This window comes from Silvimonas terrae, from assembly GCF_014202765.1.
Classification (GTDB): Bacteria; Pseudomonadota; Gammaproteobacteria; order Burkholderiales; family Chitinibacteraceae; genus Silvimonas; species Silvimonas terrae.
Genome location: NZ_JACHHN010000007.1, coordinates 205537 through 259952 on the forward strand (window position 1 = coordinate 205537; position 54416 = coordinate 259952).

Below are 54416 nucleotides of genomic sequence, written 5' to 3' on the forward strand. Positions count from 1 at the left end.
ATCGAGCTTGAGCGTCAGATCACCATCGCCCTCGGTCTTGAGCGGATCAATATAGCTGGCCAGCATGCCATGCAGCGGCGTGGCTTTCAGGTAATCCAGAAACCCGTTGGTGTGGTCTTGCGCCTTGCCGGCAATCTGCACGCGGGCATGGCCCAGATCAGCGATTGTGGCGTCCACGTTACTTAAACGGGCATTGCGGGTTTGCGCCTGCGGCGCGTGGATGAACATGGCGTTGCCATGAAAATCCAGCGCCCCGGTGATATGGGCGATTTCCGGCCAGTCGTTGGCAAAGCGCAGCGTGACATCCTGGGCGGTGGCGGTAATGCGAAACAAGCCCGTCTTGTCATCCTGGAACGGGAAGTCTTGCAGATTGCCGTGGACCTGAATCTTGCCGTCATAAGCACGGCCATGCAGTAGCGAATCCTTGAGCCAGGCCAGTGTATCGTCCCCCACCACGCGCGGCAGATAGGCATACGCGCGGGAGGCTTCCAGCCCCTTGATCACCCCATCCAGATCCAGCTTGCCCGCTCCCGTGCCGGGCCAGTTGTACTGACCCGCTACGCTGACGTTCATGTCTTTGTTGGTCAGGCGCGCCACGTCCAGATTGACGTGCCAGCCTGGCGCCTTGCGTTGCCAGGACGCAATCAGCGCCAGTTGGTCCAGCTTGATCGGTTCGACAAACTGCTGCGGGTAGTCGAGCACAAAGTGGTTGGAATCCACATGCAGCGAGCCGCTGCTATCAGAAAAATCCGCCTGGATATTGGCCGGACCCCACTGCGGCAGGGTGCCAGGCCATTGCACAGCCAGATTATCGATATTGGCCTTGCCGTTAAAGTGCGCGGGTTTGTCCCAGTCGCCTTGCCAGGTGTATTGCAGCGTATGCACCTGACCCGCCAGTTGTCCGGGCGGAATCTGCTGCAACAACGTGGCCGGCAGCGCGTCGCGCAAACCCGCCAGATGATCCAGTTGCCAGTTGGTCAGCGACAGAGTGCGCTTGCCGGCCTTGTCCCGATTCCAGCCAAAGCGGCAGTCGTTACAGACTATGCCGTCCCGCGTGGCAATCTGTTCGCCGTCAAAACTGAGCGATTGCGCAGCACCCTCGCCATTCCAGCGCAGGTGCCCGGCAAAGCGGGGGAGTTCCAGCGTTCTACCGGCATAGCGCGCCAGCAGCGAGTGGGCATCCAGCTGCAAATCTGCCTGGGTCAACACACCGTGGCCGAAGCTGAAATCCAGCTTGCCACCCGCGGTGCCGGAAGCCACCGCCACCGGCAGCGCATCTGCAGGAAACTGCTGCCACAGGCTATCGAGTGCGACCTGTTGCGCCACTATGCGGCCGTGCCCGCTCCAGTTGCGCCAGTTGGCGACATCGCTGCCATACCAGACGCCACCCACAGTAAAGGGCTGGCCGATTTCGGCAGGCGGGGTGGCCGCAAATTCAAAACTGTGGCGACTGAAAATCCGGCGCAAATGCAGCAGCATATTGCGCGCTTCAACGGGCGTACTTTGGCTTAACTGGTCGGCATAGCGCAGCGTGCCGCCGCGCACATCCACTTCATCCTGATTGAGAAACCAGTTCGCCAGCTGGTTATTCCCCTTGCCACCGCCGGTAGCCAGCGCAAAGCCCGCTACGTGCCAGATGCCTTGTCCGTCACGCAGCACATCCACCGTCGGGGCAGAAATGGCCAGATGACGAAAGCGCACCTGCCCGGCGAACAAGGACCACCACGCCACGTCAGCATCCAGCGCATCCAGTTGCAGGGCCGGATTACCATCCCGATCCAGAATGGTCAGCCCCTGAATATGAAAACCAGGGCGAAAGGCGCGCCAGCCGCCCTCAATGCGGCCCAGCCGGATCTGGTTGCCGGTGGCTTGGGCAAATTTGTCTTGCAGCCACGGGCGGAACTCGTCCAGCCGGGGCAAGAGGTAGCATTGCCACACCAGTGCCGCGCCGACAAAGACCAGCACCAGGGCAAGCAGCAGGCGCAGCAACAAGCGGTAGTGCCAGTGAAGAAAACCCTTCACGCGCACCCAGATGGCCGCAGGCAGGGTTTGAAGACGGGATAAACGCAATAAGGTCATGCACAGCCCGGTGCGTCTGGAGAAGCACGGTCAGACAATTAATCAAAAACAGGCACAATGCGCCTTCACCAGGGCGTCACGGTCAGCGGGAATCCGCAAACCGGCTAAAAAACCGACAGGAATATGCTACGGTAGCCGCTCCTGGCATTCTAACCGATCACGCCAAGCCTCAAGAGATTGAACATGTATGCTGTGACACATTCCACGCTTGCCCCTGCCATCGAACATAGCCGCTTTTTGCAGCGATTGTTTACCCGTTACAACACGCTGGAAGCCGAAACCGCCGCTGCATTGCAGCAGCCCTTTAGCCGGGCGCAAATGCAGTCCGCGCTGGCAGACTGCATCAACCAGGATGAAGACGCCGCCAAACGTACGCTCAGACTGTTGCGTATGCACGTCATGGCCCGGCTGATTGCGCGTGAGCTGGCCGGGTTGTCTGATCTGGATGAAGCCATTCGCGTGATCAGCGATCTGGCCGAAGTCAGCATCGAGACCGTACTGGCCGCCGCCAGCAAACCCTTGCAGGCGCGTTACGGTGATCCCATTGGTGAAGACACCGGCCAGGTGCAGCAATTGATTGTGGTCGGCATGGGCAAGCTGGGCGGGCGCGAACTCAATGTGTCCTCAGATATCGACCTGATTTTTGTTTACCCCGAAGACGGCGAAACCAACGGCGCGCGCAAGATCAGCAATCACGAGTATTTTGCGATGCTAGGCAAGGCGTTGATCCAGTGGATCGGCCAGCCCACCGATGAAGGCTTCGTCTTCCGGGTAGACATGCGCCTGCGTCCATTTGGTGATTCCGGCCCGCTGGTCTCCAGCTTTGGCGCACTGGAAAACTATCTGCTGACCCAGGGGCGTGAATGGGAGCGTTATGCCTGGATCAAGGGTCGTCCGCTTTCTGGCGATGGCGAAGCGTTGATGCAACTGGTGCGGCCGTTTGTGTACCGCAAATATCTGGATTACGGCGCCTATCGCTCCATGCGCGAACTGCACAGCCAGATCCGCCACGAAGTCACCCGCAAAGACCGGCTGGATAACATCAAACTGGGGCCGGGCGGCATCCGCGAAATTGAATTCATCGGCCAGGTCTTTCAGCTGATCCGCGGCGGTCGCGACAAATATCTGCAAGAGCGCCCTACCCGCGTAATCCTGGCGCAACTGGCACGCGAGGGCCTGCTGCCGCAAGAGGCGGTAGAAGAACTGACCAGCGCCTATGTCTTTTTGCGCAATCTGGAACACCGCATCATGTATATCGACGATGCGCAAACCCAGATGTTGCCCACCAGCGAAGAAGACCGCGCCCACATCGCCAGCAGTATGGGTTACGCCGACTGGCCCACCTTCTACGCCGGTCTGGCGCAAATCCGCACTGCGGTCACGCGGCATTTTGAGCAGGTGTTTACTTCACCGCAGGCGGAAGACGAAAGTCATCCCCAGGCAGAACTATGGCAAGGCGCGCAGGACGATGGCGACGGCGTGGAAGCAGGCCTCGTCAACCTGGGTTATCAGGATGCCGCCGAAATCCGTCGCCGCCTGGCCGGCATGCAAGGCAGCAACCGCTATCAGCAGTTGTCTGATCGCAGCCGCCAGCGCATGGATGCCATTTTGCCGGCACTGCTGGAAGTCGCCGCCGGCTACCCCAACCCGGATACCACGCTGCTGCGGATTCTGGACTTGCTGGAAAGCATTGGTCGCCGCGAGTCCTATCTGGCGCTGCTGGCCGAACACCCGCAAACGCTCAATCGCCTTGCCAGCCTGTACAGCGCCAGCCCCTGGGTCTCTGAATACCTCACCCGGCATCCTATTTTGCTGGACGAACTGCTCGACGCACGCTTGCTCTATCAGGTGCCAGACTGGGCAGAAGCCGGCAAGCAATTGCGCGCACAGATGAAAGATCATCTGGACGACACTGAAGCGCGCATGGATGTGCTGCGCCATTTCCAGCACACCCAGGTGTTCCGCCTGGTGGCGCAGGATATCGCCGGTCATTTACCGCTGGAGAGCCTGTCTGATCACCTGTCCGATCTGGCAGACCTGTGCCTTGCCGTCACGCTAGAAGAAGCCTGGCGCGACATGACCAGCAAACACACCGAAACGCCGGTGTTCACCATCATTGGTTACGGCAAGCTGGGCGGCAAGGAGCTGGGCTACGGCTCGGATCTCGATCTGGTCTTCCTGTATGACGACCCGCATCCGGACGCGGCGGAAATTTACGCCCGTTATGCCAAACGGATTGTGAGCTGGCTCAGTGCCCTCACCTCCGCCGGCCAGTTGTATGAGGTCGATTTGCGCCTGCGGCCCAATGGCTCGTCTGGCTTTCTGGTCTCCAGCATCGAAGCATTCACTCAGTACCAGAATGGATCCGCCTGGGTGTGGGAGCATCAAGCCCTGACCCGCGCCCGTTATGCCGCGGGGGATGCCACGCTGGGACAACGCTTCGAGGCCATCCGCATTGAAATCCTGCGCCGTCCCCGTGATCCGGAAAATCTGGCCAAAGAAGTGGTCACCATGCGGGAACGCATGCTGGAAACCCATCCGGCGCGGGCAGAAGATGTCAAACACTGCCGTGGCGGCATTGTGGACATCGAATTCATTGTGCAATTCCTGGTATTGGGGTTTGCCGAGAAGTTTGTCGACCTGACCGCCAATCGCGGCAATATCGCCTTGCTGGCGACCGCTGCCGGCCACGGCTTGATCGATCCGCAAGACGCAGAAGCCGCGCGTTACTGCTACCGGGAATTACGGCGCTTGCAGCACAAGGGTCGGCTTAACGGGCATAAACCGACAGAGGAAGAATTTACCGGGCTGGCCGCGCCACTGGCGGCGGTGCATACCATCTGGCGCACACTGCTCAAGCAGGAAATCTGAGGTGGGAATCTGCCGCAGAGGCCGTCCATGCTGACCGTTTGCGCAAATGCGCCGTCAGAGCGGAAACGTGCAGTATTCGATGGCCTCTGCCCCCAGCGGCAGATAAGGCTCCAGCCAGGTCATCTCCAGCTTCACCCGGTCAATAATCTCGACCACCTGGCGTGGATCGGCGTCGCTGGCAAAAGACATTTCCTTGCTCCAGAAACGGTCATCGTGTAGCAGCCCGCGTATGCCGGGCGACATTTCGTCCAGTGTTTTGCGGTTGCTGTGATAACCCGTACTGGCAAGGAGTTCCCCCAATTCGTCCGAGGCATCCGCCACCTCGATGACGAACGCCAGCCCATCAGAAGCTTGTTGTCTCAGGTTGACGAAAACACGGGTATCGAGCATCGAGCGGCGCGCCAGTTCGGCAAGACAATGTGGACAGGAAAAAGCGGCGCGGATGAAGCGCGCTTCATGGCGATCGAAAGCAGACGCCCCCGGCAGCTGTCTGTGCCCGCAACGGTGCGTCATGTTAAAAAGCAATCGATCCATTCAGTGTTCTGACAGCAATCATTAACTGGAATGACGCAATTATGTGTTAACCAAAATAAAACGCCAGAGATGTGTAAGCATCTCTGGCGTTTTTGCAACAAAATCCTGTCAGCTTGCGCTGCAAACCGTTTTAAATGGCTGTTTTAGCCGTCGGTCAGGTTCAAGCGGCCGGCGTGGTGTTGCGCAGACGAATATGCAGTTCGCGCAGTTGTTTTTCGTCCACGGCGTTCGGCGCATTGGTCAGCAGACACTGGGCACGCTGGGTTTTCGGGAAGGCAATCACGTCACGGATCGACTCGGCCCCGGCCATCAACGTCACCAGACGGTCCAGACCAAAGGCCAGACCACCGTGCGGAGGCGCACCGTACTGCAGGTTATCCAGCAAGAAGCCGAACTTGTTCTGCGCTTCTTCTGGACCAATACCCAGTGCATCGAACACGGTCGACTGGACATCAGCGCGGTGGATACGAATCGAACCGCCGCCGATTTCCCAACCGTTCAGCACCATGTCATAGGCGCGCGCACGGCAAGCACCCGGATTGGTGGTCAGCAACTCAAGGTGATCGGCCTTGGGGCTGGTGAACGGGTGATGGCAGGCATTCCAGCGCTTGCCATCTTCGTCATATTCAAACATCGGGAAATCAACCACCCACAGCGGACGCCATTCGCGCACGAAGAAGCCGCCGGCTTCGCCCTTTTCCAGACCAATTTTCAGACGCAGCGCGCCAATGGCTTCGTTCACGACCTTTTCTTTGTCGGCGCCAAAGAAGATGATGTCACCCGCCTGGGCTTCGGTACGCTCAACAATGGCCTTCAACGATTCCGGCGTCAGGTTCTTGACGATCGGGGATTGCAGGCCTTCTTCGTTCAGTTTGGCCGGATCGTTGACCTTGATATAGGCCAGACCCTTGGCACCGTAGATGCCCACAAACTGGGTATAAGCATCGATTTCGGAACGGCTGAATGCTGCGCCGCCCGGTACACGCAGGCCCACCACACGGCCGTTGTCCGAATTGGCCGCGCCGGCAAAGACCTTGAACGGCACGTCTTTCATCACATCCGTCAGCTCGGTGAACTTGAGCGAGATGCGCATATCCGGCTTGTCCGAGCCGTAGTAGAACATGGCGTCGTCGTACTTCATGCGCGGGAACTTGCCCAGATCCACGCCAATGGCTTCCTGGAACACATGGCGGGCCATGTCTTCGGTGATATCCATGATTTCGTCTTCGTTCAGGAACGAAGTTTCGATATCGATCTGGGTGAATTCAGGCTGACGGTCAGCGCGCAAGTCTTCATCACGGAAGCACTTGGTGATCTGGTAGTAACGATCAAAGCCGGCCACCATCAACAACTGCTTGAACAGCTGGGGCGATTGCGGCAGCGCAAAGAACATGCCGTCATGCACGCGGCTGGGCACCAGGTAATCGCGCGCGCCTTCCGGGGTGGAACGGGTCAACATCGGGGTTTCGACGTCGATGAAGCCACGGCTATCCAGGAAGTTACGCACCAGCAGCGCGACTTTGTAGCGCAGACGCAGGTTCTTTTGCATGGCCGGGCGACGCAGGTCGATCACACGGTTTTGCAGGCGCACGGTTTCAGAGAGATTTTCATCGTCGATCTGGAACGGCGGCGTGTTGGCGCTGTTCAGTACCTTGATGTCCTTGGCCAGGATTTCGATCTCGCCGGAAATCAGGTTCTTGTTGGTGGTACCCGCCGGACGATCCCGCACGATGCCGGTGATTTCCAGCACGAATTCAGAGCGGGTGGCATCGGCGGTTTTGAAAGCTTCCGGGGTATCCGGATCAAACACGACCTGCACCAGGCCTTCGCGGTCACGAAGGTCGATGAAAATCACGCCGCCATGGTCACGGCGACGATGAGCCCAGCCTTTCACGGTTACGGTCTGGCCGAGGAATCGCTTGTCGATCAAGCCACAGTAATCGGTACGCATAGTTTTCTGAACCTGTTTTTCGGTAAATACCGGGTCAATGAGTCTATCAATCAGTCAAATCAGTCTATCTAAATCAATCTATTACTACAAAAACGCAAAAACCGGCCAGTCTGATCACTGGCCGGTAAAAAGAGGGGTAACACTCAAACCGGCGCAGCGACAACCGCGTTTTGTGGCGGATTCACCGTGCGACCAGCGGGCACGACAACACCCATCGAAATCACGTACTTGAGTGCTTCATCCACGCTCATTTGCAGCTCGCGCACATCTTCACGGCGGGCCATGAACATAAAGCCCGAAGTCGGGTTAGGCGTGGTCGGTACAAATACCGAGACCAGTTCACCGCCCAGATGCTCCGCAATTTCACCACCGGGCGTGCCGGTCATGAAACCCACCGCCCACGTGCCCTGATGCGGAAACTGTACCAGCAACGCCTTGCGAAAAGCCTGGCCAGAGTCTGAAAACACCGTGTCCGAGACCTGTTTGACGCTGGAGTAAATCGAACGCACGATCGGAATGCGGTTGAGCAGGTACTCGCCAACCAGCAGCAGGCGCCGACCCAGGACGTTGGTGGCGATCATGCCGGTGACCAACACCACCAGCACGGTCAGCACAACCCCAAAACCCGGAATGTGATGCGCGCCATCCAGAAACGGGGCGTACGGTGCAATCAGCTTGAGCAACCAGAAATCAGGCCGCACCACCTGCGGCAGCAAGGTGCCAAGCTGGTCAAGCGTGCCAATGATCAGGTTCAGCACCCACAGTGTGATACCCAGAGGCACCCACACCAGCAGGCCGGTCAGCATGTACTTCTTGAAATGCGCCATTCAGGATCAAGCCTTGCGCCCGAAGGCGCGAAATTCATTCATGTGGGCCAGCTGCAAAGCAGCTTCAGTGGCAAGCGCAACCAGGGCTGCAGGCGGCCGGACTACTTTCGGCCGCCGGTTTGTCGGCCGCATTGCTGGACGGCGCGGTGACCGAAGTCCCGCCGCTGCCGCCTTTGAAATCGGTGGCGTACCAGCCAGAACCCTTCAACTGGAACCCTGCCGCAGTCACCTGCTTGACATAGGCCTCGGCACTGCAGGACGGGCACACGGTGAGCAGCGGGTCCGACATTTTCTGCATGTGGTCGTCCTGATGACCACAAGCGCTGCAACGATAGGCATAAATAGGCATGTGCATATCCCCAAAAGAAACGGATTATACCGTGTTGTTCATGTTCGGGGCATTACCAGCAAAATCAAGCCTGTAGCCGGTAGGCCCAAAGCCAGCCACAAGGCTGGCGTGCTCTAAGGTTTGGGAATACGCAAGGTGCGGCTGATCATCAAGGAGCCCGAAAGTGCAAACATCAGCACCAGCGGATGCAATTGCCACGGGCCGATATGCACCACCCCCAGCCACAGCGCCGGGCCCAGCGCGCCGGTCCAGGCGGCCACCGCCAGTACCAGCACCAGCAGCAGTGACGTGGGGATGGGCGTGCCTTCGTAATAACTGACCTTGCCCGATTCACCCTTGAGTTGTTCGGCGGTCACGTTATAGCGCGCCAGCCGGCTGACCCCGCAAGCCACAAAATAACCCAGCACGACCCGATCCCACATGCCCTGCATGCCCGCACCATAAGCAATGGCGGCCGGCGCCACGCCAAACGAGATCACATCGGCCAGCGAATCCAGTTCTCGCCCCAGCGCCGATTGGGCGTGGCGCCAACGCGCCACCTGGCCATCGAGTACGTCAAACAGCAGCGCCAGCGGAATCAGCCCGCAAGCCAGTAACAGATGTTCCGGGCTTTGTTGTTGCAGATACGTCATCACGGAAAACAATGCACCGGTGCCGCACAGGGCGTTGGCCAGGGTGATCCAGTCGGCCAGATGAAACCCGCGAATCATGGAAAAGTGACGGGCTTGTTTGTTGCGCGCTTCGTCCAAGGTTGCTCCAGAAAGGCCAAAACAGTTGGTTAAACGTGTCCTATCTTAGCACTGAGGCGCGGCTTGTTTGAGAGATGCAAACGATAGCCGCTGGATCGCGATTGCGGCCTGGTCCATATCAGCAAGCGCTGTTGATCCGCAAAACACCTGACTTGCTTATTCAGAAAAGAACACAGCACAGTAGCAAAACAGTCCGCTTGTCCGGTTGGTGTTGCACACGATTGCAAGCCACTTGCCGGGATGAGCGCTCTGCTTTAGTTTTTGGGTTCTCCCGCCTTGGTGAGCCGTGTAAATGCTGGTCATCACACGCAGTGACCCGTTTGTACGGCCAACTTGGGCGGAGCACGACGTCGGGTACGATATCTGCACACAGTCCACACAAGAGACTTGCGGCAATCTGTAAGCAAAAAAAGAAATTGGAGAGTTGAATATGAGTATTGGGCACCGCTTGATTGCAATGATTGCCATTGCGCTGGCCGCCGTTCTGGCCATTGGCGCCACCGGGTTATACCAGTTTGCCCAGATTCAATCGGGCGTAACCCGCTTGATGAATGATGATATCGATAGCTTGTTGATCACCAACGACCTCAACAATGCTTACAAGGTTGAGCAGATTCAGTTGGGCCGGCTGATCCTGGAACAAGCCCCGGACGCGCGCGCCGCGATCAACAAGGGCATTCTGGATACCCGCAACAAGCTGCAGACCCAGGTCAAAGCCTACGAAAACAGCCATGTGCTGGATGAGGGTGAGAAAGCCAGTTTTGAAGACTTCAAAACCTCGCTGGCCAATCTGCACACCGTATTTGACCAGGTCATGAAAGCGTCGGAAGCCGGCGACAACGCCACGGCGGTAACGGTAGCCGGTTCGCAAGGGCGTGATTTGTCGGTTGAGGTGGAAAAGAAGCTCGATAAAGTCTCCTCCTTCAATATCGATCGCGCCCAGAAAGAACAAGCCGAGATCGACCGTCGTCATCACAATGCGCAAATCCAGTTCATTGCGGTGATCGTCGTGGCCGCGCTGATCCTGATTGCCGGCGGCGTAGTGATGTATGGTGCCATCCGCCGTCCGCTCTCTGCCATGAAGCAGGCTTTTGTGAATGTGCAGCGCAATCTGGATTTCACCCAGCGCGTACCGGTGGGTCGCAATGACGAAATTGGCGCCGCCGTGCGGGCCTTCAACCAGTTGCTCGATGGCCTGCAGACCAGTCTGCAAGGCATCAGCCAGCAAATTCGCCAGGTGGCGGGCGCAGCGACCGATATGTCCCGTTCTGCCGCCGAAATGTCCGGCAACGCCACCAGCACCAGTGAAGCGGCCAGCAATATGGCGGCGACCGTGCAGCAAGTGACGGTCAGTATCAACCACGTGGCAGACCGCGCCGGTGAAGCCAATGACTTGTCGCGGGAATCGGGCAAGCTGGCCAAGACCGGTTCGCAAGTGATCGAATCGACTGTGACCCGGATCGAAGGCATTGCCGGCACCGTGCGCACCGCGGCCGATGAAATTGGCAGCCTGCAGACGCTGTCTGGCGAGATCAACGCGGTGGTGAAAGTGATCAAGGAAATTGCCGATCAGACCAATTTGCTGGCATTGAACGCGGCCATTGAAGCGGCGCGCGCCGGCGAGCAAGGCCGTGGCTTTGCCGTGGTGGCCGACGAAGTGCGCAAGCTGGCCGAGCGGACTTCAGCCTCGACCCAGGAGATTTCTGCCACCGTCGGTTCTATCCAGGATGGCGCCCTGCGTGCGGTGTCGTCGATGCAGGAAGTGGTGTCACGCATGGAAGATGGCGTGGGTCACGCCCGTGAAGCCGGTCAGGCGATTGTGGAAATCCGCCGCGGTGCCAACGATGTGGTGGAGCGGGTGGACGATATCAGTACCGCCATTCAGGAACAGAGCGCAGCCAGCAGCAATATTGCGCAGCTGGTGGAGCGCATTGCGCAGATGTCAGAGGGCAACAGCGCTTCGGCCAGGCAAACCGCAGGTGCAGCACAGCAGTTGCATCAATTGGCGGGTGATATGCAGCGTGAGGTGGAACGGTACCGGGTGTGAGGTGCTTGTAGCGTGCCTGGACAACAAAAAGCCCGACCTCACGGTCGGGCTTTTTGTTGGCGTGCGTGGGCGCAGGGCGTCAATGCCGGAACAACGGCACGGCTTGCCGGTGACAGCCCACCTGCGGCGGGTGGCTGGATTCCTGCGTTCGCAGGAATGACGAGTCACAGGGATGCTAGCCGCACTTTCACCAGTGACGTAGCCGCCAGGCGGGAATCCGGGGGGCACTGGGGACAGGTTCTTGCGCGCATCGCTACCCCGGATTCTCGCAACGCTCCATCCGGGCTACTACCCTGGCAAACCACGAGCCCGGGGTCCCCACTCCTCGACTCTACCGCACTTCCACCAGATCCAGCGCCCAGCGACGTAGCCCGGATGGAGCCGCCAGGCGGGAATCCGGGGTGGCACTGGTGGCAGGTTCTTGCGCGCATCGCTACCCCGGATTCTCGCTGCGCTACATCCGGGCTACTACCCTGGCAAACCACGAGCCCAGGGTCCCCACTCCTCGCCTCTACCGCACTTCCACCAGATCCAGCGCCCAGGTTTGTGCGCAGGTGCCCCGGATATCCAGCGCCAGCTTGCCCAGGTCAATGTCGCCAATGGGGATGGGCCGGGCAAACAAAAAGCCCTGCAATTTGGTGGCGCCCATCGCCCGCAGTTGATCTGCCGTGGTGATCGTCTCCACGCCTTCGGCCACCACTTCCAGATTCATCGCCTGGGCCAGCTGGATCACGCAGCGGACAATGGCGGCGCTCTTGGGATCGCTATCGAGCGAGAGCATGAAGCTTTTGTCGATCTTGATGGCATCAAACTGGTAGTGATGCAGATAAGACAATGAGGCGTAGCCTGTGCCAAAGTCATCCAGCACCACTTTCACCCCGGCCGTTTGCAGCGCCTGCATGGTGTGATTGGCCTGCACCGGGTCTGCGACCAGCGCGCCCTCGGTCACCTCGATCTGCAAGCGCTCTGGCCGGATCCCGAAGGAGCGCATGCGGTCCAGAATGGTTTGCGCGCAATTGGGTTGCACCAGCGACAGGCCGGACCAGTTCAGATGGATGGGGGGCCAGGTTTCTGGCATGGTCGCCAGCCAGCGGCACAGCCAGTCCAGCATGTAATAATCCAGCCGGGTGATAAGGCGGGTGTTTTCTGCCACCGCCAAAAGTTGCGCCGGCAGGGTCCAGCTCCCGTCACGCCCGCGCCAGCGCATCAGCGCTTCAAAGGCCACCACCTCACCTTTCTTGCAATCCACAATCGGTTGCAGGAACGGCACGATGGCGTCTTGCTCCTTGAGCGCATTGCGAAAGCGGGTTTCCTGTTCCAGCAAATCCCCGGCTTGTTCGCGCAGGTCCCCGGTAAACAGCACGTAACCATCCCGGCCGCGCGCTTTGGCCATGTACATGGCGGCATCGGCGTCCCGCAGCAAATCTTGCGGCGTCTGGTGCAGTTGCGGCTCGGCCATCACGATGCCGAGTGAGCAACTGGCAAAGATCGATTGCCGCGCCAGCACGATCGGGTGATCAAACGCATCCAGAATGCGCTGGGAGATCACTTGCGCCGCAGCGGCATCACCCACGCCGGGCAGCAAAATGGCGAACTCGTCCCCACCCAGCCGGGCCAGCAAGTCGTTTTCCCGCAGGCAGGATTCGATGCGCCGCGTGGCTTCAATCAGTAGCGCGTCACCCTCAATATGGCCGAAGGTATCGTTGATGTGTTTGAAGCGGTCCATATCGGCAAAGATCACCGCAAACGGTTCTTCCGACACCCCATAGCCGCGCCAGGCCGCATCCAGTTCGTGCATGAAGTAGTTGCGGTTGGCGATGCCGGTCAGCGCGTCGTGGCGGTTTTCGTATTGCAGGCGGGAGTTGGCGGAGTCCAGGTCCTGGGTGCGTTCAGCAACGCGTTTTTCCAGTTCCAGGTACGCAGAGTGCAGGCGATCGGTACCGCGTTTGCGCGCCAGCGCCGTGCCGATGTGGTGCGAGACAAAGGTCATGAGCGCCACTTCGGTATCGCCAAACTCGACTTCGCCTTCGTAAATCTGGATCACGATCACGCCGCAGACATTGTCGCTCTCAAACAGCGGCGCACCCAGCCACCAGGTAAAGTTGTCATCCCGGTTGAGAAAACGCGCGTCAATCTCGCCGGCCACGGCCAGGTCTGAGGCGCTTTTGCGGTTGACCAGCACGGGGCGGCGCTGGCGAATTACGTATTCGGTCAGGCCACGCTGGGCTTTGCGCGGGGCCGGGGTGTCTTCCAGGCTATCGACAAAGTACGGAAAACTGACGATGTCGGTGTCTTCGTCATGCAGGGCAATAAAGCAGTTCTTGGCGTAGACCAGCGTGCTGATAATGGCGTGAATCTGGCCATAAAAGTCGGCCATGTCGATCTGGCGCGATGAGAGTTCGGCAATCTGGAACAGGGCGTGTTGCAGCGCCTCGCCACGCTCGCGCTCCTGGACTTCCGAGACCAGGAGGGTGTTGAGTTGTTGCAGTTCTTCCGTGCGGCGCGAAACCTCGGTTTCCAGCCATGCCTTGCGCAAAAAGCGCTCTAGCGCCAACCCCACGTGTTGGGCCGTCAGCAGAAATAACCGCTGGTCATCCGCGTCATAGCGATAGCCGGGGCGGTAGGTTTGCACGGCAATCATGCCGATCACTTCACCACTGGCCGCCCGCAAGGGAGCACCGATCCAGGACTCGGCCACCGGCCCTTCCCCACCCAGGCTGCCAGTGCGCTGCCGGTACAGAATGCCTTCCCGATCAATCAGCAAGGGCTCGGCATTGCGGATCACCCAGCCAGTCAGCGTGATTTCGTCCGGTGTGAACGGCAGGTCTTCGTTGGGATCGGGGAGGTCTTCGTCCAGCGTGTCGACAAAGTACGGGTAGCGCAGCGTTTGCCGTACCGGGTCATACAGGGCAACGAAGAAATTTTCGGCATCAATCAGCGTGCCGATTACCTCATGCACTTGCGGCAGGAACACATCCAGCTGGGTTTCACTGGCGGCAAGATCGGCCAGGCGGATCACCGCCTCGGTAATCTTTTGCAGATGGTCCGCATGCCGGCTGAGGATGGAGCGGCCAAAGACTTCGGCCGCGCACATGGCGACAAAGTGATCCACCTGCCCGCGCACAATCAGGCAGCCATCGGCATGCAGCGGGTCCCCGGTAAAGAAGGCTTGCCCACCCAGCTCCTTGATGGCCTTGTGCGGGTATTTGTAATGCAGCGCGTCGACAAACACCCGGAAATCATCCACCCCGGCAATCTGTTGCCAGACGTCATCGCGGTGCACAAACCAGGCCCAATCCCCTTGTAGCCAGACGGTTTTGTCGGCCTCAAGGCAAGCCGCGATCCCGGCCAGGGTGCGCTGTTGCAACAGCGAACGGCAAATCGATGCAGCTTCTTCAGGAACGCCAGGCAATGTTTCTGTCCAGGCCGGTTTGCTACTCATGCGCGGGTACCAGGTGTGAGCTTTGACTGACAGATAAGTGCATATTCATTGCGGATTGCCGCTTTGGCAATGCCAACCGGGTAGAGTGTCGCGCGCAGGGGCTCTCTAACCCAGTTGCCGCCACAAAAAGCCAAATTCCAGCGCCAGCAAATGGGCGCGCTGCTCGTTATCAGCCGCGCCGCCGTGCCCCCCTTCGGTATTCTCATAATAGAAAACCGGATGACCTTGTTCCAGCATGCGCGCGGCCATCTTGCGGGCATGCCCCGGGTGTACCCGGTCATCACGGGTGGACGTAGTAAACAAGACTTCCGGGTAGACCGTGCCCGCTACCACATTCTGGTAGGGGCTGTATTTGCGGATGAATGCCCACGCCTGCGGATCGTCCGGGTTGCCGTATTCCGCCATCCAGGACGCGCCGGCCAGCAGGGTGTGATAGCGCTTCATATCCAGCAAGGGCACAGAACATACCACCGCGTTGAAGAGTTCCGGGTGCTGCACAAACGTGGCGCCGACCAGCAAGCCGCCATTGGAGCCGCCCATGATGCCCAGTTGTTTGGGGGTAGTGATGCCGCGCCGGATCAGGTCTTGCGCCACGGCGGCAAAATCGTCATAGCTGCGCTGTTTGTGCTGCAGAATGGCGGCCGTATGCCAGTCCGGCCCGTATTCGCCGCCACCGCGAATATTGGCGACCACCCACACCGCCCCCTGCGCCAGCCAGGCATGGCCATACACGCCGGAGTACCAGGGCTCCAGCGACACCTCAAAGCCGCCATAGCCATACAGCAAGGTGGGGCGTGGGCCACTGGCCTGCTGCGGGCCAATCACAAAATACGGCACGCGTGTGCCATCTGCCGAACGCGCAAACAATTGTTCAACCTGCAAGCCGCTGGCATCAAACTGCGCCGGGCGGGACTTCAGAACTTCACGCTGATCATCCCCGGTCTGCCCCAGCCAGAGCGATTCTGGCGTGAGAAAACCGGTGTAGCTCAACAAATAGTGCTCGGCCAGCGGATCAGCCGCGCCCAGCTCTACATTGTGCAAAGCACTGACGGACAGGGTGCCTGGAAACGGCGCATCCACTGCGCGGCCTTGCCATACGCCAGCGGCGTTCGGCGTCCACAGTTCCAGCCGGCCCGCCACGTCATCCAGTAATTGCAGTACCACACTGCTTCGGGTGAGCGTGTAGTCGGCCAGCGAGCGGGCCTGCGTGGGGGTGAACAGCGTCTGGATCTCACGATGCCCCGCCAGCCAGGCATCCACATCCGCGACCACCAGGCTACCGGCTGAAATGACTTGTCCGGCCAGCACCCAGGCCGAGCGCGGCCGCACCAGCAGCAATGCGCCTGCCAGGGTTGGGGAGGCATCGCTTGGGACATCCAGTGCTTGCAAGGCACCTGTGGCCGTCAGCACAAACACGCGGGCGTTGTAAAAATCCAGCGATTGATAGAACACGGTGCGCGCGTGCCCTGGGGTGCGGTCGATACTCACCCCCACAGAGATATCCTGCGCTTGCCCTTCGAAAACCGTGGTGGCGTGCGCCAGCGACGTGCCGCGTTGCCAGCGTTTGATGACGCGCGGATAACCGGAGTCCGTCATGCTGCCTGCGCCGAAATCCGTGCCGACATACAGCGTGTCAGCGTCTATCCACGTGACACTGGTTTTGGCTTCGGGCAGGGTAAACCCGCCATCGACGAACGCTTTGCGGGCGATGTCGAACTCGCGCACCACTACCGCATCCGCCCCGCCGCGGGAGAGCTTGATCAGGCATTGCGGGCTCTCGGGCCCCAGCGCGGTTGCGCCAGCCCAAACCCAGTTTTCCTGTTCGCTGGCAGCCAGCGCGTCCAGGTCCAACAGGATGTCCCAAGCGGGTTCGGTCTTGCGGTATTCATCCAGCGTGCAACGCCGCCACAAACCGCGCTTGTGTTCTTCGTCTTGCCACAGGTTGTACAGCCACTGACCGCGCCGGGTAATCCAGGGAATGCGGTCACTGGCATTGAGCGTCTGGAGGATATGGGGCTTGATGCTGGCGTATTGCGGCTGGCTGGTGAGCAGGGCCTCGGCATGCGCATTGCGCTCAGCCACCCAGGCTTGCGCACGCACGCCATCAATCTCTTCCAGCCATTGAAAATGATCGTCTTGTACTGTTGTGGAGGTCATACGGCGGGTCCGGACAGGCTTGATGAACGATTGACCCACAATTCCACAATTCATACCGGCTTGTCGACAGCTTATCCACAGACTTGCCCACACGCCGGCATGCGTTCAGCCCAGATCAACCCACTGACCCGGTGTCGCCATCGCCCGCACGATGGGCAGCATGTCGCGCCAGCCAGCGGCAAAGCTGCTGGCAACCGGCTTGCCACCACGGATGGCGCGGGCAAAGGCACGCAACTCGCTGGCGTAGCCGTCATCGTCGTCGCGGCGCCATTCGCGGGTGCGGCCGCCAGCGTCGCTCAGGACTAGTGTGCGGCCGTCATAAGTGGCGCTGCCTTTTTCTGCCAGCAGCACCAGACGCCATTCGCTGTGCGCCGCGGCCGAGAAATACAGATTGATATTGGCCGTCGCACCACTGGCGGTATTCAGGGTGAACGCCGCACCATCGTAACGCCCCAGATGCGGGTTCACCTGGCTGGGGCTGGCCGTTGCCCGGGTAATCTCGCCCAACAGGTCTCGCACCACGGCCATGTAATGCACGCCCGCATCCAGCACCAGCCCACCGGGGAAGGCGTCAGAAGAACGCCAGCCGCTGGCGATATAGCGGTTGTCTTCGTGCATCAGCATCATGGCGTTCCAGTTCAGCGCATACGGCCGCCCGGCTTCGCCGGAATCGAGCCAGTTGCGGATACGCTCAAACGCGGCGGCATAACGGAAATTTTCGGCCACCATGGTGACGCGATCCGGCCAGGAACGGGCCAGATCCAGCATGGCCAGGGCCTGCTCTGCGGTCGGGGCGAGGGGTTTTTCGACCAGAACATGTTTGCCGGCCTTGAGTGCCGCGCGGGTGGCTGCCAGGTTTTCAGTGGCGGGCAGAACGATATCGACGGCTTCAATATCGGGTCTGGCCAACAGTTCATCCCACCCGACGTACCAGTCCACGCCGCCAGCCATGGCCGAAAAGTGCTGGGCCTTTTGCGCGGTGCGATTACACACAGCCACCAGTTCGACCTCTTCGGCCACAGCCTGCAAGGCCGGCCAGTGCAGTTCGCGCGCCGCAACGCCGCAACCAATCAGCCCGAGCTTGACGGGGTGAGTCATGGATATTCTTCCTGCGAGTCGGGTATTGTTCTGGCGCCAGTCACAAAGCCGGGTGGCTTATTCCGGGACGGAATACCCAGTGCGGTTTTGTGAACAGCTCTTATGCAATTTTGCGTAACGTTACGCGGCCCACCGACAGGAAGCAAAAGACGTATAAGGGTTACGGCGTAAGTACAACACCTGATCCAGCTCACATAAAGTATTGCGGCAGGTCAAACTTGACTGCCGCAAACCATGGATCAGAACGCCAGCAAGGGTTCCAGCTTGGCCTGGGCCGAGGCCACCCAGGTGGGGATGTAGAACGGCGCATCGTCAATCGCAATGGCTTCTACCTCGGTAAACATTTCTACCGACTGCGGCGCGCCCCGCCGGGACTGCCGCGCAATGTGGGAGACCTTCCATATCAGTTGCTTGACCTCGCCCCGCTTGCTCCACAAGTCATCCAGATGCTTCATGCCGGCAGGCAGCACAAAGTAGGCATCAATGGTGTCGTAGGTGGTTTTATCGTGAAAATGTTCCGGGTGCAGGCACAGCAACAAATAGGGCAGATAGTGCGGCTCAAGCCCGGCGTAATCGAAAATACCACGGGTATTGGCATCGATCAGCGCGCGCTGGAAATCCCCCCAGGACAGTTTGCGGCCCGACAGCGAATACGCTTTCAGGTACACCGGATACAGTTCTTTGAGTACCCAGGCCCGCACACGCTTGCCGTTATCGAGGTCCAGCGCAGAGGGCTTGAGATCAAACACCGCGTGGCGATATTGCGCCAGCGAGCTACACCGGCTGCCTGCCTTGTGGGCAAAGTGGGTCACGGTATGTGGCGGGTGGGCCACCCGCAGCACCATGTCGGCATCGCAGATTTCGCACCGGCCTTTGGCGTTGTCACCATAGGTCTGCCGGAACCACTCCGCGCTCTGGATTCCTTGCCCGTTCGGGTCTGTGGCGCGATGAGTCATGGACTATCTCCTTGTAATCAGAACGCCATGATAACGAAATGAGACAGCTTGCCGTAGTGCGACAATCAGCCCGCCAGCGCCGCTGCTACAACAAACGTGCCAGCAAGGCACCGTTGAGGTGCGCCGGCAGCGGAATGGACACCGCTACGCCATTGCCCGCCGCCACACTGACAGGCTGGTTCTCCCCATCACGCATGGCGGTCAGTGCCAGCACCTGATTGCCGGACGGGTGGATGATTTCCAGCTGGTCGCCCACCGCAAAGCGGTTCTTGACTTCAATCTGCGCCCAGCCATCGGTCACGCTCAGCACCTCGCCCACGTACTGGCTTTGGCGGGACTGGGAGTGGCCATCCAGATAATTCTGCGTTTCATGGCTGTGATGGCGCTGCAAAAAGCCGGCGGTATAACCCCGGTTGGCGAGTCCTTCCAGATCGGCCAGCAGTGTCGGATCAAACGGCCGGCCAGCGACGGCATCATCAATGGCCCGCCGGTACACCTGCGCCGCACGCGCGACGTAATACGCGCTCTTGGTGCGCCCTTCTACCTTGAGCGAATCCACGCCAATCTCCACCAGCCGCGCCACGTGTTCCACCGCGCGCAGGTCTTTGGAATTCATGATGTAAGTGCCGTGTTCATCTTCCATGATCGGCATCAATTCGCCTGGGCGGTTGGCTTCTTCAATCAGGTATTCGGTGTCAGCCGCATCATGGCGCGGCACGCTGCCACAGGCGCTCTCCCCTGCGGCGTGGACTTTGTAATCCCAGCGGCACGCATTGGTACAGGTGCCCTGGTTGGGGTCACGGTGATTGAAGTAGCCGGACAACAAACAGCGCCCGGAATACGCAATGCACAACGCGCCATGGACAAAAACTTCCAGTTCCATATCCGGGCATTGCTGGCGAATCTCCGCGATTTCTTCCAGCCCCAGTTCGCGCGAGAGAATCACCCGCGTGAGCCCCAGCGACTGCCAGAACTTCACCCCGGCATAGTTAACTGTATTGGCCTGCACCGACAGATGAATGGGCATATCCGGCCAGGCTTCCCGCACCAGCATGATCAGACCGGGATCTGCCATGATCAGCGCGTCGGGTTTCATGGCGATCACCGGGGCCATATCGGCCACAAAGGTTTTCACCTTGGCGTTGTGCGGCAAGACATTGGCCGCCACAAATAACTGTTTGCCGCGCGCGTGGGCCTCTTCAATCCCGGTTGCCAGTTGTTCCAGCCGGAAATCATTGTTGCGCGCACGCAGGCTGTAACGCGGCAGACCGGCGTAGACCGCGTCCGCGCCAAAATCATAGGCAGTTCGTAATTTGGCGAGATTACCGGCAGGCAACAACAGTTCTGGCGCGCGACGCATAAAGAGGGGTTTCCGTCTGGGCAAGGAGCAAAGCCGACAATTATAAAACCCTGCGCCGGCTGCCTCTCTTTTAAGCAGGTGGTAAAAATGCCGCTAAAACAGTTGTTTGCCCCATCTGTCCACAGCACGTACACATGTTTGTTCCGGGTTTTGCGTGGACAACCCACTCTTTTCCACAAAGGGTGTGACCGACCTGCCAATGCCCTTATGAACCCTGGCAGATTGCCCAAAAAACGGGCGCACTCCACAAATGTCTGGGCGGACAAGGACTTGCCCCACTTGTCCACAGGGCATGCACAGTCTTGTGCCCGCATCTTGTGTAAAACCCGTTGGGATTGCCTCTTTTTCAGGCAGTGCCAAAAAGCCGTTTAGCGTCAACGGCCTGCCCCGCTTGTCCACAGACCACCAACATGGTTGTTCCGCAAAAACCGTGGAAAACCATACGCAGCCTGGTTTTGCGAGGTGCCTCGCAGCAAAGGGCAGCCGGATTTATCCCCAGGTTTTGCTGAAAACACCCTGCAAAACGCCCTTTGCCTGTTTTTTGATCAGTGCTTAAAAAGCGTTATGACTCAGCACCCTGAAGCCCTTATCCACAGCCTCTGCACAGTTCAGCCCGGACAAAGCGGGGATAATCCCCAGCCGTATCGGGCTGCAACGCTGCCCATTTTGCAGGCAGCGGCCAGAAAGCCTTGCAAATCAAGGTGATGAGGCGCTTACCCACATGGCGTACACAAGCTTGTCCAGCCCGCGCGTGGATAACCGGTGCGAGTACATCGCGCCGCTGTACGCAATCGTCCATGTCAGCGGTATGCCAGACGGTTAACATGGTTGTTTTCCAGGCCATCGTCACGAGGTTTCTCCACCATGAAGATCGGATTTATCGGCACCGGCAACATGTCTGGCGCCATGATCGCCGGTATTAAACACACCCACCCGGATTGGCAAATCCACGGCTACAACCGCAGCCACGAAAAACTGATTGCCCTGCAAAACAAATGGGATGTGGTGCCTTCTGATTCTCTGGCCGAAATCGCCGCCCTGGCAGACTTTCTGGTGGTTGGGGTCAAACCGCAGGGTTATGACGCCATGCTGGCCCAGTTACGCCCGCTGCTGCAGCCACGGCACGTGATTGTGACCGTCGCCGTGGGATACCCGATCGAGCGCGTACAGCGCCACGCCGGCGAACACACCAAGGTGGTACGCAGCATGCCCAACACGCCCGCCCAGATTGGCCAGGGCATGAGCGCACTGTGTGCCTCTACCCAGGTATCGGTTGATGAGCGCGCGGCGGCGCAAAACATCTTTGAGAGCTTTGGTCGTGCCGTATTTATTGAGGAGAGCCAGTTTGACGTGTTCTCTGCCGTGGCGGGCTCTTTGCCGGCGTATGTCTGCGTGATTATCGAAGCGCTGGCAGACGCCGCCGTGCAGCACGGCATGCCCCGGCAGCAGGCTTATGGTGTGATCAGCCAGGCAGTCATGGGGTCGGCGCAACTGGTGCGCGATGGCAATCGGCATCCGGCCGAGTTGAAGGATCAGGTGTGCTCGCCGGGTGGCACGACGATTGCCGCCATTGCGGCGCTGGAAGCGGGTGGCTTGCGCAGTACCTTGATTGAGGCGGTGAGCGCCTGTATGGCGCGGACGAAGGTGTTGGCGGGGAAATGAGGGGGTTGGCGAGCCTGATACCGGGGTTGCTGGCGGGATGCTGCGACGTGGAAAGGTCGTAGGGTGGATTCGGAGCGGAGCGACAATCCACCTTCATTGCCGTAAAACCCGAAACTCTGTTAGCGCCTTGCGGCGCGGGTTTGAAAGGCATTTGATACCCGCGGTGGCCGGAGCACGTTACTTTCTTTGCTTCGCCAAAGAAAGCAGTCGTAGGGTGGATTCGGAGCGGAGCGACAATCCGCCTTCATTGCCGTAAAACCCGAAACTCTGTTAGCGCCTTGCGGCGCGGGTTTGAAAGGCATTTGATACCCGCGGTGGCGGGAACACCCTACTTTCTTTGCCTCGCCAAAGAAAGTAGGCAAAGAAAGGCGACCCCGCCCTGCGGCCCTCCGGGCTTCCCTCGGTTGGTCGGGAGCCTGGGGTCTCCCTCCACGCCCTCGGCGCTGGGCTTTTATGGGGGAGAAAGTCAAAAACAACCCCAACTGCAACGGCAATATCCACTGCCCCTGCCCCTGCCCCTGCCCCTGCCACTGCCACCGCCACTTCAACACGCACCCCACTGACTCGTCATTCCGGCCCTGAGCCGGAATCCAGCGACGACACGTGAGCACTCTTTACGGTGAATTCGGAGCGCAGCACCGTAGCCCGGATGGAGCAAAGCGGGAATCCGGGGTGGCGATGTCGGCAAGAATGGGGTTGTGCGGTGAGGGGTCAGGCGAGTGAGGGCCGCGATATGGCTCTTGATGAACATCAGCAAACAAAAAACGGCCGCAAAGGGCCGTTTTTTGTTTTGCCGGACTAACGAGTCAAGCCAGCTTCTTGCGAATCGCCGCAGTCACACCCGCCCCATCCAGCCCGCAATCGGCCAGCAGTTTGTGCTGCTCACCGTGTTCCACGTAGCCATCCGGCAAGCCCAGCAGCAGTGTATCGATCTTGATGCCCTGGGCGCTGAGCGATTCCAGCACCGCGCTGCCGGCGCCGCCCATGATGGCGTTGTCTTCCACCGTCACGATCAAGTCGTGGCTGGTGGCCAGTTCTGCGACCAGCGCGTCGTCCAGCGGCTTTACAAAGCGCATGTTGGCCACGGTGGCGTCCAGTGCTTCGCCGGCTTCCAGCGCCGCGCCCAGACGGGTGCCGAAGGAGAGGATTGCCACTTTGCTGCCCTTGCGGCGGACTTCACCCTTGCCCCAGGGCAAGGCGGTCATCTCCTCCTCAACGGTGGCACCGAGGCCGCTGCCGCGCGGGTAGCGCACGGCGGTGGGGCCATCATGCAGGAAGGCGGTGTAGAGCATCTGCCGGCATTCGTTTTCATCGCCCGGGGCCAGAATGGCCATATTTGGGATGCACCGCAGGAACGAGTAATCAAACGAGCCCGCGTGCGTCGGGCCATCCGCACCCACCAGCCCCGCCCGGTCAATGGCAAACACCACTGGCAGGTTTTGCAGTGCGACGTCATGTACCAGTTGGTCATAAGCGCGCTGCAAAAAGGTGGAGTAGATAGCGACCACCGGCTTGACGCCCTCACAGGCCAAGCCACCGGCAAAGGTCACGGCGTGCTGTTCGGCAATGCCCACGTCAAAGTAGCGGGCGGGATATTGCTCCGCGAATTTCACCAGGCCCGAACCCTCGCGCATGGCGGGGGTAATGCCGACCAGACGTTCATCTTTGGCGGCCATGTCGCACAGCCATTCGCCAAACACCTGGGTGAAGCTGGGCTTGCTGCTGGATTTGCCCGTCATGCCGTTTTCCGGCGTGAACGGGGTCACGGCGTGATATTTGACCGGGTCGGCCACGGCCAGTTTGTAGCCCTGACCTTTTTTGGTCACCACATGCAAAAACTGCGGGCCAGAGAGGTTCTTGATGTTCGACAGTGTGGTGACCAGCGTGTCGATATCGTGCCCATCAATCGGGCCAATGTAATTGAAGCCAAATTCTTCAAACAACAGGCCGGGGGTGAACAAGCCTTTGAGTTGTTCTTCACTGCGCTTGGCCAGCTCCCGCAGCGGCGGCACTTTGTCCAGCATGCGGCCAGACACATTGCGAAAACCGTTGTAGAACTTGCCCGAGAGCATCTTGGCGAGGTAGTTGTTGAGCGCGCCCACATTGGGCGAGATCGACATCTCGTTGTCGTTCAGGATCACCAGCAGGTCAACATCCCGGTCGCCGGCGTTGTTGAGCGCTTCAAACGCCATACCGGCCGTCATGGAGCCATCGCCAATCACGGCAATGGCTTTACGGTTTTCGCCGTGCAGTTTGGCGGCCTCGGCAAAGCCCAGCGCGGCCCCAATAGATGTACTGGAGTGACCGACACCAAAGGTGTCGTATTCACTCTCTTCGCGCTTGGGAAAACCTGCCAGGCCGTTTTGCTGGCGCATGGTGCCCATGCGCTCGCGGCGACCGGTCAGCACCTTGTGCGGATAGCTTTGGTGGCCCACATCCCACACGATCCGGTCATACGGCGTGTTAAAGACGTAATGCAAAGCCAGGGTCAGTTCGACTGCGCCCAGGTTAGAGGCAAAGTGCCCTCCGGTGCTGCTGATGGAGTCCAGCAGAAACTGGCGCAGTTCACCCGCCACCTGCGGCAGGTCTTCCCGGTCCAGGGCGCGCAGATCGGCGGGCAAATTGATTTGATCAAGCAATGTGGTCATGACTCTGTTCTTTTTAGCTGCGGCGTTCGACGATAAAGTCCGCCAATGCCTGCAAACGGGCGGCACGCTCGCCAAAGGGTGCCAGCGCGGCGCAGGCCTCGTTCAAGAGTTCTGCGGCTTTGTCTTTGGCGCCTTTCAGGCCCAGCAAAGACACGTAGGTCGGTTTGTGGTTGGCGGCATCCTTGCCCACGGTTTTACCCAGGGTGGCGGTGTCGGACTCTTCATCGAGCACGTCGTCAATGACCTGGAAAGCCAGGCCGATGCACTTGGCAAAGTGATCCAGCCGCGCCCGATCCTCGCTGCTCATGGGCTCGCCGCAATACGTGCCCATGATGACGCTGGCGCGAATCAGCGCGCCAGTCTTCAGAATATGCATCAATTCCAGTTCGGGCAGAGTCAGTGTCTGGCCGACACTGTATAGATCAATACCCTGCCCGCCGCACATGCCAAGACTACCCGAAGCACGTGCCAGTGCGGCCATGGTGGCGACCTGGTCGGCAGCGCGGGCAAATGGGGCGTGCGCCAGCACATCAAAGGCCTGGGCTTGCAGGGCATCTCCCGCCAGCAAGGCGGTGGCTTCATCAAACTGCACGTGAACGGTGGGCTTGCCGCGCCGCAGCACGTCGTTGTCCATCGCCGGCATATCGTCATGGACCAGCGAATAGGCGTGGATCATCTCCACAGCGGCGGCGGCAGCGGCCGTACAGGGCGCACTGCCGTTCACCAGTTCCGCAGCGGCGTAAACCAGCAGGGGGCGCACCCGTTTGCCGCCATCGAGCACGGCGTAACGCATGGCGTCATGCAGTCTTGAGGGCGCGTGCGACAGCGGTGGCAGTGCGTGTTCGAGCGTATTTTCCATGCGCGTCTGAACGTCGCGCATCCATTCCTTGAAGTCGGTCAAGCTTGATCCCCATCCACTTTGAGGGTCTGCAGGCGGTCCCCTTCCAGGACCTTGAGCTGGCGTTCGGCGTCGGCCAGTTTGCCTTCGCAGTATTGCAAAAGCTCCTGACCACGCTGCCAGGATGCGAGCGAGGCTTCCAGTGCCAGGTTGCCAGACTCAAGCTGGGCGATCAGCGCTTCCAGCTCGGCAAAACCGGCTTCAAAATTCTCCGGCTGTTTGACTGTTTTAGGCATGCTGCAAAACTCGGCGGAAAATCCAGCGAACATAGCGTATTGGCGGCTTTGGCGTCAATGACAGGCAGATGACTGTTGCCTCTGACAAGCAGGTCAACGAGGCGACCGGCCAGAGCCATTGACCGGCTTTGCAAGACACATCAAGCAGATACACAAGCCCACAACGCCACCGGGCCTGTGCACGGAGACGACACGCCCGGCGGCTGCGCCAGTGCATGAACCGGCGCAGCGGCCAGGGCGGTGGGTATTAATGCAGTACGCGGCGATCGTGGTGTTCGGTTTCGGCAAACATGGCGCCCTCTTCCAGCATGGCTTCATCATCATCGGCTGCGGCGGCTTGCAGCATCAGGTCTGCAAACCCTGCTGGCACCCCGGCTTTGAGCATGATCTCCAGCAGATCTTGCGCGTCACCCCCAGCATCCAGGTTGTCCTGGGCCCATTCGAACCAGTCGCCGTAAAAGTCCAGCCAGTGTGCGTCCAGAAATTCCATCATTTCGTCCCATCGGGCATGCAATAAGAACATAGGATATATCCGATAAGTCTACGCAAACGGACACCTGTGTACTATTGACGCCGCAGTTTCTCACAAAAAAACGATGTTTTTATTCGCGCAGGCCTTTCTGGCTAAGGACACAAATAAAAACGGAGCCGGTGAGGCTCCGTTTTTCTCATAAATCAGTGCTGGTTTCAGAGTGCAAAACGCATCGATAAATCGATCGCACGGACGTCTTTGGTCAGTTTTCCGACGGAAATGCGGTCTACCCCGGTTTCAGCAATGGCCTTAATTTGCTCTAGATCAACTCCACCCGATGCTTCCAGCACCGCACGGCCACGGGAAGACTGCACGGCCACGCGCATGTCAGCCAGCGTCATGTTATCCAGCAGCACTGATGTAGCCCCCGCGTGCAATGCCTCGTTCAACTCATCCAGGTTTTCCACTTCAATCTGGATGGTCACCTGGGAGGGCGCCAGTTCCCGCGCGGCCTTGAGCGCGGCGCTAATGCTGCCGGCGGCCATGATGTGGTTTTCCTTGATCAGGATGCCGTCGTACAAACCAATACGCTGGTTCTCTCCCCCGCCCACCTTGACCGCGTATTTTTGCGCCAGCCGCAGGCCTGGAAAGGTTTTACGGGTGTCATATACTTTGGCCTGGGTGCCGGTAATGGCATCCGCGTAGCGGCGGGTTTCAGTCGCGACACCCGACAGCAACTGCAGGAAATTGAGCGCAGCCCGTTCACTGGTCAGCAGGCTACGGGCCTGGCCTTCCACCCGGCACAGCAAGGTGTTGGGCGCCACGCGCTCACCCTCTGCCACTTGCCACAGAACCCGGCTGGATGGATCAACCTGGCGATAGACTTCTTCAAACCAGTCCTGGCCGCAAATCACCGCCTCTTCCCGCGCAATCACCGTCGCCACGCCCGGGTGGCCGGCGGGGATCAATTGTGCGGTCCAGTCACATTGACCAATGTCTTCGGCCAGGGCAGCCGCCACATTGGCAGCAATCACGTGATGAGCGGGAGCGGTCATAGGGCGAAATCCTGAGTGCAAAAGCGCTTATTGTACCGGCCAGGGCAAGGGTGCGATGGCTGTTTTGATTTCTTGTTCAATCCGGGCCAGCGCGGCCTCATTTTCCGCCTCCAGCCGCAAGGTGAGGACTGGCGTGGTGTTGGAGGCGCGAATCAGGCCAAAGCCATCAGGATATTCAATGCGCAAGCCATCGACCGTAATCAGCTGGCTGGCGCTCGGGAACCTGGCGTTTTTGGCGATCCGTGCCACCACGGCGTGGCCGTCTTCTTGCACGGGAACCTGGATTTCCGGCGACGAAATAAACTGCGGCATGCTGTCGAGCAGCGCATCCAGGTCAGCGCCGGCGGCAATCATCTGCACAATGCGGGCACCGGCGTACATGCCGTCGTCAAAGCGCCATTGCCCGAAGGCCAGGTGGCCGGACAGCTCGCCCGCGACCAGCGCGCCGGTTTCTTTCAGGCGCTTTTTCATGTGGGTATGGCCAACGGCAATCACCTCGCTGGTGCCGCCCAGTTGTGCTACCCAGACGGCCACGGCGCGGGTTGATTTGACGTCATACAGTACATGGCCGCCCGGATGCGCCTCCAGCATGGCTTTGGCGAACAACATCAGAATATGGTCGCCCGGTACGATACGGCCGCTTTTCGTCACTACGCCAAGCCGATCGCCATCCCCATCAAACGCCAGCCCCACTGCCGCGCCCGTCCGGATCACGGCCTGTTGCAGGTCTACCAGATTGGCCGCAACTTGCGGGTCCGGATGGTGATTGGGGAAATGGCCGTCGACTTCGGTAAACAGGCCATGCACCTTGCAGCCCAGTTGTTCATAGAGCTGCGGGGCACTGGCGCCGGTTACGCCGTTGCCGCAGTCAATGACAATGGAAAGCGGTTGCTTGAGCGTGTTTTGCGCGCACAGGTCACGGATGTATTCACCGGCGATATCCAGTTGTTCTACCCGGCCCTGGCCGTTCACAAAATCGTCGGCCTCAATCAGGTCGGCCAGTCCGGCCAGGCGCGCATCGCCCACCGTTACGCCGCCTTCCATGATCTTGATGCCGTTGTAATTGGGCGGATTATGGCTGCCGGTCACCACCGCGCCGCAGCCTTCGGACTTGTAGAGTGCGGCGTAATACATCTCGGGCGTGGCGGCAAGGCCAAGGTCCAGCACGGTCAGGCCGCAGTCGGTCAAACCCCGGGTGAGTGCAGCCGCCAGATCAGGGCTGGAGAGCCGGCCGTCCCGCGCCACCGAAAACAGCGTATGTCCTGCACGTGCCACCATGCTGCCGGCGGCGCGGCCGATCAGGTACGCCGCTTCCGGCGTCAGTTTGTCGACGGTAGAGCGCACGTCGTAGGCTTTGAACAGGCTGCGGTCGATGCGGGACATAAGCTGGAACTCCTTCGATCAAAGAACCTGCGCAGTGGCCTGATGGGCCGGCAGGTGAGCATCAAAAAACGAGAGCAAAGTGCGCGGCAACCAGGCCAGTCGCCCGGGCGGCATGCCATCGGCAAATCCGACATGGCCGCCCGTGGCGGGTTGCAGCAAGGTGACTGCGGCAGAGACTTCACTTTGCTTTGGCAATATATGGGCCGGGACAAAGGGGTCGTTCTTTGCGTTGATAATCAGCGTGGGCACGGTAATACCCCGCAAATGCGGCTTGCTGCTGGCTGCGCTCCAATAATGGTCGACATCGCGAAAGCCGTGCAGCGGTGCGGTCACCAGGTTATCGAATTCGCGCAGTGTCACCGCGCGGCGCAGGGCGTTCTGGTCAACACGGACGTCGCCATGCAGGCGCAGTTTGTCACCCATTTTCTGTTTTAGCGTGCGCAAAAATTCGCGTGTGTAAATTTGCCGGTTCAGGCCTTTATCGAGTACCGCACCGCACTCGGTCAGATCCAGCGGGGCGCAGACGGCGGCGGCGGCATCAATCACCTCAGACGCCGCTGAACCGCGTTCTCCCAGCCATTTCAACAGGGCATTGCCTCCCAGCGAAACGCCAGTGGCAAAAATGGGTGCGTCCGGATTGTGCTGACGGATACGGCGTAGCACCCAGTCTATTTCTACCGAATCACCTGCGTGATAGGCCCTTGGCAGGCGGTTGTCAAAGTCCCCGCAGGAGCGAAAGTGCGGCACCACACCACGATAGCCAACCTCTTTGGCACTACCAAACAAAGACAGGGAATAGTGACTGCGGGAGCTGCCTTCCAGCCCGTGAAACAGCACCAGCAGGGGCTGTTTGATATCGCCATCCAGCCAGTCCACGGCGATTTCGTCTGCATCTGGCGTCTGCCAGGTTTCACGCCGGAACTGTGGGCCGCGATTGCCCAGCCAGAGGGCCGGATAGAGCGTTTGCAGATGGCCGCCAGGTAACCACGAAGGCGCACGATACGGAGCAAAATCAGGGATTGAGGAACGGGACATGGACGAGGCCAGACGAAGACAGATTCAAGGTGGCCCAGCCAGCGCCAGAGCGCGCCGGCCGGGCGGATAACGTTAGATTGCAATGCCCTTTTCGTCGAACATGCCTTCAAACAGGATGGAGCTGAGATAACGCTCGCCCGAGTCTGGCAGGATCACCACGATGGTCTTGCCGGCGTTTTCCGGCAATTTGGCCAGACGCACCGCCACGGCCACCGCCGCGCCAGAAGAAATGCCGGAAAGCAGCCCTTCTTCACGCGCCAGACGGCGGGCGTATTCCACCGACTCTTCGTTGGAGACTTGCTGCACGTCGTCAATCAAGGACAGGTCGAGGACATCCGGCACAAAGCCGGCGCCAATCCCCTGAATTTTGTGCGGACCCGGTTGCAGTGGCTGCCCGGCGCGCTTTTGCGTCAGGATCGGGCTGGAGGTTGGCTCGACCGCGACCGAATGCAGCGCTTGCTTGCGCTCTTGTTCAAAGTAACGCGACACGCCCGTGATGGTACCGCCCGTGCCCACACCAGAGACCAGGATATCCACTTTGCCATCCGTGGCATTCCAGATTTCCGGGCCGGTGGTGGCGACGTGAATGGCCGGGTTGGCGGGATTCTTGAACTGTTGCAACAGCACGTACTTGCCTGGATCGGAGGCGACAATCTCTTCGGCCTTGGCAATGGCGCCGTTCATGCCTTTGGCCCCTTCGGTCAGCACCAGTTTGGCACCGAATGCGGCCAGCAATTTACGCCGCTCCACACTCATGGTTTCCGGCATGGTCAAGGTCAGGGGAATACCTTTGGCCGCGGCCACAAAGGCCAGCGCAATACCGGTGTTGCCGCTGGTGGGCTCCACCAGTTCTTTGCCAGGCCCAAGCAAACCGCGCTGTTCGGCGTCCGCAATCATGGCGGCGCCAATACGGCATTTGACCGAATACGCCGGATTGCGGCCTTCCACCTTGGCCAGCACGGTAGCGCCAGCACCTTCGGTGATACGGTTGAGCTTGACCAGCGGCGTGTTGCCAATGGCCAGCGCGTTGTTCTCAAACCAGTGAGCCATGCGTGTCTCCGTAACGGGTAGCAGTAAAGGTAACAAATAAAGGTAACAAAGCAGTACAGCGCCCCGGCCAGACAGCCAGGGCACTCAAAATCATGACTTGCGGGCCGCCAGTTGCAACGCCACATCGGTCAAGACCCGATAGGTCTCGCCGGTGGCCGGGTCAAGCGCGGTCGTTGCGGCAATTTCCTGCGCAATAATACCCAGGTCATTGCGCGCTGCCGGGCCCGTTAACGCTTGTGCCGGGCCGTAGCGATCCAGATTTGCCAGTGTGCCATCAATCAGCGGCTTGAGCGCAGACCAGGCGGCATCTCGCGGGATACCCGCGCCTTCCATGCTGCGCAGCGCGGTTTCCATTAACGCCACCAGGTGGTTACAGGCCAGCACGGCGCCAGCGTGGTACAAGAGCTTGCCGGAAGCCGCAATGGTAAAGCGTTGCGCACCGATCTGATCAAACAGGGGTAACAGGACGTCCAGCGCCGCCGTATCGCCTTCAGCCGCGCACCAGGTGCCGGCAAAACGGGTGACGGCATGGGCCGGGTCAGCAAATGAAAACAGCGGGTGTACGCTGGCCAGCACCGCCCCTGCGTTGCGCAACGGCGCCAGCACCGCACTGGACAACGCACCGCTGCAATGGAACACCACGTCGCCTGGCCGCACCTGCGATGCCAGGCGGGGCACAGCGCCAGCAATGGCATCGTCTGGCGTGGCCAGCAAGGTGATGGCGGCGGGCGTCAGGCCATCCCAATCCACCACTCGCCCCGCGCCGATAAATGCGGCGGCGGCGTGCCCCCGAGCGGCATCTCTGGCCAGCAAGTCAGCCACACGCACGCTGGCGCGTTCATGCCAAAGCCGGCCCAGCGTTTGGGCCAGGCGGCCCGGGCCGATGATGTTCAATGCAGGAAGCGACATGACAGCAATTGGTAAAAAAATTGACACTGGCCAGATGTTACCCTGCTGTCCGCGCCCGGCATACCGCCCAGCGGTGCTATAACTGCACCAGTTCAGGTGGCCTGCCCCGAACAGCCATCCCGCCAATCAGCCAGAAGATGCGCATATGACCCAGCCCGTAGATGCCCAACAGATTGATCCAGACGATCTGCCCGCCGATCCCACCCGCCGCCGCGTACTGGAAGGCCTCGCCGCCGTCAGTGTGGCCGGCATGCTGCCGCTGGTGGCCGAAGAAGCCGACGCCGCCAAAGCCAGACCACAGCATCAGGGCGGCTCGCTGGATGCGCGTCTGAATGCGCATGTGAAGAACATTGTGGTGATCTATCTGGAAAACCGCAGCTTCAATAACTTGTATGCGGATTTCCCCGGCGTGCTGGAGCCGCTCTCCTCCCTGAGCGCCGCGCAATACACCCAGACCGACCGCAATGGCCAGCCACTGGCGACGCTACCCAAAATCTGGGGCGGCCTTGTGCAACGCGGCCAGACCGTCGGCGGCAAGTACTACATGATCAAGGAAGAGCAGATCGACAAGCTGCCCAATGCCCCCTTCCCGCTCAAGGATGCAGAAGGCTTGCCGCTGCCTGAAGCCGTGATCACGCGGGACTTGTGGCATTTGTTTTACCAGAACCAGATGCAGATCAATGGCGGCAAGAATGACCAGTTTGCGGCCTGGGCAGATTCAGGCGGTCTGGTGATGGGGTATTACGACCAGACCGCCAAAAACCTGAACATGTACCAGATTGCCCGCCAGTTCACGCTGTGCGACCGCTTTTTCATGGCGGCGTTTGGTGGCTCTTACATGAACCACCAATTTCTGGTGACGGCGCGTCCCAATGTTTACCCCGATGTGGCCAACAGTGTGGCTGCCAAAAAGATCGCCAGGGTGGATGGTGGCCCGCAAGGCACGCGCCTGACGCTGCATGCGGAAAACCCCGCTTCCGCGCTGGATGGCAAACCCAAATTTGCCAACGACGGCGCCATGACACCAGATGGTTATGCCGTGAACACCATGGCCCCGCCCTACCAGCCCAGCTTTATCAAGCCTGCACCGGATGGCGACAAAACGCTGGCAGACCCGGCAGACCCGGCCACCCTGCCGCCGCAAAGCTACGACACCATTGGCGATCTATTGTCACGCAAGGGTGTGAGCTGGGCCTGGTATGCAGGTGGCTGGCAAGCCGCACTGGATGGCAAGGGGGGCCCGGATCAGCCGAACTTCCAGTTCCATCACCAGCCGTTCAACTACTTCAAGCAATTCGGCCCCGGCACTGCCGCCCGCGCCGAGCACCTGCGTGATGGCGGCATGGGCGACAGCCCGATGTCCAACCGTTTTCTGGCCGACGCCGTTGCCGGCAAGCTACCGGCCGTGACTTTCTACAAGCCGCAAGGCAACCTGAACATGCATGCCGGGTATTCGGATGTGGAGTCGGGCGATCGTCACGTGGCAAACATCCTCATGCATCTGATGAGTTCGCCGCAGTGGAAGAACATGGTGGTGGTGATCACGCATGATGAAAACGGCGGCTGGTGGGACCACGTTGCCCCGCCGCAAGGCGACCGCTGGGGCCCTGGCTCACGTATTCCGGCGCTGGTGGTATCGCCATTTGCCAAGCGCGGGTACGTGGATCACACCTTCTATGACACGACCTCCATCCTGCGCTTGATTAGTCGCGTACATGGCCTGCCCAAGCTGGAAGGGATTGCGGAGCGGGATGCGGCGTTCAAGGCACGGGGCGCGCAGCCGCCGGGGGATTTGACCGGGGCACTGCAGGTGTGATGGGTTGATGCGACGGGTACAACCAAAAAAGCGCGGCATTGAGTCGCGCTTTTTTGTTTTGTGCGGGGGGCGTAGGGTGGATTCGGAGCGGTAGTGACAATCCACCTTGACTGCGGAGGGAACCCGAACCCCAGTTAGCGCCTTCGGCGCAGGCCTTTTAAAAACATTTGATACCCGGGGTGCCGGGCCCACGTTACTTTTCTTTGCTTCGCCAGCCTCGGCGGCCCCAAGAAAAGTAACCAGAAGAAAGGCGACCCAGCCGGGCGGCCCTCCGGGCTTCCCTCAGTCGGTCGGGAGCCTAAGGTCTCCCGTCCTCCTTCGGCGCTGGGCTTTGATGGAGGGGAAGGTCAAAAGCAAAGGCAACGGCCAATTCAACGCGCATTCCACTGACTCGTCATTCCGGTCCTCGGCGGCCCCCTTGCGCCGGAATCCAGCTGCGACGTATGCATGCCACTCAGGACGATTTAGTACGGTCTCGGTAAGCCACCGCAAGCAGCCCGTTGGGCTGCGGACTGGATTCCCGCCTGCACGGGAATGACGAAGTGGTGAGGCGGGCCCATCATTCTTGCGGGCGGATTCCCGCTTCGCGCCATCCGGGCTACACGGTAGCAAGCGCCTGCACGGCCCCCTCCCTCAACGCCCAATAAAAAAAGCGCAGCCAAAGCCGCGCTTTTTTCCAACCCACGAAAACCACCGCAGGGGAGCTTAAATCTCTACCCCACGGCTGTGCAGGTAATCTTCATACCCGCCGACGTAGTAGGTGTAAGTCCCGTCGCCGTTGAGTTCCAGAATCTGCGTCGCCAGCGATGTCACAAACTGACGGTCATGCGACACAAACACCAGCGTACCCTTGTACAGTTCCAGCGCCAGGTTCAAGGATTCAATCGACTCCATATCCATATGGTTGGTCGGTTCATCCATCACCAGCACGTTCGGGTTTTCCAGGATCAGCTTGCCGTACAGCATGCGGCCCTTTTCACCCCCGGACAGCACCTTGACCGACTTGTGCACGTCGTCGCCACTGAACAAGAGCTTGCCCAGCACGCCACGCACCACTTGATCATCCGTACCCGGCTGGGTCCACTGCTTGAGCCAGTCAAACAGGGTGATGTCTTCGGCAAAATCAGCCTCGTGATCCTGGGCAAAGTAACCCAGTTGGGCTTTTTCGGCCCATTTCACGCTCCCGGCATCCGGGCCCAGTTCGCTCACCAGCAGCTTCATCAGCGTGGATTTACCCACACCGTTACCCCCAATCACGGCCAGCTTGGCGCCGGCTTCCATGATCATGGACAAAGACTGGATCAACGGCTTGTCAAACGACTTGGACAGGTTGTTCGCTTCAAAAGCCTGACGATGCAGCTTTTGCTTGTCTTCCATTTCAAAGCGGATATACGGGTTCTGCCGGGACGACGGCTTCACCTCAACCATATTGTCCTTGATCTTGTCAGCCAGCTTCAAACGGCTGGTGGCCTGACGACTCTTGGACTTGTTGGCGGCAAAACGCTGGGCAAACGCCTGCAGTTCAATCACGCGCTCTTTGGCCTTGGCGTTATCCGTCAACAGGCGCGCACGTGCTTGCGTGGCAGCCAGCATGTAGTCGTCGTAGTTACCCGGATAAATACGAATCTCGCCGTAGTCCACATCGGCCACGTGCGTACACACCTGGTTCAAGAAGTGACGATCGTGCGAGATGATGATCATGGTGGATTCACGCTCGTTCAGCGCTTCTTCCAGCCAGCGGATGGTGTTGATATCCAGGTTGTTGGTCGGTTCGTCCAGCAGCAGCACATCCGGATTGCTGAACAGGGCCTGCGCCAGCAGCACCCGCAGTTTCCAGCCTGGGGCTACTTCGCTCATCGGGCCGTTGTGCTGTTCGGTGGGAATGCCCGCACCCAGCAACAAGGCGCCAGCACGCGCTTCTGCGGTGTAACCGTCGTATTCGGAGACCACGCCTTCCAGTTCGGCGGCGCGCATGTAATCGTCTTCCGTCGCTTCCAGATTGGCGTAGATGCCATCCCGTTCCTGGATCGCCGCCCACAATTCGTGGTGACCTTGCATGACCACGTCCAGCACGCGCTGGTCTTCGTAGGCAAACTGGTCCTGACGCAGCTTACCCAGGCGCACGCCCGGGTCCAGGCTGACGTTGCCGCCGGAGGGCTCCAGATCGCCACCCAGAATTTTCATGAAGGTGGACTTGCCGCAGCCGTTGGCACCGATCAAACCATAACGGTTGCCGTCGCCAAATTTAACACTCACTTTTTCGAACAGCGGCTTCGCGCCAAACTGCATCGTGATGTTGGAAGTACTAATCATGTGTCGCGTTTTCCTCGTTATCCAGCGTATAGCGCCGGAAAGCGATTAAAATTCAATATTTTGCCAAACCCGGCATTTTAGCATATCCGGATTGAACTCATGCGTTACGCCCAGCGCCTCTCACAAATCGAACCCTTTCATGTCATGCGCATCCTCGCGGCAGCCCAGCAAATGCAGGCTGCGGGCCGTGATGTCATTCACCTGGAGGTGGGAGAGCCAGATTTCCCAACCCCTCAGCCGATTGTTGAGGCCGGTCTGAACGCACTGGCCCAGGGCAAGACGTTTTACACCGGTGCCTGCGGTATCTGGCCACTACGTGAGGCCATTGCCGGGTTTTATCAAACACGTTTTGGTGTCACGGTTGATCCGGCCCGCATCATCGTCACGCCTGGGGCATCCGGTGCGCTGCAACTGATTCTGGCCCTGTTGGTCGATCACGGGAGCGAAGTGCTGCTGACTGACCCCGGCTACCCATGCAACCGCCACCTCGTCAGCTTGTTGGGTGGTTTGCCTGTCAACGTGCCCGTCGGGGCCGATACGCGTTTTCAGTTGCTGGCCCCGCATATTGAACAGTACTGGCATGACAATACCGCGGCCGCGCTGGTCGCCAGCCCGGCCAACCCGACCGGCACGGTGCTGGAACCCCTGGAGATCAAAGCGCTGGCGCAAGCCTGCAATGCCAGGGGCGGCGCACTGATTGTGGATGAAATCTACCAGGGTCTGGTCTACGGTCGCCCGCATGAAACCGCGCTGAGCCTGGGCGAGGATCTGTTTGTAGTGAACAGTTTTTCCAAATTCTTCCAGATGACCGGCTGGCGATTAGGTTGGCTGGTCAGCCCGCCAGAACATGTGGCCGCACTGGAAAAACTGGCCCAGAACCTCTTCCTGGCGCCCCCTACTGCTGCGCAATGGGCCGCACTGGCGGCCTTTGCACCGGCCACGCTGGAACTCGTTGAACAGCGCCGGCAAGTGCTCGACGGTCGTCGCCAGTATTTACAAAGCGCCTTGATGCAACTGGGTTTCGGCATTCCTGCAACACCTCAGGGCGCGTTTTACCTGTGGGCAGATGCCGGTCACCTGGGCCGTTCTGCCGCGCATTTTTGCGAGAACCTGCTCGCCACGCAAGCAGTCGCGGTAACGCCTGGCGACGACTTCGGTCGCCAGGACAATTTCTTACGTTTTGCATACACCCAGCCAACCAAAACGCTTGAAGAAGCCTGCAATCGAATTCATAACTACTTGATATCGGGTTGATTATCGTAAGTTTTTGACTTAATCTTGGAGAAATTACGAAAAACCCCGCACCGGTTTATTCCTACAAAAAACGGCTCGCTGACATGGCTCAGCTGCAGCGACGCCCTGGTTTCGATAGGCCCAGCAATGTTTGATTTCAAAGGACTGGTAAGCGCTCTGTTTATCAATCGCTCTCTTGAGGGCGTACACGATTACAAGTCGGCCACGCTGATGATGGCCGAGTTGCCAGAGAGCGACATCCTGCAAGCGCAGATCGAGATCGTCAAAGCGCTGCGTCAGCTCAACACCAACGCGGACATCTCGTTCAAGGAACGGGCGCGGGCAGTGCCCTATCTGGATGAAAAGGCCCGGGTACTGCAACGCCATCTCGTCAATATCTGCGAGGGCAGCATTCTGGACGACAAAGCCAGCCCGCAGCAGGTTTTGCCGACCATGCTGGCGTTCTGGCGCGAGATGGGCGACGCCTATCGCATCTGTATCAAGCAGGCACTGCAAACCAGCGCGCGTGGTCAGGAAAAAACCCTGCACCAGTTCAACCTGCGCGCCATGACCTACTACGGTGCCCACGCCAAGTGGTGCTGGCTGCGCTATCTGGACGTAGAAGCCAACGCCTGGCGCAATCTGCACAAGCTGTATCTGTACGCCGAAGAAGGCGGTTACACCGACGCCCCGCTGGCCGCCTGGGATGGCGCGCCCATGACCGATATTCGCGGCGAATATCTGCAAACCCAGATGCTCTCGCTCGCGGCACCAGACAAATTGCAACCGCGCCAGATTGAAACCGTGGCGCACTGGCTGGCCCGTTGGAGCGGCCTGTTGCAGATTGAAAAACACATCCGTCCGCATCACCAATTGTTTGCGGTGAACCTGGCTGGCTCTACGCTCCCCAAACGCCTGCGCCGCGATATGGTGGGCGATAACTGGCGCTACTGGGGCACAGAAGCGCTGGTGCGGCATATGGAAGAAGTGCGCGACCAGCTCAAACAAGGCGCCAACCCGCTGGCGCTGAGCTTGCCGCCGGACGCCGCCACGCCGGGCAATGTGGCGTTGCTGCAGCAAATGGTCAATCTGTGGTCGCAAGATGTACCCCAACCGATCCGCAAGCAGGAACGGCGGGTGGCAGAAAAGAAAATCAGCGTGGTACGCGGGCTGGATCATATCGCCGCGTTCCTGCGCGGACAGCGCCCGGAAGATGGTCTGCCGCTAGCCCGCTGGTCCGTGGAAAACGAAAGCGACGGTGGCCTTGCGCTGGTTTACCGCGCGGTGGATGACGACAAACTGCAAGTTGGCGAAGTGCTGTGTGTCGCCGGTTTCGGCAACAAGCCTTTCACCATTGGCGTGGTCCGCCGGCTGAACAAAACCCGCGAAGGTGACGTGCATGTGGGCGTGGAAGCCCTGACACAAACGCCCGTGGCGGTTGAACTCACGCCCCTGCCTGGCCAGCGCAGCCTGACCGCCATTTATGCGCCAGACAGCCTGAACCCGAACCATGGCCGCTTTATCATCGTGCCAGAAGCGCATTTTGCGGAAGAACGGGAGTTTCAGCTGGCGGCACAAGGCAAGGCCTGGCGCATCAAACTCACCCCGGCCATTGAGCAAAACAGCAACGCTGTGCTGACACGCTTTACCGTGCTGGAAAAAGTCGCGGTCTAGCCCCTACCCGGCAGGCCCGATTACCGCTAGAATACGCCCCTCAAACCGGAGGTCTGGGTGAGTGGTTTAAACCAGCAGTCTTGAAAACTGCCGAGGATGTGAGTCCTCCGTGAGTTCGAATCTCACGGCCTCCGCCAGATACAAACAAAAAACCCGCATAGCGATGAGCTTGCGGGTTTTTTGTTTTTGCACGGGTGCTTGAGCGGTGGGCAAGCGCACGTGGTGGTTCAATTGAAGATCCAGCCAGGCCTGTTCAGCGCAGGCGCGGGCCTGACTGAGTGCCCAGGGTCAGGCGGGCGACGTCCTGCACGCGGCGGCCTACGGCCTTTGGTTTTTCCCGCCGCTATTTCTGCTTGTGTCTGGTCAGTCAGCAGCGCGGATGGCGTGGAGCAGAAATCCGGCCGGGTGTAAGCCACTCTCTGTCTGCTCCCACCTGGCAGTGGCGGTCCGCCTGATCAGGCAGACGTTCCGACAAACGGCCACTGCGACCAGTTTATTGCCCTCCCGAACATTCGTAACGCCCCCAAACCCCGCGAAATCACACGTCCAGGTGGGATATCAGTACATTAGCATTTTATAAATTTACACTAGACGCACGGATGCATTAATTTACAAGTAAGCATTGTATAATCATGATGAATTAAATGAGGAAGCGATCCAGCGGCATCTGGAATGCCTCCCGTAACCTGTGACCGGCTCTTTGAAAATGGCCGGCATTTCAGTTTGTTAGGGAAATTGAGGAAATATCATGATACATAAGCACTTCGCGATCGCGGCTGCCACCACGATCATGTTATCGGCCGCCGCACATGCTACGGTGACCACTCTGCCAGACTCTGCCCTCACGCCGTCCACGTCTTACTACACCGACAACCTGGGCTCGCTGGCCATGACCCCCAATGATGACGGCTCCAGCAGCCTGATCAATCTGGGCTTCAACTTCACCCTGTACGGCACGACCTACAACAGCCTGTACATCAACAATAACGGCAATGTCACCTTTCTGAATGCCCTGGGGGCCTACACGCCGACCGGGCCAACAGGGGTGAATGTACCGATTATTTCGCCTTACTTTGCTGACGTGGATACCCGCGGTACAGGTACCGTCTCTTACCGTGATGATGGTAGTGCGCTCTATGTGACCTGGGATCAGGTGGGCTACTACGGCGTCCATACCGACAAACTGGATAGCTTCCAGTTGGTCTTGCGTGCCGACGGCTCGGTGATCCCGGCCGGTCAGGGCCAGATTGGCTTTTTCTACAAGCAAATGGGTTGGACCACGGGTGACGCCAGTGGTGGTTCCGGCGGCTTCGGCGGTGCCCCAGCGGCGGTGGGTTTTGGTAACGGCGCTGGCGATGCGCAGGTGTTGTTCTCTTCCCAGGCCAGCAACATCAACCAGATCGTGAACAATAGCCACATCTGGTTCAACATCAGCAACGGTGGCGGCGTCGTTGTGGTGCCGTCAGTACCGGAACCAGAAACCTGGGCGTTGATGGGCATGGGCGTGGTGGGCCTGATTGGTGCGGCTGCACGCAGACGCCGTGCCGGCAAGCCGGCAGCGCCGGATCAGTTGGCCGCAGCCTAAGGCAAACTGAACGCCTTTGCATTGCAAAACAAAGCCGCCCTTCTGGGGCGGCTTTTTTGTGTGCAATCCATTTACGGCTGGACAGGCGCAGTCACTTTTTTGGGCGCAAATTTGAGTTCGCTCACCAGCACACCGGCCACAATCAGGGCGCCACCCAGTATCGCCAGGGCCGGCAGGCGATCGCCGGCAATCCGGCCCACCACACCACCCCAGACCGGCTCACCGGCGTAGATCACGGTGGCACGCGTGGGCGATACGGTTTTCTGGGCCCAGTTCATGGTGAACTGAATCACCATGCTCATCACGCCCATCACCAGCACGGGCAAGGCCCAGTACCAGGAGAACGCCGGGATGGCTTCCCCGGCAATGGGCATGCTCAACAGCGCCAGCCCGCCAGCAACCAGAAGCTGCACCACCGTCACGCGGCGGCTATCCACGCGACCGGCAAAACGGCCAATGAGCAGAATTTCGCCAGCCACCGCCACCGCGCAAAGCAGGGTGGCGATTTCACCGGGGCCGAAACTGAGCGAACCAGCTTGCGGGCCGGACAGGCAGATCAGACCGGTAAAGGCAAGAAAGATGCCAAGCCAGCTCATCAGATGGGGCGGCCGCCCCATCACCAGCCATTGCACCAGCGGCACCATCGGCACGTAAAGCGCGGTGATAAATGCGGACTGGCTACCGGTAATGGTTTGCAAACCGTAGGTTTGCAGGCCGTATCCCAAAAAGATGGAGACCCCAATCAAAAAGCCTGCCCAGAGTTCGCGCCGGGTCAGCCCGCGCAAATGCCCACGGCATAAGGCCAGACTCAGCAACCCCGCCCAGCTAAAACGCAGGCCGACAAAGAACAGTGGCCCGGCGTGCTGCATGGCCAGATGAACCACAAAAAAGGTACCACCCCAGAAGACGGTGACCAGAATCAGCGCCAGTTCCTGGCGGCTGGGTAAAAGACTGAATGATTTCATGGAGATAACGCGGCTGACGGTCTGCCCGACCATGCAGGACGATACGGGCTTTGTTTGATATGTGGCAATGCGTGTTTACCGTAACACGCGGCGACCATAAAAACAAAAAGGGAGCATGGTGCTCCCTCTTCTGTCGGTGCTCCGCAAAACGCTCAGAAACTGACCGCGGCGTTCAAGCTGACCGTGCGGGGATCGCCCGCTTTGACGTAGTTGGCGTACTGGAACTCCCAGTATTCTCGGTTGGCCAGGTTGTCGATACCGGCCCGCAAGGTGTAGTCGTAAGCGCCCGCACGCAGGTTGTACACCGCGCCCAGATTGAACACCGCGTAGCCGGCTGCATTCAGGCTGCCGGTCGGGGTAATCATGGTATTGCCGGTGTATTTGCCATCCAGACCAATCTTCAGACCTGCCACGCCAGCCACCTTGTATTGCACTTGGCCGGCTGCAATCCATTCCGGGGCACCGGCCACGCGGTTGCCGCGATTGCTGCTGCCTTCGCCGTACCAGGTTTTCAGGCCCATCAGGCTACCCCCGACTTCCCATTGCGGGTTAACGCGCCAGGTGCCGGCCAGTTCTACACCCTGGAACACCGACATACCGTCTTGCACGTAGACGTTGTCGGCATTGCCGTATTCGGCCCCGCGTTCAATGCGGAACAAGGCGGCAGTGGTGCTGAATACGCTGGAGTCATGTTTGAAGCCCAGTTCGTACTGCTTGCTGCTCAATGGCTTGAGCATTGCGCCCGCGTTGGCGTAGGTGCTGCCAACCGTCGAGCCTTGCTCCAGCGATTCCACATAGCTGGCATAGGCCGTTGTGGCCGGATCAAACTTGTACATCAGCGCGACGGTCGGGCTGGTCACGCCGTTCTTGTCATAAGACGCGGTACTGGCCCCGCTGGCGCTGAATGAGTTCTGCTCGTAGTTGGTATAACGCAGGCCAGCCAGGACAGACCAATGCTCGCCAAAGCCAAGCGTATCGCTGGCGAACAGGGCTTTCTGGGTGATGTCGCTGTCGTGGTAGGTCTTCAGCCCGGCCAGATCGCCCATGCTATTGCTGTTGGCGGCGTAGATATTGCCTGTGCCCAGCAAACCATAGAACGCATTGGCGCCATAGTAATTGGCTTGCTGCTGCCAGGAGGCGCCGGCCGTGATCTGATGACTGATCGCGCCGGTCTGTGCCTTGCCCTCTGCCATGGCATCCCAGTAGTTGAAGCGGTTGGCTTCCTTGCCAATCCAGCGGTAGTCGCTGTAGCTGCCCGAAGCGTCATTCAGGTACAGCGTACTTTCGTTGCGATCCCGAGTGGATTCGCTGTAGCTGTAACGGGTAGAGAGACGCCAGTCCGGAGTGAGCTGATATTGCACGCCTGCGGTATACAGTTGCAGACCGGTGTACAGATGCTGGCCGTCACTATTGAGATTGCTGGTGTCGCCTGGCACCGTGCCCGGCATGCCACTACCCTGGTAGGTGGCAAAACTCAGCGAGGCCGGCTGGTTATCCGAGCGCCGTTGCTGGTTCAACATATTGAACCAGGTCGACAAGCGATCGGTCAGCTGGGCATCCAGCGCTACCGAGACCGAGTTGCGGTTGGTGTGGCCGCCGGTGACGGTATCGCCGCCTTCATGCGTGTAATTGACGCGGGCACCAAACATATTGCCCTCGCCAAAACGCTGGCCAATATCGGCGTGTTCGGTCAGTACGCTGTCATTGGTGTAACCGATATCAATACTACGCACAGGCGTGCCTTCCGCCTTTTTGGTCACGTAATTGACCACGCCACCAGGCGCGCCGAAACCATACATAAAACCCGACAGTCCCTTGAGCAGTTCGACATGGTCAAACTGTTCGTAAGGCAGGTTTACGCCGTAGCCAATGAACGGCAGACCGTCGATCTTGTAGCCGTTCTGCCAGTCCAGTTGCAGCCCGCGCACGGTCAGGTAACTGGCCCAGGCGCTGTTGGCGTCGCTGTTGTCCGAGACAGAGGCATCCGCCGCAAAGATATCGCCCAGCTTGCGGACCTGCCGATCTGCCATGTCCTGACCGCTGACCACGGTTTGCGAGAACGGGGTGTCGATGACCTTGCGCGAACCCAGCGCACCGCTGCTTGAGGGAGTGGCCAGTTCACTCTGTTGCTGCGTTGCGGTGACGTTGACTTCCGGCAAGGCAGTAGCGTCATCGGCAAACGCGGGTGCCGCGAAACTCAGCAAAACGGCGGTTGAAAAAGGGCAAACAAGGCTGGCGCAGGGCGTTCTGGCCCAGCGAGGACGAGATTTCATGGCGGGTTTCTTGGTCTGTGCGATTAATAAATTGCGCACATGGTAATGCGAATTATTCTCAATATCAATTTTTTAATATATCAGGGTTGATACAAATGGGGGGATCACACTGTGGAACACCTGCGCCAGACCGCTGTAGCCCGCGCAGCGAGAATCCGGGCTAACCATGCAGCCAGGCAGGCCCCGGCAACCATCGCCACCCTGGGGCGTCATCCGGGCGATGTGATATGGCCGGCGGGGTGGGTACCGAAACCCATTCAGCGAGCGTGGGAGCCGTGCTCCTGGCGGGCGTGTTCTGCTTCGTTGTACAGCACCACCTGATTACGCCCGTTACGCTTGGCCTGATAGAGCGCCAGGTCCGCGTTTTCCATCAATTGCTGGGTGGTCAACCCCGGCGTCAGGGTAGAAACGCCCGCGCTGAACGAGGCGTGGAACGTGCTGTTGTTGCCGTTCTGCGGGAACGCGCAAAACTGCAAGCGCACGGCGTCGATAAACCGGGAAGCGAGCACGGGCGCAATGCCCGGCAGCGCAACGCCGAATTCCTCTCCGCCGTAACGGCCAATCAGCGCCTGCCCTGGCGCAGTGTGCCGCAAGATACGCGCCAGACTCTGGATCACATAATCGCCCGTCAGGTGACCGTATTCATCATTGACCGACTTGAAGTGGTCAATATCGATCATGGCAAAGGTCAGGTGATCGCCATTGCGCGCGCAAGTCTGGATAGACTGATCCAGATGTTCCACCAGCGTGGTGTGGTTGAGCAGCAAGGTCAGGCTGTCCCGCGTCATCCATTGGCGCAGACGGCGATAACGTTCACAGGTGATGGTGACTGCCGCAACCAGATCTTCCGGCGGCGTGTCTTTGACGAGGAAATCATCGCCACCCATGCTGCGCGCCACCAACTGCTTGTTGCGGCTGACTTCGGTCGAGAAAAAGATGATGGGAATGCCATCAAAACGCGGCTGCTGGCGAATGATATGCGCCATCTCGTTGCCCGAGCACTCTGGCATATAGACATCCAGAATGACGATTTCCGGGCGATGCCGATCCATCATCAGCAAGACATCCAGCGGGCTGCGGGTTTTGAAGACTTCCATGCCGGCGCCATGCAGCACTTTGTGCAGCCAGTGCAGCATGGCTTCAGAGTCATCAACCACCAGTACCCGGAACGGCTCTGGCCGGCGTTGATCCAGCAGTTCATCCAGCCGCGCCACCAGCTTTTGCAGCGGCAGCGGCCGCGCAACAAAATCGGTAATACCCAGGCGCAACAAGGCAATCTGGCGTGAAACCGATTCCCCGGTGGACGACAAAAACAGCGGGCCCTTGCTCAGGCGTTTGATGAGGGGAACATGAAACTCCAGATCCAGCCCTTCGGTCTGAGCGTCCAGGATGACCGCAAACGGCGGCTTGCCATGCATGGCGGCCAACAAGGCCGTGGCATGATCAAACACGGTGGTCTCGAAACCGAAAACCACCAGTTGTTTATCCAGCGGGGCAAGGTCAGACTCCCGCCCCGTCAGCAGGTAAACAGCGGTAGAAGGAGATGTTTCTGTATGCAAGCCTGGGCTCCGCCGCGCCGGACTGGGTAAGCACGAACGCGGGCTGTGTTGAAGTATGAACTTAGCATAGGCTAGGCTCCCGGTTCTGGTATATCACGCCGGGCGTCGTATTAAAACATCGTGACAGCCTGGTTACACGGGTAATCGGGCCTGCCTTGTCAGAGGGCGTTGACGCGCCACTCCTGCTGCCGCACAAAAAGAAATATCAATAAGAATTAATATTCTTTTATGAAATAAAAACAACACCCTATAGTCGTGCAAGTCAACCCGTCACAGGCATGGTTATGCCCGCAAGAGCCCGTTATCTTCTGGCCGAATGGCCCACCTGGCTGCTGCTTATCCTGATCTACAGCAGTTGGCTGGCACTGGCGCTGTGGGCACGTACCCTCAATCCGTGGTTCTGGCATGGCGCCATGACGCTGGTCGTGACCTGGTACATGAGCTTGCAACATGAGTTGCTGCACGGTCACCCTACCCGCTCGGCACGGGTCAATCGCTGGCTGGGTCTGGCGCCATTGGCGGTGTGGTATCCCTATGATTTATACCGGCACACCCACCTGGCGCATCACCGTGAAGACCACCTGACCTATCCGGGGATCGATCCGGAAAGCAACTATCTGGCCCCCGCCGTGTTTGATCGCTTGCCATGGCTACTGCAGCCAGCGCAAAGGGCCAGCCGCACGGCGCCCGGTCGTATTGTGATAGGGCCTTTGCTGTCGGTTGTGGCATTGGCCCGCCAGGCGGTGGCGGCATTGTGGCGCGGACCGGCCAGACTGAGGCGGCTCTGGGCCTGGCACGGCCTGTCCGTGCTGGCCTTGTTGCTGTGGCTGGACCTCGCCTGCGGGATATCCGCCTGGCGCTATCTGCTGGGCGTGGCATGGCCTGCATTAGGGCTGGCCATGTTGCGCTCGCTCTATGAACATCGCCCCGCTGCAGTGCCGGCGCACAGGGTGGTGATCAATGAAGCGGGCTGGTTCTGGCGGCTTTTGTATCTGAACAACAATTATCATGCGGTCCACCATGCCCACCCTGCGTTGCCGTGGTATCGCCTCGCCACCGTCTACCACGAGGATCGGGCCGGTTATCTATTTCGTAATGGCGGTTTTCTGATACCAGGCTACGGTTATTTGCTGCGCCGCCATGCCCTGACGCCTGTCGACCCTCCGGTTTACCCCGCGCTACGTGTGGGCGTATAAACACATTCAATCTTGCCCGACTGCTGTTTTGACCGGCACAGGCGCGCTGTAGTGACTAACCTCAAGCCTGTAAACCCATTGAAGGAAGACCGATGAATTTGCGAGTTTGCCGCCACGCACTGGGTGTTGTTCTGGCACTGAGTCTGTCTTTGGCGCAGGCCGATAGCGCGGTGCGCGTCGGCTCCAAGATCGATACCGAGGGCTCTTTGCTGGGCAATCTGATCTTGCAAGTGCTGGAGGCCAAGGGCATCAAGACAGAAAACAAGATCCAGCTGGGCACCACCAAGGTGGTCCGCAGTGCCATCACCGCCGGGCAGATCGATATTTATCCGGAGTACACCGGCAACGGCGCTTTCTTTTTCGCGGATGAAAAAAACCCGGCCTGGCGCAATGCGCAGGCGGGTTACGACAAAGTAAAAACCCTGGATTTGCAGCAAAACAAACTCGTCTGGCTCACGCCCGCGCCGGCCAATAACACCTGGGCCATTGCGGTGCGCAAGGATGTTGCCAGCGCCAACAAACTCAAAACACTGGCCGATCTGGGCAAATGGATCAACGGGGGCGGCCAGTTCAAGCTGGCGGCATCGGCCGAATTCATTGAACGCCCGGACGCCCTGCCCGCCTTTGAAAACGCCTACGGCTTCAAACTCAAGCAGGAGCAGCTGCTGACGCTGGCCGGTGGCGATACCACCGTCACCATCAAGGCCGCTGCGGAGCAAACGTCCGGCGTGAACGCCGCCATGGCTTATGGTACCGATGGCCCGGTAGCGGCACTCGGTCTGGTGACGCTGGATGACCCCAAGGGCAGCCAGCCTATTTATGCCCCCGCGCCCATTGTGCGGGCCGACGTTCTGGCGAAATATCCCGCGATCAAGACTGCGCTGGCCCCGGTATTCCAGAGTCTGGATAGCCACACGCTGCAAACCCTGAATGCGAAGATCGCCATCGAAGGGCAGGATGCCAAAAAAGTGGCGGCGGATTACCTCAAACAAAAAGGCTTTGTGAAGTAAGTGCAGGCCGTCCACAACCGCGTGCTGCTGTTGCTATGGCTGTTGGGTGCGATGGCGGCGTGGCAATGGCCGCTGCTCACCCATGCGCCGAACCGGCTGGTGACCGGTGTCGGCATGACGTTGGCGAGCTGCCTGACGGGCTGGCATGTGTTGATCCTGATCCCGGCGCTGCTGCTGGGGGTCGCCTCCTTTGTTTCGCCGCGCCCAGCGCGTGAGGTCGTTGTTCTTCTCGCCTGTGCCACCTGGCTGGCTGGCCTGCTGGCGGTGGGCGGCGACGTGGCGCGTACCCTCGCCAATACGGATTCCAGTTACAGCCGGACCTCGTTTGGCGGTGGCACCTGGGCACTGTGGGTGCTGGGCTGGCTGGCTGCGGCAGATGCGCTGGGGCGGTTGAAACTCAATCCGCGCGACACCGTCCTGGTCGCCCTGGCCGTCCTGGCCCCCGGCGTGGTGTTGCTGTTTTCTGGTGCGCTGGCGGAACTGTCCGTGCTCAAGGAATACGCCAACCGGCAGGACGTGTTTGATGCGGCGCTCCTCCGGCACCTGGCCATCGTGGCAGCCACCCTGGTTCCCACCTTGTTGATTGGCGTTCCTTTGGGTGTCGCGGCCTTTCGCCGCGCCGGCCTGCGCGGGCCGTTGTTTTCCGTGCTGAACATCATCCAGACCATCCCGTCCATTGCCTTGTTTGGCCTGCTGATCGCACCATTGGCAGCGCTGGCCGCCCATGTGCCGCTGTTGGGAGAACTGGGTGTCAGCGGCATCGGTGTCACACCGGCCGTGATCGCGCTCACGCTCTATTCTTTGTTACCCATGGCGCGCAGTACCACCGCAGGGCTGGAGCAAGTGCCGGCAGCCGTGGTGGAAGCCGCGCGCGGCATGGGCCTGTCGCGCCGCCAGGTGTTCTGGCAGGTGGAAGTGCCGCTGGCACTGCCGGTGTTGCTCTCTGGCCTGCGCATCACCACGGTGCAGGCCATTGGCCTGACCACCGTGGCCGCGCTCATCGGCGCTGGCGGCTTTGGGGCAATCATGTTTCAGGGCTTGCTTAGCAGTGCGCTGGATCTGGTGTTGCTGGGCGCTGTGCCGGTGATTGCGCTGGCCATCGCAGCGGATGCCGTGTTCAAACTGTTGGTGTCACTACTGGGAGCACGCGGGCAATGATCCAGTTTGAACAGGTGGGTAAACGCTTTGGCGATTTTGTCGCGGTGGATAACCTGTCTTTACGTCTGGCTGATGGCGAATTCACGGTCCTGATCGGCCCCTCTGGCTCGGGCAAATCGACCACGCTCAAGATGATTAACCGGCTGGTGGAACACGATCAGGGCCGCATCCTGTTTGCTGGCCAGGAAATCCGCAGCTTCCGGGAAGAGGACCTGCGCCGGCGCATGGGTTATGCCATTCAGTCGATCGGATTGTTTCCGCACTGGACCGTGGCGCAGAACATTGCCACCGTACCCGCGCTACTCAAATGGCCCAAAGCCCGCGTTGCGGCGCGTGTCGAAGAGCTACTTCATTTGTTGGGATTGCCGCCGGCCGAGTTCAGCCGACGTTACCCGCATCAACTGTCAGGTGGCCAGCAGCAACGTGTCGGTGTCGCACGGGCCCTGGCGGCAGACCCGGAAGTCTTGCTGATGGATGAACCCTTTGGCGCGCTCGATCCGGTCACCCGCAGCGCCTTGCAGACAGAAATCGCCCGGATTCATCAAGTGTCCGGCAAGGCCATTGTGCTGGTCACGCACGACATTGATGAAGCGCTGTTGCTGGCCGATCGCATTGTCATGCTCGATCGCGGCCGTGTTGTGCAAGACGGCACTCCCCGACAGATTCTGCTGGAACCGGCTTCTGATTTTGTCACCAGCTTTGTGGGCCGAAGCGAGGTGGGCCTCAAGCTGTTGGCGCTGGATCAAGTGGCCAGCCGGATGCGCCAGGATCAGCATATCGAAGGCCCAGCGATCACCGGCACAGCCACACTGCGAGAAGCGCTCTCTGCCCTGATCGCCAACCGCACCGAACAACTGCCTGTGGTGGATGAACATGGCCATACCATCGGCAGCATTCATGTGGCCGATCTGCTGGATATCGCCGCATGAACCCGACACGCCGCTGGTGGCTGGACCCGCTCTTCTGGTCTGCCGGCCTGCTGCTGGCCCTGACGTTTGGCATGTCGCATTTGGGGCCGCTGTTTCATGCTTTGTTCCCGGAACAGGAACGCCCGCTGTATGAGCAAGCCTCGTTTCCGGCGCTGGTGCTGGCCCATGTGTGGATTGTGGGTGTCTCCAGCGCCATAGCAGTGATACTGGGCTGCAGCGCCGGATTGTTTGTTACCCGGGAAACTGGCCGGGATTTTCGCCCGTTGCTCGAAACCGTGGTGGCCATCGGCCAGACCTTCCCGCCGGTGGCGGTGTTGGCGGTGGCCGTCCCCTTGATCGGTTTCGGGCCTGCACCAGCGCTGATCGCCCTGGCGCTGTATGGCTTGCTCCCCATTGTCCAGAGCACCATTGCCGGTCTGGAATCTGTCCCCCCACCCTCGCTGGAAGCCGCGCGCGGGCTGGGCATGAGCCGCCGGCAACTGCTCTGGCAGGTTGAGCTGCCATTGGCCTTGCCGGTGATCCTGGCTGGCGTACGCACCTCCGTCATCATCAATATCGGCACTGCCGCCATTGCCTCTACAGTCGGGACGCCGACATTGGGCTCGCCCATTATTGTGGGCTTGAGCGGCTTTAATACGGCCTATATTGTAGAAGGAGCCCTGCTTGTGGGGCTGCTGGCGGTCGTGACGGATCTGGCGTTTGAGCGTTTGATGATCCGGTCACAACCATGGCGACTGACACCGCACAATCGCCCCATAACAAGCGCATCGCCCGCCAGTGCGCAAATGGATAGAGGCCGAATATGAAGGTTTCATTGCCCATGTATTTTGCCGGGCCAGGGGACACAGCACGATTATGGCTGGCACTCAAAGCGGAATTGATCAACCACGAAATCACCGGCGCGCCGGAAGAAATCATCTGGCCCGATCACCTGGTGGAACACTGGTTAGACCCGGATTTACTACTAAGCCAGACCTGCAGTTACCCGCTGATGACCGTGTTGAAAGACAAAGTGCAAAGCGTGGGGTATTTCCATTACGACGCAGAGGGTTGTGACGGCCCGTTTTATTGCAGCATGCTGGTGGTACGCGCCACCGACAAACGCATCAGCCTGACCGACTTCAGAGGTGCCACGGTGGCCTATAACAGCCGTGATTCACACTCTGGCTACAACAGCCTGCGCGCACTGATCGCGCCGCTGTCGGTAGGTGGGCAGTTCTTTGGCCGCGCGGTAGCCACCGGCAGCCATGCCCGTTCCATTGAGTTCATCCGGGATAACCAGGCCGATATCGCCGCGATTGATTGCGTCACGCTGGCCTTGTTGCAGCGACATCAACCCGAGGCCGCCACCGGCATTCGCGTGATCGGTCAGACCGCCCCTTCGCCAGGGCTACCGCTGATTACTGCGCTTTCCACCTCACCAGATCAATTGTGGATGATGCGCCTGGCACTGGCCCATGCCTGTGCCAACCCGGACCAGGCCGCTGCACTGGCCCCATTCGGGATTACCGGCTTTAGCGTGTTGCCCGATTCAGTATGCAATGTGGTCGCGGAAATGGAACAGGAAGCCGCGGATTACGGCTATCTGCAACTATGAAAACGGCGAGCACTTTGGCTCGCCGTCATTAGACACTCATTCACTGATCCACTCGTTCAGGCGGAAGTGGAAATCGAACTACCGGTGGTACTGCTCGAGGCACTGGCGCTTGCAGCGCTTCCCGACGACCCACTACTACTGTCTGCATTCTTGGGATTGATGACCGCGTTCACGTCGTCATCCGTCAAGCTGACATCCCCTTGTGGAATCCCGTTCTGCGACCATTTATCCAGCTCATTCATGATCACATCATGAGTCTGGTTACTGATATCCGGCAGCTTGCCCCCGAAAAACTGGGCGGCGCTGTCAAAGCCTTGCTGGATCGCATCTTTCAGTTGCGCCAGTTTGGTCGGGTCGTTACCCGCCGCCGCCTTGGCAAAATTCAGAATCCGGTCGGCTGTATTCTTGATACCAAACTCACCATCCGGCGAGACGGCCTGCTTGGCCGCCGCAATGGTCTGTGGGTCTGCGCTGAGTTTTTGCTCACCGCTCACCACCTTGGACCACGTCAGCCCCTGCTGCTTGAGCATATTGCCCAGCATGTCGATGAACTGTTGCACCTTCTGATTGGACTGATCGATCATCGAAGCCAGATCCGTCGGCGTGCTGGTCGATGACGTCCCGTCAGTACTATCTGCACTGCTGCTGTCAGCGCCGGAACCAGTCGTCTGACCCTGCATCTTGCGTGGGTCGGTATAGGTAAGGCTCACCGTGGTTTGCGAGTACTCAAACGTCACGCTCTCTTGCGGTACCTGCAAATCCATCGGCGTTGCCGTCAACGAACTATCCGGTTCCTCAACGATCTGGCTGGCACTGTTGGTGGTGTTGCTGTTGTTACTTTGCTGGGTGGCCTGATTACTCAGACTGGTAGCACTGATTGACATCGTTGTTCTCCTCTCGAGGCCCACTAAACCAGCGCGGCAGGCCTTGCGTAAAACAATTCACCCGGTAATCAGGTGCTGGCGCCGCGGGTGACACGGGCCAGCACACGGTATCTATCCTGCCTTTTTCGGCCGGTTTGCCCGAATCTTGATGCTGTTGCGTGCATTGGGCCGATATGTGGTAAACAGCAGCCCGGCCCCCTGTTACTGGAAGGCCACTTCGGCAAAGCTGCGCAATTTGCGACTATGTAATTGATCGACGCCCTGTTCGCGCAACAGTTCCATGGCGCGAATACCGATCCGCAGATGCTGATCCACGCGTTCCCGATAAAACTGGTTGGCCATACCAGGTAACTTGATCTCGCCATGCAGTGGTTTGTCACTCACGCACAGCAACGTGCCATAGGGCACGCGAAAGCGGAAACCGTTGGCCGCAATGGTGGCACTTTCCATATCCAGCGCCACCGCCCGGCTCTGGCTGAAGCGGCGTTGGGGTCGGTTATCGGGCAACAGCTCCCAGTTGCGGTTGTCGGTACTCGCCACCGTACCTGTCCGCATAATGTGCTTGAGTTCCGGCCCTTTCAGACGCGTGATATCTGACACTGCGGCTTCCAGCGCAAGCTGGATTTCTGCCAGCGCCGGAATCGGCACCCACAACGGCAAGTCTTCATCCAGCACGTGATCTTCCCGCACATAGCCGTGCGCCAGCACGTAATCACCCAGTTGCTGCGAGTTACGCAAACCTGCGCAATGCCCCAGCATGATCCATGCATGCGGGCGCAGCACGGCAATGTGGTCGGTAATGGTTTTGGCATTGGCCGGGCCGACGCCAATGTTCACCATGGAAATACCACTGCGATCCGCCCGGATCAGGTGATACGCCGGCATTTGCGGCAAGCGCGGCGGCGCAGCACCCAGTGCATCGCCCGCTTCTGCAGACAGCCCTACCCGACGGGTAATCACATTACCGGGCTCTACAAAGGCAATGTAATCACTGTTGGGGTCATTCATGCTCTCCTGACCCAGCCGGATAAACTCATCAATGTAGAACTGGTAATTGGTGAACAGCACAAAATTCTGGAAATGTTCCGGCACCGTGCCGGTGTAATGGCGCAACCGATGCAGCGAGTAATCGATTCGCGGCGCGGTAAACAAGGCCAGCGGTTGCGGCTCGCCCGGACGCGGGTCGTAGGTGCCGTTGGCAATGCCGTCATCCATGGCAGAGAGGTCTGGCAGGTCAAACATATCGCGCATCAATTGCCGCCGGGCCGGGCTGAGCGTGCCTTCAATGTAGTCATGCTCGGCAAACGAAAAATGCACCGGAATCGGCTGGGAACTGGTGCCAATCTCCAGTTCACAATCATGATTTTGCAGCAGCAGCCGAAACTGCTCCTGATAGTAATCGGCGTAAAGATCAGGTCGGGTCAGGGTCGTTTCGAAATAACCCGGGCCTGCCACAAACCCGAAACTCAGATGAGCACTATCCGCTTCGTTGGAGCGCGCCACGGTATCCGTCTGAATGCGCACAAACGGGTAGCAGGCCCGAACATGACCGCCCAGGTCTTCGCCTGTCACAAAACGCTGCATGGCATCGCGCAAATGATTGACGCTGTTTTCATAAATCAGCTTCACCTGCGCCAGCGCTGCGGCCGGATCGGTGTAACGGGTGGGGGCAATGAATCTGGGCAAATAAGGCAGGGAACGGGAACTCATGCAGGCGCATCCACTAAACGACAACCATAAATGCCGCGCGTGACCGGGCGGCGGACATGCCTGTGAGTCTAACGCATTGCTTATGACATTTACGAATCGCTAGTGATAGCGCACTGGTCCCAAGGCCGCGTACATGACGGAATATGGAATCAAACCCGCCATTCGCGGCTTGGCCGCACCATCACACAGGGCGCGGAAATACCAGACCCGCGCCACAAAATGACGCCCTTCCTGGATCAGGTCTCTGCTTTCCAGCAAATCGCCATTGACGATCATGCGCGCTAGCGGTTCGTAGGCGCCGGCATAGCCCTGCCGTGCCGCCCGTAACATGAAATCCGCCGCTATGGCTTTGTCTGTTGCTACGCCATGACCACGTACATACGCTACCGCCAGATTGAAACTTGCCTTGGCCAGACCCGCGCCAGAGAGATAGCGGAAGCTTTCCAGCGCGCAATGGCGCTCATCCGGGTCCGCGCTTTGCAGCATGCGGCTGGCAGACCGGAACAACTCCAGATTTGTGGGCGTGACCGCCTTTTCGTTTGCACCCATCACAACGCATAAGCCAAAGAGTGAATGAGCTTTAAATTTATGCAAACGAAATGAATGGGTACAGGTGGCCGATCAACGGCAGCGCGGAACGCGCAGGGGGAGTGCATTGCGGGAGCGCACAAAGCAAAACGCCCGTACAGTTGTCTGTACGGGCGTTCTAATGGGTGTCTGGCAATGTCCTACTTTCACACGGGTAA

Annotated in this window: 40 protein-coding genes and 1 tRNA gene (1 of these 41 running past the window's edge); 14 read left to right on the forward strand and 27 right to left on the reverse strand. The window is 59.4% G+C overall.

The features are described from left to right. Positions 1-2079 carry the 5' portion of a YhdP family protein gene (locus HNQ50_RS16720; RefSeq protein WP_184102343.1) on the reverse strand. 1776 nt of this gene lie to the left of the window's left edge, so only the first 2079 of its 3855 coding nucleotides appear in the window; the start codon lies at positions 2077-2079; its stop codon lies off the left edge, out of view. A 183-nt stretch (positions 2080-2262) separates the two neighbouring features. Here HNQ50_RS16720 and glnE point away from each other — a divergent pair, with 183 nt between their 5' ends. Then, positions 2263-4950: a bifunctional [glutamate--ammonia ligase]-adenylyl-L-tyrosine phosphorylase/[glutamate--ammonia-ligase] adenylyltransferase gene (glnE, locus tag HNQ50_RS16725; protein WP_184102344.1), complete on the forward strand. Its 2688-nt coding sequence runs from the start codon at positions 2263-2265 to the stop codon at positions 4948-4950. Between the two features lie 54 nt (positions 4951-5004). Here the strand turns inward: glnE and HNQ50_RS16730 are convergent, their stop codons facing one another. From HNQ50_RS16730 to HNQ50_RS16750, 5 genes are all read right to left on the reverse strand, one after another. After that, positions 5005-5484, reverse strand: a complete 480-nt coding sequence (locus tag HNQ50_RS16730) for a hypothetical protein (protein ID WP_184102345.1) — start codon at positions 5482-5484, stop codon at positions 5005-5007. A 160-nt stretch (positions 5485-5644) separates the two neighbouring features. Then, positions 5645-7435 (reverse strand): aspartate--tRNA ligase, encoded by a 1791-nt coding sequence (gene aspS / locus HNQ50_RS16735; protein ID WP_184102346.1) that lies wholly within the window; start codon positions 7433-7435, stop codon positions 5645-5647. Between the two features lie 143 nt (positions 7436-7578). After that, positions 7579-8262 carry a DUF502 domain-containing protein gene (locus tag HNQ50_RS16740; protein ID WP_184102347.1) on the reverse strand — a complete coding sequence of 228 codons (684 nt, stop codon included), beginning with the start codon at positions 8260-8262 and terminating at the stop codon, positions 7579-7581. Between the two features lie 64 nt (positions 8263-8326). After that, a complete protein-coding gene (locus HNQ50_RS16745) occupies positions 8327-8611 on the reverse strand; it encodes an FmdB family zinc ribbon protein (protein ID WP_184102348.1) in 285 nt (94 codons plus the stop codon). Between the two features lie 113 nt (positions 8612-8724). Then, positions 8725-9360 (reverse strand): CDP-alcohol phosphatidyltransferase family protein, encoded by a 636-nt coding sequence (locus tag HNQ50_RS16750; RefSeq protein ID WP_221303226.1) that lies wholly within the window; start codon positions 9358-9360, stop codon positions 8725-8727. Positions 9361-9790: 430 nt separating this feature from the next. Between HNQ50_RS16750 and HNQ50_RS16755 the strand changes: the two genes are divergently transcribed. Then, positions 9791-11407: a methyl-accepting chemotaxis protein gene (locus HNQ50_RS16755; protein WP_184102349.1), complete on the forward strand. Its 1617-nt coding sequence runs from the start codon at positions 9791-9793 to the stop codon at positions 11405-11407. A 511-nt stretch (positions 11408-11918) separates the two neighbouring features. On the opposite strand, the gene HNQ50_RS16760 is transcribed toward HNQ50_RS16755, so the two are convergent. The 5 genes from HNQ50_RS16760 to trhP all read right to left on the reverse strand — a co-directional run bounded on the left by HNQ50_RS16760 (position 11919) and on the right by trhP (position 20420). After that, positions 11919-14849, reverse strand: coding sequence for a sensor domain-containing diguanylate cyclase (locus HNQ50_RS16760; RefSeq protein WP_184102350.1), 2931 nt, complete (start codon positions 14847-14849; stop codon positions 11919-11921). A gap of 105 nt (positions 14850-14954) precedes the next feature. Beyond that, positions 14955-17006, reverse strand: a complete 2052-nt coding sequence (locus HNQ50_RS16765; RefSeq protein ID WP_184102351.1) for a prolyl oligopeptidase family serine peptidase — start codon at positions 17004-17006, stop codon at positions 14955-14957. 105 nt (positions 17007-17111) lie between these two features. After that, positions 17112-18104, reverse strand: coding sequence for a Gfo/Idh/MocA family protein (locus HNQ50_RS16770; RefSeq protein WP_184102352.1), 993 nt, complete (start codon positions 18102-18104; stop codon positions 17112-17114). A gap of 239 nt (positions 18105-18343) precedes the next feature. Continuing rightward, positions 18344-19060: a competence protein CoiA family protein gene (locus HNQ50_RS16775; protein ID WP_184102353.1), complete on the reverse strand. Its 717-nt coding sequence runs from the start codon at positions 19058-19060 to the stop codon at positions 18344-18346. 85 nt (positions 19061-19145) lie between these two features. Next, positions 19146-20420, reverse strand: coding sequence for a prephenate-dependent tRNA uridine(34) hydroxylase TrhP (trhP, locus tag HNQ50_RS16780; RefSeq protein WP_184102354.1), 1275 nt, complete (start codon positions 20418-20420; stop codon positions 19146-19148). 864 nt (positions 20421-21284) lie between these two features. Here trhP and proC point away from each other — a divergent pair. Continuing rightward, positions 21285-22082 carry a pyrroline-5-carboxylate reductase gene (proC, locus tag HNQ50_RS16785; RefSeq protein ID WP_184102355.1) on the forward strand — a complete coding sequence of 266 codons (798 nt, stop codon included), beginning with the start codon at positions 21285-21287 and terminating at the stop codon, positions 22080-22082. A gap of 806 nt (positions 22083-22888) precedes the next feature. Here proC and dxs read toward each other — a convergent pair. From dxs to HNQ50_RS16830, 9 genes are all read right to left on the reverse strand, one after another. After that, on the reverse strand, positions 22889-24730 hold the full coding sequence (gene dxs / locus HNQ50_RS16790) for a 1-deoxy-D-xylulose-5-phosphate synthase (protein ID WP_184102356.1): 1842 nt from the start codon (positions 24728-24730) through the stop codon (positions 22889-22891). Positions 24731-24743: 13 nt separating this feature from the next. After that, entirely contained in the window at positions 24744-25610 is an 867-nt protein-coding gene (locus HNQ50_RS16795) for a polyprenyl synthetase family protein (protein ID WP_184102357.1), read from the reverse strand. 17 nt (positions 25611-25627) lie between these two features. Further along, on the reverse strand, positions 25628-25864 hold the full coding sequence (gene xseB, locus HNQ50_RS16800) for an exodeoxyribonuclease VII small subunit (protein ID WP_184102358.1): 237 nt from the start codon (positions 25862-25864) through the stop codon (positions 25628-25630). Positions 25865-26111: 247 nt separating this feature from the next. Beyond that, entirely contained in the window at positions 26112-26357 is a 246-nt protein-coding gene (locus HNQ50_RS16805; protein ID WP_184102359.1) for a hypothetical protein, read from the reverse strand. A gap of 194 nt (positions 26358-26551) precedes the next feature. Continuing rightward, positions 26552-27391: a carboxylating nicotinate-nucleotide diphosphorylase gene (gene nadC / locus HNQ50_RS16810; RefSeq protein WP_184102360.1), complete on the reverse strand. Its 840-nt coding sequence runs from the start codon at positions 27389-27391 to the stop codon at positions 26552-26554. Positions 27392-27418: 27 nt separating this feature from the next. Then, positions 27419-28774, reverse strand: a complete 1356-nt coding sequence (locus HNQ50_RS16815; protein ID WP_184102361.1) for a phosphomannomutase/phosphoglucomutase — start codon at positions 28772-28774, stop codon at positions 27419-27421. Positions 28775-28792: 18 nt separating this feature from the next. Next, on the reverse strand, positions 28793-29809 hold the full coding sequence (locus HNQ50_RS16820) for a YheT family hydrolase (protein WP_184102362.1): 1017 nt from the start codon (positions 29807-29809) through the stop codon (positions 28793-28795). Between the two features lie 72 nt (positions 29810-29881). After that, on the reverse strand, positions 29882-30859 hold the full coding sequence (gene cysK / locus HNQ50_RS16825; RefSeq protein WP_184102363.1) for a cysteine synthase A: 978 nt from the start codon (positions 30857-30859) through the stop codon (positions 29882-29884). A gap of 90 nt (positions 30860-30949) precedes the next feature. Further along, entirely contained in the window at positions 30950-31768 is an 819-nt protein-coding gene (locus tag HNQ50_RS16830; RefSeq protein WP_184102364.1) for a Rossmann-like and DUF2520 domain-containing protein, read from the reverse strand. A gap of 145 nt (positions 31769-31913) precedes the next feature. Here HNQ50_RS16830 and HNQ50_RS16835 point away from each other — a divergent pair, with 145 nt between their 5' ends. After that, positions 31914-33584, forward strand: a complete 1671-nt coding sequence (locus HNQ50_RS16835; protein WP_184102365.1) for an acid phosphatase — start codon at positions 31914-31916, stop codon at positions 33582-33584. Positions 33585-34289: 705 nt separating this feature from the next. Here the strand turns inward: HNQ50_RS16835 and HNQ50_RS16840 are convergent. Then, positions 34290-35897 carry an ABC-F family ATPase gene (locus HNQ50_RS16840; RefSeq protein WP_184102366.1) on the reverse strand — a complete coding sequence of 536 codons (1608 nt, stop codon included), beginning with the start codon at positions 35895-35897 and terminating at the stop codon, positions 34290-34292. A 99-nt stretch (positions 35898-35996) separates the two neighbouring features. On the opposite strand from HNQ50_RS16840, the gene HNQ50_RS16845 reads away from it, so the two are divergent. From HNQ50_RS16845 to HNQ50_RS16860, 4 genes are all read left to right on the forward strand, one after another. Next, complete coding sequence (locus HNQ50_RS16845; RefSeq protein WP_184102367.1) at positions 35997-37151, forward strand: pyridoxal phosphate-dependent aminotransferase; 1155 nt, start codon at positions 35997-35999, stop codon at positions 37149-37151. Positions 37152-37277: 126 nt separating this feature from the next. Beyond that, on the forward strand, positions 37278-38804 hold the full coding sequence (locus tag HNQ50_RS16850) for a cyclic-di-GMP receptor FimW-related protein (protein ID WP_184102368.1): 1527 nt from the start codon (positions 37278-37280) through the stop codon (positions 38802-38804). Positions 38805-38851: 47 nt separating this feature from the next. Next, positions 38852-38941, forward strand: a tRNA-Ser gene (locus tag HNQ50_RS16855). A 611-nt stretch (positions 38942-39552) separates the two neighbouring features. Beyond that, positions 39553-40389: a nidogen-like domain-containing protein gene (locus HNQ50_RS16860; RefSeq protein WP_184102369.1), complete on the forward strand. Its 837-nt coding sequence runs from the start codon at positions 39553-39555 to the stop codon at positions 40387-40389. A 71-nt stretch (positions 40390-40460) separates the two neighbouring features. Here the strand turns inward: HNQ50_RS16860 and HNQ50_RS16865 are convergent, their stop codons facing one another. From HNQ50_RS16865 to HNQ50_RS16875, 3 genes are all read right to left on the reverse strand, one after another. Next, complete coding sequence (locus tag HNQ50_RS16865; RefSeq protein ID WP_246428759.1) at positions 40461-41387, reverse strand: DMT family transporter; 927 nt, start codon at positions 41385-41387, stop codon at positions 40461-40463. A gap of 119 nt (positions 41388-41506) precedes the next feature. Beyond that, the gene (locus HNQ50_RS16870; RefSeq protein ID WP_184102370.1) at positions 41507-43627 is read right to left on the reverse strand and encodes a TonB-dependent siderophore receptor; all 2121 of its coding nucleotides are present in this window, start codon (positions 43625-43627) and stop codon (positions 41507-41509) included. A gap of 257 nt (positions 43628-43884) precedes the next feature. Beyond that, a complete protein-coding gene (locus tag HNQ50_RS16875; protein ID WP_184102371.1) occupies positions 43885-45186 on the reverse strand; it encodes a diguanylate cyclase in 1302 nt (433 codons plus the stop codon). A 284-nt stretch (positions 45187-45470) separates the two neighbouring features. Here HNQ50_RS16875 and HNQ50_RS16880 point away from each other — a divergent pair, with 284 nt between their 5' ends. The 6 genes from HNQ50_RS16880 to HNQ50_RS16905 all read left to right on the forward strand — a co-directional run bounded on the left by HNQ50_RS16880 (position 45471) and on the right by HNQ50_RS16905 (position 51076). Then, positions 45471-46382, forward strand: coding sequence for a fatty acid desaturase (locus tag HNQ50_RS16880; RefSeq protein ID WP_184102372.1), 912 nt, complete (start codon positions 45471-45473; stop codon positions 46380-46382). A 92-nt stretch (positions 46383-46474) separates the two neighbouring features. After that, positions 46475-47392, forward strand: coding sequence for a glycine betaine ABC transporter substrate-binding protein OsmF (gene osmF, locus HNQ50_RS16885; RefSeq protein ID WP_184102373.1), 918 nt, complete (start codon positions 46475-46477; stop codon positions 47390-47392). Next, the gene (locus HNQ50_RS16890; protein WP_308419176.1) at positions 47393-48550 is read left to right on the forward strand and encodes an ABC transporter permease; all 1158 of its coding nucleotides are present in this window, start codon (positions 47393-47395) and stop codon (positions 48548-48550) included. Beyond that, complete coding sequence (locus HNQ50_RS16895) at positions 48547-49479, forward strand: ABC transporter ATP-binding protein (RefSeq protein WP_184102374.1); 933 nt, start codon at positions 48547-48549, stop codon at positions 49477-49479. Before HNQ50_RS16890 ends, HNQ50_RS16895 begins: the two co-directional genes overlap by 4 nt. After that, positions 49476-50285: an ABC transporter permease gene (locus tag HNQ50_RS16900; protein WP_184102375.1), complete on the forward strand. Its 810-nt coding sequence runs from the start codon at positions 49476-49478 to the stop codon at positions 50283-50285. Before HNQ50_RS16895 ends, HNQ50_RS16900 begins: the two co-directional genes overlap by 4 nt. Further along, positions 50282-51076 (forward strand): phosphate/phosphite/phosphonate ABC transporter substrate-binding protein, encoded by a 795-nt coding sequence (locus tag HNQ50_RS16905; RefSeq protein ID WP_184102376.1) that lies wholly within the window; start codon positions 50282-50284, stop codon positions 51074-51076. The genes HNQ50_RS16900 and HNQ50_RS16905 overlap by 4 nt, the downstream gene beginning before the upstream one ends. A 56-nt stretch (positions 51077-51132) precedes the next feature. On the opposite strand, the gene HNQ50_RS16910 is transcribed toward HNQ50_RS16905, so the two are convergent. From HNQ50_RS16910 to HNQ50_RS16920, 3 genes are all read right to left on the reverse strand, one after another. Continuing rightward, on the reverse strand, positions 51133-51960 hold the full coding sequence (locus tag HNQ50_RS16910) for a hypothetical protein (protein ID WP_184102377.1): 828 nt from the start codon (positions 51958-51960) through the stop codon (positions 51133-51135). Between the two features lie 201 nt (positions 51961-52161). Further along, on the reverse strand, positions 52162-53670 hold the full coding sequence (locus HNQ50_RS16915; protein ID WP_246428760.1) for an AMP nucleosidase: 1509 nt from the start codon (positions 53668-53670) through the stop codon (positions 52162-52164). Between the two features lie 99 nt (positions 53671-53769). Continuing rightward, positions 53770-54219: an SEL1-like repeat protein gene (locus HNQ50_RS16920; protein WP_184102378.1), complete on the reverse strand. Its 450-nt coding sequence runs from the start codon at positions 54217-54219 to the stop codon at positions 53770-53772. Between the last annotated feature and the right edge of the window lie 197 nt (positions 54220-54416).

Coding starts and splice junctions, on each gene's coding strand:
- glnE (WP_184102344.1), top strand. CDS start 2,263: ATGTATGCTGTGACACATTCCACGCTTGCCCCTGCCATCGAACATAGC.
- HNQ50_RS16730 (WP_184102345.1), bottom strand. CDS start 5,484: ATGGATCGATTGCTTTTTAACATGACGCACCGTTGCGGGCACAGACAG.
- aspS (WP_184102346.1), bottom strand. CDS start 7,435: ATGCGTACCGATTACTGTGGCTTGATCGACAAGCGATTCCTCGGCCAG.
- HNQ50_RS16740 (WP_184102347.1), bottom strand. CDS start 8,262: ATGGCGCATTTCAAGAAGTACATGCTGACCGGCCTGCTGGTGTGGGTG.
- HNQ50_RS16745 (WP_184102348.1), bottom strand. CDS start 8,611: ATGCCTATTTATGCCTATCGTTGCAGCGCTTGTGGTCATCAGGACGAC.
- HNQ50_RS16755 (WP_184102349.1), top strand. CDS start 9,791: ATGAGTATTGGGCACCGCTTGATTGCAATGATTGCCATTGCGCTGGCC.
- HNQ50_RS16760 (WP_184102350.1), bottom strand. CDS start 14,849: ATGAGTAGCAAACCGGCCTGGACAGAAACATTGCCTGGCGTTCCTGAA.
- HNQ50_RS16765 (WP_184102351.1), bottom strand. CDS start 17,006: ATGACCTCCACAACAGTACAAGACGATCATTTTCAATGGCTGGAAGAG.
- HNQ50_RS16770 (WP_184102352.1), bottom strand. CDS start 18,104: ATGACTCACCCCGTCAAGCTCGGGCTGATTGGTTGCGGCGTTGCGGCG.
- HNQ50_RS16775 (WP_184102353.1), bottom strand. CDS start 19,060: ATGACTCATCGCGCCACAGACCCGAACGGGCAAGGAATCCAGAGCGCG.
- trhP (WP_184102354.1), bottom strand. CDS start 20,420: ATGCGTCGCGCGCCAGAACTGTTGTTGCCTGCCGGTAATCTCGCCAAA.
- proC (WP_184102355.1), top strand. CDS start 21,285: ATGAAGATCGGATTTATCGGCACCGGCAACATGTCTGGCGCCATGATC.
- dxs (WP_184102356.1), bottom strand. CDS start 24,730: ATGACCACATTGCTTGATCAAATCAATTTGCCCGCCGATCTGCGCGCC.
- HNQ50_RS16795 (WP_184102357.1), bottom strand. CDS start 25,610: ATGCGCGACGTTCAGACGCGCATGGAAAATACGCTCGAACACGCACTG.
- xseB (WP_184102358.1), bottom strand. CDS start 25,864: ATGCCTAAAACAGTCAAACAGCCGGAGAATTTTGAAGCCGGTTTTGCC.
- HNQ50_RS16805 (WP_184102359.1), bottom strand. CDS start 26,357: ATGATGGAATTTCTGGACGCACACTGGCTGGACTTTTACGGCGACTGG.
- nadC (WP_184102360.1), bottom strand. CDS start 27,391: ATGACCGCTCCCGCTCATCACGTGATTGCTGCCAATGTGGCGGCTGCC.
- HNQ50_RS16815 (WP_184102361.1), bottom strand. CDS start 28,774: ATGTCCCGCATCGACCGCAGCCTGTTCAAAGCCTACGACGTGCGCTCT.
- HNQ50_RS16820 (WP_184102362.1), bottom strand. CDS start 29,809: ATGTCCCGTTCCTCAATCCCTGATTTTGCTCCGTATCGTGCGCCTTCG.
- cysK (WP_184102363.1), bottom strand. CDS start 30,859: ATGGCTCACTGGTTTGAGAACAACGCGCTGGCCATTGGCAACACGCCG.
- HNQ50_RS16830 (WP_184102364.1), bottom strand. CDS start 31,768: ATGTCGCTTCCTGCATTGAACATCATCGGCCCGGGCCGCCTGGCCCAA.
- HNQ50_RS16835 (WP_184102365.1), top strand. CDS start 31,914: ATGACCCAGCCCGTAGATGCCCAACAGATTGATCCAGACGATCTGCCC.
- HNQ50_RS16840 (WP_184102366.1), bottom strand. CDS start 35,897: ATGATTAGTACTTCCAACATCACGATGCAGTTTGGCGCGAAGCCGCTG.
- HNQ50_RS16845 (WP_184102367.1), top strand. CDS start 35,997: ATGCGTTACGCCCAGCGCCTCTCACAAATCGAACCCTTTCATGTCATG.
- HNQ50_RS16850 (WP_184102368.1), top strand. CDS start 37,278: ATGTTTGATTTCAAAGGACTGGTAAGCGCTCTGTTTATCAATCGCTCT.
- HNQ50_RS16860 (WP_184102369.1), top strand. CDS start 39,553: ATGATACATAAGCACTTCGCGATCGCGGCTGCCACCACGATCATGTTA.
- HNQ50_RS16865 (WP_246428759.1), bottom strand. CDS start 41,387: ATGGTCGGGCAGACCGTCAGCCGCGTTATCTCCATGAAATCATTCAGT.
- HNQ50_RS16870 (WP_184102370.1), bottom strand. CDS start 43,627: ATGAAATCTCGTCCTCGCTGGGCCAGAACGCCCTGCGCCAGCCTTGTT.
- HNQ50_RS16880 (WP_184102372.1), top strand. CDS start 45,471: ATGCCCGCAAGAGCCCGTTATCTTCTGGCCGAATGGCCCACCTGGCTG.
- osmF (WP_184102373.1), top strand. CDS start 46,475: ATGAATTTGCGAGTTTGCCGCCACGCACTGGGTGTTGTTCTGGCACTG.
- HNQ50_RS16895 (WP_184102374.1), top strand. CDS start 48,547: ATGATCCAGTTTGAACAGGTGGGTAAACGCTTTGGCGATTTTGTCGCG.
- HNQ50_RS16900 (WP_184102375.1), top strand. CDS start 49,476: ATGAACCCGACACGCCGCTGGTGGCTGGACCCGCTCTTCTGGTCTGCC.
- HNQ50_RS16905 (WP_184102376.1), top strand. CDS start 50,282: ATGAAGGTTTCATTGCCCATGTATTTTGCCGGGCCAGGGGACACAGCA.
- HNQ50_RS16910 (WP_184102377.1), bottom strand. CDS start 51,960: ATGTCAATCAGTGCTACCAGTCTGAGTAATCAGGCCACCCAGCAAAGT.
- HNQ50_RS16915 (WP_246428760.1), bottom strand. CDS start 53,670: ATGAGTTCCCGTTCCCTGCCTTATTTGCCCAGATTCATTGCCCCCACC.
- HNQ50_RS16920 (WP_184102378.1), bottom strand. CDS start 54,219: ATGGGTGCAAACGAAAAGGCGGTCACGCCCACAAATCTGGAGTTGTTC.